The organism is Streptomyces sp. NPDC097640 (genome assembly GCF_040302705.1).
In the GTDB taxonomy this organism is placed as follows: Bacteria; Actinomycetota; Actinomycetes; order Streptomycetales; family Streptomycetaceae; genus Streptomyces.
In genome coordinates this window covers 167,303-224,973 of sequence record NZ_JBEOSB010000010.1, presented here as the reverse complement: position 1 = coordinate 224,973, position 57,671 = coordinate 167,303, and the positions used below count along the sequence as shown (strand labels likewise).

Sequence of the window (57,671 nt, the reverse complement as noted above, 5' to 3'; positions counted from 1 at the left end):
AGGATCGTCGGCAGATAGAAGTACCCGGTCGCGGGGCGGGACTCGGACGGCTCGGGCTGCTCGCCGCCGCAGCGCAGCAGCGCGCCCTCCTCCAGCGCGGCGGCCACATATGCCTCGGCCTTGTCCAACTGCGCGGCCGATACGAGCGGTCCGCACTCGACGCCCGGCTCGGTGCCGCGCCCCAGCCTGATCTTCCGGGCCCGGCGGGCGAGTTCGGCGACGAACCGCTCGCGCACCGGCTCCTCGATGATCAGCCGGGCCCCGGCCGAGCAGACCTGGCCGCTGTGGATGAAGGCGGCGTTGAGGGCCTGGTCGACCGCGGTGTCAAAGCCCTCGGCGGTGTCGCAGGCGTCGGCGAAGACGACATTGGGGTTCTTGCCGCCGAGTTCGAGCACGACCTTCTTCACGCCCGGCGCGGCCGCCCGCATCACCTTCGTACCGCCGGCCAGACTGCCGGTGAAGGACACCAGATCCACATCGGGGTGCTCGGCCAGGCGGGCGCCGACGGGGTCGCCCGCGCCGGTCACCAGATTGCCGACCCCGGCCGACAGCCCGGCCTCGGCCAGGAGCTTCATCAGATGCACCGTCGACAGCGGGGTCAGTTCGCTGGGCTTGACGACGAACGTGTTGCCCGCGACGAGCGCCGGGGCGACCTTCCAGCCGGCCTGGAGCAGCGGATAGTTCCACGGGGCGAGCAGCGCGCAGACGCCCACCGGCTCGTGCACGACCACGCTGTGCACATCGTGCGTGCCCGCGTCAACCACGCGCCCGGCCGGCTCGGAGGCGGCCAACCGGGCGAAGTAGCGAAAGGCGTTGGTGACGTCGTCGACGTCGACCCGCCCCTCCTGGAGCGTCTTGCCGGTGTCGCGGCTCTCGGACAGCGCGATCTTCTCACGGTCGCGCTGGAGCAGATCGGCGGCGCGGAGCAGCAGCGCCGCCCGCTCGGCCACCGGCGTATGCGGCCAGGGGCCCGTGTCGAAGGCGCGGCGGGCGGCGGCGACGGCCGCGTCGGCGTCGTCGGAGCCGCCCTCGGACACGACCGCGAGGGTCTTGGCGTCCGCGGGGTCGAGGACCTCCCGCTGCGCGCCGGATGCGGCGGCGCGCCACACCCCGTCCACAAGAATGGTCTCGGCTGCCGACACGTCCGCTCCGCCTTCCGATGCCGCGGGATTCGCGCCGCCGGCCTCGCCGACGACGCCGAGCCCCTCCCCGAACGGACCGGGCCCATGCCTGATTCTCGTTCAGAAGTGGCCGGACTCACCCGATCACGAGACTCGCGGACGGGCCGGGTCAATTCTGGAAGGAGTCGACGGCGGTCCGCTGGATCTCCTCCTGCCCGGCGCGATCGCCGGCCGGGCCGATGACCAGCACGGCGTACATCGTGCCGTCGGGCGCGGCGAAGCGGTGGTCGAGGATGCGCCGGAGGCCGCCGTACTCCTGGCTGTCGTACGTGTACTCCAGCTCCGCCGCGTCCATCGCGCCCTGGCCCGCGCGCTCCAGGGTGATCCGCTCATAGCCGCGCTGGCGCGAGGCGATTCGCTCCGCTTCCCGCGCGGACTCGTACGGAGTGCTCTCCGGGCCGTGCAACTCGAAGATCTGAAGCCTGGTGGCCTGGTCGGACGAGGTGTAGAAGACGCTGGGGCCCTCGACGGTGCGCCGCCATCCGTCCGGGACGGCGAGGGTGAAGCCCGCCGGGTCGTCCTCCGTACGGAAGCCCTCGGGCGGCTCGCCCGGCGGCGCGGAGGGCGGGTCCGAAGGGGTCTGTGACGGGGACTCGTACGGGCCCGCCGAGGGAGACGCCGTGGGGGAGGTCGATGGGGAGGCCGACGGGGTGCCGGACTCCGGTCCGGGAGCCGGGAAGGTGTCGGAGGGCGGTGTACCGTCCCCGCCCGACGGCCCGGGCGCCGGGCCGTCGCTCACCCCGGGAAAGAGCCCCGCCCGCTGCCCGGCCTTGCCGTCGCTCCCGAACGCCACCCATCCGGCGAACGCGACCGCGCCGCACAACACCACCGCCACGGCGGCCACCCGCAGGCCCCGCCTGGCGTCGCGCTCGTCGTATCCCGTGCCCGTATCGCCGGCCATGCGCTCCCCCGCCCCCGAGGCCGGCGTCAACCCTCACCGGCAACCCCTCCCAAAATAGGGGAATCCCCGCCACAGTCATAGAGAATGGCGAAAGGGCCACCCTCCGGAGTGAATACCGGAAGGTGGCCCTTCGGATACGAACGCGGATACGGCTACGTACCCCGCACGGCCGTACAGCCCTACAGCCGTACAGCCGTCAGATCAGGCCGAGGCCGCGCACGGCGTCGCGCTCCTCCTCCAGCTCCTTCACCGACGCGTCGATGCGGGCGCGCGAGAAGTCGTTGATGTCCAGGCCCTGGACGATCTCGAACTTGCCGTCCTTGGCAGTGACCGGGAAGGACGAGATGAGCCCCTCCGCCACGCCGTACGAGCCGTCGGAGACCACACCGGCGGAGGTCCAGTCCCCGGCCGTGGTGCCGTTGACCCAGGTGTACACGTGGTCGATGGCGGCGTTGGCGGCGGAGGCGGCCGACGAGGCGCCGCGCGCCTCGATGATCGCGGCACCGCGCTTGGCGACGGTCGGGATGAACGTGTCGGCCAGCCACTGCTCGTCGTTCAGGACCTCCGCGGCGTTCTTGCCCGCGACCTCGGCGTGGAAGACGTCCGGGTACTGGGTGGCGGAGTGGTTGCCCCAGATCGTGAGCTTGGAGATCTCCGAGACCGGGACGCCGGTCTTCTTCGAGAGCTGCGACAGGGCGCGGTTGTGGTCCAGGCGGGTCATCGCGGTGAAGCGCTCGGCCGGTACGTCCGGGGCGGCGGCCTGCGCGATGAGCGCGTTGGTGTTCGCCGGGTTGCCCACGACCAGGACCTTGATGTCGTCCGCCGCGTGGTCGTTGATGGCCTTGCCCTGCGGCTTGAAGATGCCGCCGTTGGCCTCCAGCAGGTCGCCGCGCTCCATGCCCTTCGTCCGCGGGCGGGCGCCGACCAGCAGCGCCACGTTCGCGCCGTTGAAGGCCACGTTCGGGTCGTCGGTGATGTCGATGCCCTGAAGCAGCGGGAAGGCGCAGTCGTCGAGCTCCATCGCGGTGCCCTCGGCGGCCTTCAGACCCTGGGGAATCTCCAGGAGGTTCAGCTTGACCGGCACATCCGCGCCGAGGAGCTGGCCGGAGGCGATGCGGAAGAGCAGCGCGTAGCCGATCTGGCCGGCCGCGCCGGTGACGGTGACATTGACGGGAGTGCGGGTCATGGCGGTCTCCTGCGCTGTGTTTTCTGTCGATCTCTTGGTGTCGAGATACCCGCGTCAGGCTATCCGACGGGGGCGCGCGGAACCCCGGGGGCCACTGTGTAACTGCTCACCGCCGACCGGCAAGGCCGGGCCGGGGCCGCGCGGGCCCCGGCCCGGCATTCGGCGGCCGCCTGCCGGCAAGGGGGGAGTGAGCAGACGGCCGCCCCGGCGCCATGCCGCACCCGTGGGGGGTAGGCGTGCGCCTGCCCTGATTCGGCGCGGGCATTCCCACCGATGCCGATATTCCTCGGAGACTCCCTCGAACGAGGGGCGCGCTACGGTGCGCCGGTGCGCCCCGTGGTGGCCGCCGCGGTGCAGCCGCGCTGTCCCGTGGTGAGCGTGGCGCAGCCCTTGGCGCCGGTGGAGGAGCCGACCGAGATCATCGGGGTGTAGGCGTCGCCGTCCGCGTTGACCTTGCCGTTCTCGGCGCTCGCCGGGACGCCGCCCTGGACGGCGGCGGTCACCTGTAAGCGATCGCCGGGACGGCCCTTGGTGATCCGGGCCCATGCCGCGCCGCACACCTTGCTGTAGCGCACCTCGACATACGCGCTGCCCACCGTCACGCTCGCGGTCGTCCTGGCGTACGTGCCGCCGCACCCCATCGCCTCGGGGTCCCGGCCGGTGCACTCCTGGCCCGCGCACTTCACCCCGCTGGGCAGCCCGGGGCCGGTGGTCGTGGTCCGGCCGGGCGCCGGGTCCTTCAGCCGCTCGTCCGCGTGGCCCCCCGGATTGACCAGGAGCACCGCGCCCGCGGTCACCAGCGCCACCCCGACCGCCGCGGCGCCGAACAGCGGGGCGCGGCGGCGCCGCCGGTCCGGCGACGGCGGCCGTGACGACGGCCCGGCGCCGTCGGGGGCGCCCGCACGCGGCGATCCCGGCCGGTCGGGCGGCGCGGGGAGCACGGTCGGCGTGGCGGAGACGAGCGGGGGGTCCGCCACGGCCCGGGCGGCGACGGCCCTGAGCACCGCCTCGGAGCGGGAGGTCTCGGCGCGGGGCGGCTCGGTGCGGGGAGGCTCGGTACGCGGTGGCTCCAGCTCGGTACGGGGCGGCTCGGCGCGGAGTGGGTCTGCGTGGACTAGGTCTGCGCGGAGTGGTTCGGTACGCGGCAACTCGGCGTGGGGTAACTCCGCGCGCGGCGGCTCGACACGGGGCGTCGCGGCCCTCGGCTCTCCCAGCGCGGCCCGCGCCTGCGCGACCCTGATCGACTCCATCGTGACGTCGTGCCGCAGCTCGGAGCGGCTCCACGCGCGCTCCGCCAGCTCCCACAGGGTGCTCAGATGCTCGACGTCCGTGCCGGTCGCCTCGGCCAGCGCCACCACCGCGCCCTGCGGCGGCAGCAGACGGCCGTTCAGATAGCGCTCCCATGACGTCTTGCTGTAACCGGTGCGGTCGGCGACCGCGACCAGGCTCAGCTCGCTCTGCTCGACGAGCCGGCGCAGTTGCCCGGCGAACTCCCGAACCTGCGGATCGAGCTCCTCCGGCAGCTCCCTCCAACGAGGCATTTGCCTCCCCCTGTCCCCCCGCATGTACCCGTGAACTTCCCCTGCCCTGCCCAAGAATGACAGTTCCCCCAGCAGGGGCGCACCGGAGCATTCCGGACTCCGATGCGCTCTCCCATGCGCCCCTACACAGCTGTTGCGCACCCGGGACGTCGTACCGGAATGGTCACTTCCGCGCCACAGGCCCTCGACGTCCATTGATCCAGCAGGGCTTTTAACAGAACCCTTATGCCAGACGGCCCGTCCTTCTTCGGGGGAGAGGACGGGCCGTCGCGGCGAACGTTCGAGAGACGGGGTTTATCGGACGGTGAAATGCACCACGTCCTCCAGGAACGGGATCTCCACCCAGGGGTCGGGCTGGACCATCAGCGACAGCAGCACGATCGCCGAGCCCAGCACCCCGTACGTCAGCATGTCGGTGAACCGGGAGCGCACCGCCAGCATCCCGACCTCCGGCAGCGCCCACCGCAGCAGCGCGCCCGCCAGCAGGGACAGCCCCACCAGGACCGTGCCCGCGCGGAACGCGTCCAGGGACACCAGCAGCAGCCCCACGCCGACGCCGCCCATCACCGCCAGCAGCGGCCACTGACGGGCGGGCGCCGGAGCGCCGCCGGGCGCGGCGCGGCCGCCGCCCTCCGGGCGCGCGGTGTCCCGCGTGATCAGCGGAAAGCGACGCGACCTCATGGCGGTGCGCGGTCCGGCCGACTCGGCCGTCCGCTCGGCCGTCCGCTCGACGGTCGGCTCGGCCGTCGGCTCGGCGGTCGAGTCCGCGGTCGGCTCGTCGGCCTCAGCCGGCATGCCCGGCACCGGTGTCGCCGTCGTTGGCCTTGGCGTCGCGCTCCGCGGCCTCCACCACGTTGACCAGCAGCTGAGCGCGGGTCATCGGACCGACGCCGCCCGGGTTCGGGGAGATCCAGCCCGCGACCTCGCTCACGTCGGGGTGCACATCGCCGGCGATCTTGCCGTGCTCGTCCCGGCTGACGCCGACGTCGAGCACCGCCGCCCCCGGCTTGACGTCCTCCGCCTTGATCAGGTGCCGCACCCCGGCCGCCGCCACGATGATGTCGGCCTGCCGCAGCAGCCCGGACAGGTCGCGGGTGCCGGTGTGGCACAGCGTGACCGTGGCGTTCTCCGAGCGCCGGGTGAGCAGCAGCCCGATCGACCGGCCGACGGTGATGCCGCGGCCGACGACCACCACATGGGCGCCGTTGATCTCCACGCCGTGGTGGCGCAGCAGCTGGATGATGCCGTACGGGGTGCACGGCAGGGGGCCGGTCTCGTTCAGCACCAGCCGGCCGAGGTTCGTCGGGTGCAGCCCGTCCGCGTCCTTGGCCGGGTCGATCAGCTCCAGCACGCGGTTGGCGTCGATGCCCTTGGGGAGCGGCAGCTGGACGATGTAGCCCGTGCACTCCGGGTCCTCGTTCAGCTCCCGTACGGCCGCCTCGATCTCCTCCTGGGTGGCGGTCTCGGGCAGGTCGCGCCGGATGGAGGCGATGCCGACCTCGGCGCAGTCGCGGTGCTTGCCCGCGACGTACCACTTGCTGCCCGGGTCCTCGCCGACCAGCACGGTCCCGAGGCCGGGATGGACGCCCTTGGCCTTGAGCGCCTCCACGCGGCTGACGAGGTCGGACTTGATCGCGGCTGCGGTTGCCTTGCCATCGAGAATCTGCGCGGTCATGGCTTCATCCTCCCGGATGCGGGGACGTCTGTTCCAATCAGGGCCCGCCCCACTCGGGGTCCGGCGGGATCCGGGCCATGTATGTCGTGCGTCGTGTGACGTATGTCGCCCACGGCCCGAGGGCCGCACCCCGCGCGTCGGGGGTGCGGCCCTCGGTCGGTACCACTCAGTGGAAGAAGTGGCGCGTGCCCGTGAAGTACATGGTCACACCCGCCTTCTGGGCCGCCTCGACGGTCAGCTCGTCGCGGACCGAGCCGCCCGGCTGCACCACGGCCTTGACCCCGGCCTCGGCCAGCACCTCGAAGCCGTCCGGGAAGGGGAAGAAGGCGTCGGAGGCGGCGTACGAGCCGCTCGCCCGCTCCTCGCCCGCCCGCTGCACGGCCAGCCGCGCCGAGTCGACGCGGTTGACCTGGCCCATGCCGACGCCGACCGTCGCGCCGTCCTTCGAGAGCAGGATCGCGTTGGACTTCACGGCCCGGCAGGCGCGCCAGGCGAAGGCCAGCTCGGCCAGGCCGTCGGCGTCCAGCGCGTCGCCGGTCGCCAGGGTCCAGTTGGCCGGGTCGTCGCCCTCGGCCTGGAGCCGGTCCTTGGCCTGCACCAGGTCGCCGCCCTCAACCGACCGGTACTCGCCGCCCGCCGCCGGGGCGTCGGGGCAGCGCAGCACGCGGATGTTCTTCTTGCGGGCCAGCACCTCGACGGCGCCGTCCTCGTACTCGGGGGCGACGATGACCTCGGTGAAGATCTCGGCGACCTGCTCGGCCATGGCGACCGTCACCGGACGGTTGACGGCGATCACGCCGCCGAACGCCGAGAGCGGGTCGCAGGCGTGCGCCTTGCGGTGGGCCTCGGCGACGTCCGCGCCGACCGCGATGCCGCAGGGGTTGGCGTGCTTGATGATCGCGACGCAGGGCGCGTCGTGATCGTACGCCGCACGCCGCGCGGCCTCGGTGTCGGTGTAGTTGTTGAAGGACATCTCCTTGCCGTGCAGCTGCTCGGCGTACGCGAGGCCCTTGCCGGAGCCGTTGGTGTAGAGCGCGGCGGGCTGGTGCGGGTTCTCGCCGTAGCGCAGCACCTGCTTGCGCTCGTAGGTGACGCCGATGAAGTCCGGCCAGGGGCCCTCGTCGGCCGCGTAGCCTTCCGCGAACCAGTTGGCGACCGCCACGTCGTACGCGGCGGTGTGCTGGAACGCCTCGCTCGCCAGCCGCTTGCGCTGCTCCAGGTCGAAGCCGCCCTCGGCGGCGGCCTTCAGCACATCCGCGTAGCGCCCGGGGTTCACGACCACGGCCACGGACGGGTGGTTCTTGGCGGCGGCGCGGACCATCGAGGGGCCGCCGATGTCGATCTGCTCCACGCACTCGTCGGGCGAGGCGCCCGAGGCGACGGTCTCCCGGAACGGGTAGAGGTTGACCACGACCAGCTCGAAGGGCTCGACGCCCAGCTCGGCGAGCTGCTCACGGTGCGAGTCGAGCCGCTGGTCGGCGAGGATGCCCGCGTGGACGCGCGGGTGCAGCGTCTTGACGCGGCCGTCGAGACACTCGGGGAAGCCGGTCAGCTCCTCCACCTTGGTGACCGGGACGCCCGCGGCGGCGATCTTCGCCGCCGTCGAGCCGGTCGAGACGAGCTGGACCCCGGCCGCGTGCAGCCCCTGGGCCAGCTCCTCGAGCCCCGTCTTGTCGTAGACGCTGACCAGCGCGCGGCGGATGGGCCGCTTCGTACCTTCGGCGGTCACGGGATCATTACCTTTCGTCCCTCAATGCGGTAGCCGTTGCGGGCCAGACGCCCCACGACCTCGACGAGCAGCGAGCGCTCGACTTCCTTGATCCGCTCATGCAGAGCGGACTCGTCGTCCTCGTCCCGGACCTCGACCACGCCCTGGGCGATGATCGGGCCGGTGTCGACGCCGTCGTCGACGAGATGGACGGTGCAGCCGGTCACCTTCACGCCGTACGCGAGCGCGTCGCGCACGCCGTGGGCACCGGGAAAGCTGGGCAGCAGCGCGGGGTGGGTGTTGACGCACCGGCCGCCGAAGCGGGCGAGGAACTCCCGCCCCAGGATCTTCATGAACCCCGCCGAGACCACGAGGTCCGGCTCGTACGCGGCGGTGGCCTCGGCCAGCGCGCGGTCCCACTCGGCGCGGGTGGCGTGGTCCTTCACCCGGCAGACGAAGGTGGGGATCCCCGCGCGCTCGGCGCGCTCCAGGCCCGCGATGCCGGAGCGGTCGGCGCCGACGGCCACGACCTCGGCGCCGAAGCCGGCGGCTCCCTCGGCGGCGATCACGTCGAGCAGGGCCTGAAGGTTCGTACCGGAACCGGAGACGAGGACGACGAGGCGGGCGGGGCGCTCGGGGCGGGCGGCGAGGGGAGGCGGGGAGGCCACGGCGGGGATCTTTCTCGCGGGCGATGCGGGGGGTGGTGCGAAGGCTGGGCGGGTGCTTCTCTGTGGTGGTGCGACAGCGTTTGTGTGGTCGTACAAGGTCGCGGAGTCCTGAATTCCGGGGAACTCTACGAAGCCGCCGACCGTCAGCAACGATACCGGCACATCAAACGGCCCCCGGGGGACGGGGGCGGGCGCGGGAGGTAGCGTCTGGACTGCGAATCCGACTGACGCCGTGGGAACCACCGTCGCGCCCGCGCAGGGGAGCCGTACGGCGCAGGCCGTACGGAAGCCTTGCGTGCAACACGACGACACAAGGGGAAGACACCTCCACATGCCGGACCGACGCCACCGCGCGGCTCACTGCCTCACGCCGACCCCTGCCCGTACCGGGGGGCCGCGATGAGGCACGCCCGCACGTCGCGCACGACGCCGCTGCTCCGGGAGCAGCAGTCCCCGTCCTCCTCCGCCTCGCCCGAGGGCTCGCCCGCCGGGCGCGAGGAGCACAACCCCTTCGCGCCGCCGCCGGAGGGACGGCCGGACCAGCCCTGGCAGCCCAGGGCCCGGCCCGACGCCGCGACGGGCGGCGGTGAGGGCGGCAGCAACAACGGCAACGACAGCGGTGAGCCCGGCGGGCCTGGCGGGCCTGGCGGGCCTGGCGGGGCCGGTGCCCCTCCGTGGCCCAGCGCCCCCGGCGCACCGGGCGGCCAGGACGGCGCGGCGGGTGGCCAGGACGGCCAGGACGGCTCGCCGCAGCAGCCCCCGGCCTGGGGCAGCCAGTGGAGCAGCCGCCAGCCCGGCCGCCAGAACGGCGGCTTCGGCTCGGGCTCTGGGCGGCCGTCCGGTAACGGCGGCCAGGGCGGCTCGGGCGGCCCGCGCTGGGACCCGACCGACCCCGCCCAGCGGCGCGCCCGCTACGCCCTGCTCGCGGGCATGTGGGGCTTCTTCTTCGCGCTGTTCAGCCTGCCGCAGATCGCGCTGCTGCTCGGCGCGCTGGCCCTCTACTGGGGCATCAGCGCCCTGCGCGCCAAGCCGCGCCGGCCCGCGCCGGCGACGCCCCCCTCGGCCGCCCCGCTGAACGCACCGCCGCCCGCCCCGGGCACCACCCCGGCCCACCTCCCGGCGCCGGGCACCGGCCCCTCGAAGCCGCAGTCCACGGCGGCGATCAGCGGGCTGGTCACGGGCGGTCTGGCGCTGGCCATCGTGGCGGCGACCTTCACCGTCCAGATCGTCTACAGCGACTACTACTCGTGTGTGGACGACTCCCTCACCCAGACCTCCCGTCACGCCTGCGAGGACCTGCTGCCGAAGCAGCTCCGTCCACTGCTCAGCACGGAGGACTGAGCGGGCTCCCGCCCAGCCGCGTCGGCCGCCTGCGGCGGGCTTTGTTCCCCTCCCCGCCCCTTCCCGATTCCTGGGGCAGGCCCCCAGACCCCGGTCCTCAAGCGCCGGACGGGCTGAATTCAGCCCGTCCGGCGCTTGAGGACACGCCCGAAGGGCGTCCGGGGGTCCGGGGGCCTGCCCCCTCACGCGGCGGAGCCGCATATCGATGCTGCGGGAAGGGGCGGGGTGGGGAAGAGCCCGCCGCAAGGCATCGAGACCCGCCGGACGGGCCTAATGGCCCAGGTCAGCCGGTGGCTTGGCCGCCGGGTCAGCCTCAGGCGCGGGGGCCGCGGCACGCGGGAGCAGCTGCCGCCACCACGGCGCCGACGCGTCCCCGGCCTCCGCCGCCAGGCCCTCGCCGCGACCCTCCTGCGCGCGCTTCGCCGACGCGGCCCAGGCCCGGGCCTCCGCCTTGCGGGCGCACCAGGCCAGCAGCGCGGGTACGAACAGCCGCAGCCACCGCAGGAGCACCGCTCCGGGGATCCCCGGCACCGCCGTCCAGACCAGCGCGGCCGCGCCCGTACGCCAGCCGCTCGGCCCCAGCTCGGCGAGCCCGTGGGTGCCCAGGGCCCCGCCGGACGCGGCGGCCAGCACCGCCATCGCGGCCGCGCAGCCGAGCGACGCGCAGGCGGCCATCAGGGCGGTCTGCCCCCAGCCCCACACCGCCACGGCCGGGCGCGGCGCCCGCCGCCCCTCGCCGTCGTCGCCGTCCACCCGCCGTACCGCCGCGACCGCGACGAACCACGCCACCGACGCCCCCGCCACGCACCCCGTCACCCAACCCAGCAGGGTGCCCCCGCCCTCGGCGGGCAGCGCGGCCAGCAGGGGGAAGCGGGGCAGGTCGGGGTAGTCCGGCGTGCCGAGCGGGCCGACGGCGGCGGCGCCGACCATGAACCCCGGGCCGAGTGCGTACGCGGCGCCCCAGACGATCGCGTTCGGCAGCAGCGCCAGGGTGATCAGCAGCACCGCGAAGCGGCCGGACCACTCGTCGCTGAGCTCCAGAAACGCCAACTGCACCTCGCCCGCGTGGCTCATCAGCGACACCGCCGTGAGCAGCGCGCCGGTGCCGAGCAGCACGGCGAGGGCGCTCCCGGCGGCCCGGAGCGTCCCGCCGCGGAACGCGGGGGTGCGGTAGAACGGCGGCCGGAACGCGGCGGACCCGGGGGCGGCGCCCCGCCGCGCGCCGGTCGACCGCAGCCGTACGAAGGGCACCAGGCGCACCAGGCGCACCAGCCGCCTCAGCCGGTGGAAGGCCGCGACGAGCCGTACGGCGCGCGGCAGCCGGGCGAGCAACCGGGCACGCGCCCATCCCCCCAGCCGGCCACGCCACCGACGACACGCCTGGCGCGCACGGACGGGCAGCAGCGGGACGGGGAACCGTCCGTCCGCCGCCCACACCCCCACCGCCACGGCGCTCGCGGCGACCAGCGGCAGATGCAGCAGGGCGCTGAGCGGTTCGACGTGCAGCGGCCCCGTCGCGGCGTACACCACGATCGCCACCCCGACCAGCAGATAGCCGCCCGTCACCCATCCGAAGGCGGTGCGCGGGTGGAGCGGGGCCCCGTCGGGCAGCCACCGCCCCTCGCCGCCGCCCGCCGCCTCGGGCTCCGCCTCCTCGTCCGGCACGCCCGTCTCGATCGCATGCCGCCCGGCCCGGTAGAGCAGCCAGCACGGCAGGGCGCTGAACAGCAGCGGCGTGAGCCCGACGGGCGCGGTGCCCCCGGACGCCGCCCCGGTCCGTACGAGGTCCCCGCCGTGCGCGAGAAGCCACAGGTCGGCGGCGATGTGCAGGGCCCCGTCCGGGCTGCTGTCGGGGTCCGAGGAGGTGATCCACAGCAGGAGTACGACGACGGCGAGCGCGCCAAGACCGAGCCCCGCGGCCACGACGCCGCCGAGGAACGCCTCCCTGACCGCGGAGGACGGGCGCCGGAGCACGGCGCGGCGCCGCGGCCAGCCATGGGGGGACAACGACGGGCTGCGTTCGGTCAATTGGGTCACGCGCCCATGCTGCCAATAACAGCCGTTTCATCCGCACATCAGGCGATTAGTCGCCGTGTCGCAAAGATTGCGCTTATGCCCTTTTCGCGATAGAGGCGGCGGAGACGGAAAAGGGCGCGGGCCCGCATCACCGAGTGGGTGATGCGGGCCCGCGCCCGTGAGCCGTGCGCTCCGGCGGGCGGCGTCAGCCGGCCAGCGCGGCGCGGGCCAGGCGAGCGGTCTCGGACGGGGTCTTGCCGACCTTCACGCCCGCGGCCTCCAGGGCCTCCTTCTTCGCCTGCGCGGTGCCGGAGGAACCGGACACGATCGCACCGGCGTGGCCCATGGTCTTGCCCTCGGGCGCGGTGAAGCCCGCCACATAGCCGACGACCGGCTTGGTGACATTGGCCTTGATGAAGTCCGCGGCCCGCTCCTCCGCGTCGCCGCCGATCTCGCCGATCATCACGATCAGGTCGGTGTCGGGGTCGGCCTCGAAGGCGGCCAGGGCGTCGATGTGGGTGGTGCCGATGATCGGGTCACCGCCGATGCCGACGCAGGACGAGAAGCCGATGTCGCTCAGCTCGTACATCATCTGGTAGGTCAGCGTGCCGGACTTCGACACCAGACCGATCCGGCCCGGCTTGGTGATGTTGGCCGGGATGATGCCCGCGTTCGACTGACCCGGCGTGATCAGACCCGGGCAGTTCGGGCCGATGATGCGGGTCTTGTTGCCCTTCTGGCCGGCATAGGCCCAGAAGTTGGCGGTGTCGTGGACCGCGATGCCCTCGGTGATCACGACGGCGAGCGGAATCTCGGCGTCGATCGCCTCGATGACCGCGTCCTTGGTGAACTTCTCCGGGACGAAGATGACGGTGACGTCCGCGCCGGTGGCCTCGATGGCCTCCTTGACGGTGCCGAAGACCGGTACCTCGGTGCCGTCGAAGTCGACCTTCGTACCGGCCTTGCGCGGGTTCACACCACCGACGATGTTGGTGCCCGAGGCGAGCATCCGACGGGTGTGCTTCTGACCCTCGGACCCGGTCATCCCCTGGACGATGACCTTGCTTTCCTTGGTGAGGAAGATAGCCATGGTGTTGGTGACCTGTTCCCTTACTTCGCAGCCGCGAGCTCGGCGGCGCGCTCGGCCGCTCCGTCCATGGTGTCCACCTGCTGCACGAGCGGGTGGTTCGCGTCGGTCAGGATCTTGCGACCCAGCTCCGCGTTGTTGCCGTCGAGACGCACGACGAGCGGCTTGGTGACCTCTTCGCCCTTGCTCTTCAGCAGCTCCAGGGCCTGGACGATGCCATTGGCCACGGCGTCACAGGCGGTGATCCCGCCGAAGACGTTGACGAACACCGACTTGACGTCCGGGTCGCCGAGGATGATCTCCAGGCCGTTGGCCATCACCTCGGCGGAGGCGCCGCCACCGATGTCGAGGAAGTTGGCGGGCTTGACGCCACCGTGGTTCTCACCGGCGTACGCGACGACGTCGAGGGTCGACATGACCAGACCCGCGCCGTTGCCGATGATCCCCACCTCGCCCTCGAGCTTGACGTAGTTGAGGCCCTTGGCCTTGGCAGCGGCCTCGAGGGGGTTGGCCGCGGCCTTGTCCTCGAGCGCCTCGTGCTCCGGCTGACGGAAGGCGGCGTTCTCGTCCAGGGAGACCTTGCCGTCCAGCGCGATGATCTTGCCCTCGCCGGTCTTGACCAGCGGGTTGACCTCGACGAGGAGGGCGTCCTCCTCGATGAAGACCGTCCACAGGGTCTGGAGGACCTCGGCGACCTGGTCGGCGATGTCGGCCGGGAACTTCGCCGCGGCGACGATCTCGGCGGCCTTCTCCTTGGTCACGCCCTCGATGGCGTCGACCGGGATCTTGGCGAGCGCCTCGGGGTTCTGCTCCGCGACCACCTCGATCTCCACGCCGCCCTCGACGGAGGCCATGGCGAGGAAGGTGCGGTTGGTCCGGTCCAGGAGGAAGGAGACGTAGTACTCCTCCTTGATGTCCGCGGTCTGGGCGAGCATCACCTTGTGGACCGTGTGGCCCTTGATGTCCATGCCCAGGATCTGGGAGGCCTTGGTGACCGCGTCATCCGCGTCCGAGGCCAGCTTGACGCCACCGGCCTTGCCGCGGCCACCGACCTTGACCTGCGCCTTGACGACCGCGCGGCCGCCCAGTCGCTCTGTCACCTCGCGCGCCGCCTCAGGCGTGTCGATGACTTCACCGGCCAGCACCGGTACACCGTGCTTGGCGAAGAGGTCCCTCGCCTGGTATTCGAACAGGTCCACGCGCGTCCGTCCCTTTTCCATGGATATCGCGGTTCGTTGTCTGCGCGGGCGTGCCGCGGTGGCAGCGTGAGGACGCGATCTTTGACGAGGGCGGCACACGTGCGCCGGGTACGCGGCATGTCCGTCTCGCAGGTTATCCCCGCAGGACCTGCGGCCCTAAATCGCAGATCACACTGGCGCGGTGATTACGGTCACAGATCGCGACCATACCCACCTATCTTCGTACAGCGGGGCTGCTCAGAGGGCAAACGAACGGGCGGCCCCCTCCCCAAAGAGGGCCGCCCGATCGGTCAAGCAGATGCCGTACGGCGTACGGCAGGTGGTGTCATCCTCAGACGTTCAGCCCGCCGAGGCCGTCGATCCCACCCAGGCCGTCGATGCCGTCCACGGTGGGCAGCTCGGCCGGGACGGTCGGCAGCTCGGCCGGCACGGAGGGCAGCTCCGCGGCCGGGAGGTCCGCCGGAACCGTCGGCAGCTCGGCCGGCACGGTGGGCAGGTCGGCGGGAACGGTCGGGAGGTCGGCCGGAACCGTCGGCAGGTCGGCCGGAACCGTCGGCAGGTCGGCGGGGACGGTCGGGAGGTCAGCCGGCACGGTGGGCAGGTCGGCCGGAACCGTCGGGAGCTCCGCCGGAATGGTCGGCAGGGTCGCGTCCGGCACGGACGGCAGGTCGGCCGGGGTGGCGGGGACGGCCGGCAGGGCCGGGAGCGCCGGGATGTTGGCGGCGTCCGTCAGGTCACCGGGGAGCACCGGAACCAGGAACTTCGCACCCGAGACCGCGTTGCCGACCAGGATCTGCCCGTCGGTGGTCACCGTCATGGTGAGGCCCTGCACCAGCAGCACGCTGTCGCCGGCCAGGCCCGTCGCGTCGCCCTCGGCGCCGTTGGCCAGGTTCTCGGCGAACGGAGCGACCTGGAGGTACACGTCGTCGCCCAGCACACCGGCGTCACCGGCAGCCTGCTGCACGACGGGGGTCACCTGGCCCACGACGTCGTTGCCGACGGGCGGCAGCTCGCCCGGGGCCACGCCGCCCACGGTCGACTGGGCGTCGCCCAGGGTGCGCTGGGCCTTGCCGGTCAGCTCCTCCGGACGGACGCCCGCGCCGGAGAGTGCGGCGAGCAGGTTGTCGACCGAGCCGGGGGTGGCGGGCAGCTCAGGGGTGGCCGGGACGGTCGGCAGCTCGCCCGGGACCGAGGGGAGGGCGGGCAGCTCGCCCGGGACGGAGGGCAGGACGGGCAAGGACGGCAGCGAGCCGAGGCCGGGGAGCTGCGGCACCACGCCGGGCACCTCGCCGGTGGGCAGGTCCAGGTCAGCGGCCTTCTGCGCCTTCTTGACCGTCTTCTTGGCGTCCTTGACCGTCTTCGCCGGGTCGGCCTTGTCGGTGGCGCCCTTGGTGAGGCCGTCGGTCAGGCCGGTCACGTCGCCGAGGCCCGGCAGCGCGCCCTTCGCGGCGCCGGTGACCTTCGAGGCCGCGCCGTCCACGGTGGCCTTGGCGCCGTCCACGGTCTTGCCGGCGGCGTCGGTGACCTTGGAGGTGTCGGCCACGCCGTTGGTCACGTCCTTCACGCCGTCCGTCGGCAGCGTGTCCCCGGCGGTCTTGGCGGCGCCGCCGACGGTGCTGGTGACGTTGTCGGTGGAGGGGACGTCGGGCAGCTCGGCCGCGTTGGCGGCGGCGGTGCCGAGGGCCCAGATACCCGTGGCGGCAGCGGCGACGAGGATGGAACGGCGGATGTTGTTACGCATGAGGGGGAAGTCCTTCGAATTCAGGGGGGATGTTCGGACGGGCAGACCTGACCCGCCCCCGCGCGGCAGGTCTCAAGCAGACGGGGGTGAAGGTCTGCCCTATCCGGGGAATTCGAGGACTTCGTTGAACCGCTCGCGCGTGGGCGCGGAGCTCTCGGCGCGGATGGCGCCGGGCCGCAGCGAATGGCTCGCCGGGCCGCCGGGCACGAGGGCGGCGTGGAGGTCCCCGTGACGGGGGGCGCCGCTGTCGCCGGTGCACTGGGAGACGGTCCCCACCGGGGAACCGGGAAGGGGGAGGCGAAGCGGCGCCGGAACGCCGCCGCCCTGGGCCGGGCCGTGCGCCGCCCGGACGACCGGGGCCCGGTCGTCGTCGGCGACGGTGCGCGGCGCGGTCACGGCCGCCGCCCGCGGGGCCATGGGCCCGATGCGGGAAGCGGTGTGCTCGGCCGAGCGCACGGGAGCCGTGTCGCCCTTGGCCTTTCGGCCGTCGAACAGGCGATGAGCAGGCACGGAGCCGCTCTTACCGGTGTCGCCGCCGACCCCGCCGAGCGCGTCGGAGGGGAGGTGGACGGGCAGGGAACTGCCCGTCTCGTCCAGCAGGTCGGTGACCGGCTCGGTGAGCTCCCGGGTCTGCCGCTCGACCGGCCGTACGGCATCCCGCACGGCGTCGTCGGTGACCTGGGCGGCGTCGCCCGCGGCCCCGGTGTCACCCGCGGCCCCGGCGACCGCGGCCGCGTCATTGGTGTGCCGCGCCACGGTGTCATCGGCGCCGCCCGGGTCGAGCAGCCCGGAGGCCGCCTGTGTGTCGACCGTCCCGCCCGCGTCCGTACGCTCGGCGGCGTGCGCGCTGCCTCCGAAGAGGAACGCGAGTGCCAGGAAACCCCCGAGGAACAGCGCCGCCAGCAGCGCCCGCCGCGCGGCCGCGGTGCGCGGCAGGCGCACAGCGGCAGGCATGGCGGACACAGCAGACAAGACAGGGGCCTTCCCAGACGTACGGGCATACGGAACAGGGTGAAGCAGGGTTGGAATCACCAATCGGAAGGTCAGATTCACTTCCGGGGCGATGTGTTGATCCTTGCATGACGGACGGGGGGCCGCGCAACCCCCCGGCCACGGTTACAGCTCCTTGTCCGGTATGGGCAGTTGACGCTTTTCGATCGCCGCTGCCATGACATCGGGGAACAGATCCGGACTACAGGCGAATGCGGGCGCGCCGAGTGCGGCGAGCGCCGCGGCATGCTCGCGGTCGTAGGCGGGCGCGCCCTCGTCGGACAGCGCGAGCAGCGCGACGAACTGCACGCCGGACGCCTTCATCGCCGCGACCCGGCCCAGCATCTCGTTGCGTATGCCGCCCTCGTACAGATCGCTGATCAGCACGACGACGGTGTCGGCGGGGCGGGTGATCTGCGACTGGCAGTACGCGAGGGCCCGGTTGATGTCCGTGCCGCCGCCGAGCTGGGTGCCGAAGAGCACGTCCACCGGGTCGTCCAGCTCCTCCGTCAGGTCCACGACGGCGGTGTCGAAGACGACCAGCCGGGTGGCGAGGGAGCGCATCGAGGCCAGCACGGCGCCGAAGACGGAGGCGTAGACCACGGACGCGGCCATCGACCCCGACTGGTCGATGCACAGGATCACGTCCTTCTTGACCCCGCGCGCCGCCCGCCCGTATCCGATGAGCCGCTCGGGGACGACCGTCCGGTGCTCGGGCAGGTAGTTCTTCAGGTTGGCGCGGATGGTGCGGTCCCAGTCGATGTCGCGGTGGCGCGGGCGGCTGGTCCGGGCGGAGCGGTCGAGGGCGCCGGTGAGGGTGGCGCGGGTGCGGGTGGCCAGCCGCTTTTCCAGGTCCTCCACGACCTTGCGGACGACGGCGCGGGCGGTGGTCCTGGTCGTCTCCGGCATGGCCTTGTTGAGCGAGAGCAGGGTTCCGACGAGGTGCACGTCCGCCTCCACGGCCTCCAGCATCTCGGGCTCGAGGAGCAGGGCGGAGAGGCCGAGCCGGTCGATGGCGTCGCGCTGCATGACCTGGACCACGGACGTCGGGAAGTATCTGCGGATGTCGCCGAGCCAGCGGGCTACTTGGGGCGCGGAGCCGCCGAGCCCGGCCGAGCGCGGGCCGCCCCCGGCGGAGCCGCCGCGGGCCGTGGCGGCTCCGCCGCCGGGGCCCGATCCGCCACCCTCGCCATAGAGCGCTTCGAGCGTGCGGTCCATCGCGGCGTCCTGCCCGCTCAGGGAGCATCCGGTGCCGTCGCCGCCCTGCCCGCCGAGCACCAGCCGCCAGCGGCGCAGCCGCTCGTCCGCCGCGGCCCCGGTCGCCTGCCCGGTCATCCGGCCACCTCCGTCCCGTACTGGTTCTCGTGGTTGCCCTTGTTGTCGTGCTGGGCGTCGAGGCCCAGGAGGAGGCGGACCGTCGGCAGGACGGCCGCCGCGCGGTCCTCGTCCAGGCCGGGGCCGAAGCCTGGCGCGGGCGGGCCGCCCACCGGGCGCGGTCCTTGGTCCGCCGCGGGCCCGCGGCGGACCAGCTCGCCCAGAGTGCGGCGCACCCCCGCGTCGTACGCCGCGAACGTGCGCCGCAGCAGCGGCAGTACGTCCGTGAACGCCTCCGCCGGGACGCCCGTGAGCCAGCTGTCGAGCAGGCCGAGCAGCCGCTCGTCGTGGACCAGGAGCATTCCGCCGCCCGCGCCGCCGCCCACGAACCCCTCGATCCAGGAGGCCGCTTCGGCCGGCGCGGTGCCGGGCGACAGCACCAGGGCCATCAGCCGGGCCGCCTCGCCCTCGGCCAGCCTGCCGTCGTCCAGGAGCAGGCGCGCGGCCCGGCCGCGGATCAGCCCTGATATGCCGTCACGCTCGGCGAGCGCGCGCAGCACGGCGAGCCAGCGGCCCCGCAGTCCGCCGTCCTTGCCGCCTCCGCCGCTCTTGCCGCCTTCGCCGTCCGGTCTCTCCGCGCCGCCCGCCCGGATCTCGGACAGCAGGCCGACGGCCCGGTGCACGGCTTCCAGGTGGCCGCGCATCTCGGCGGCCCCGTCCGCGTCGAGGCCGAAGCAGGCGGGCGGCAGCCCGACCAGGACGCGCTCGGCCAGCCCCACGGCGACCTCGGCCAGGGCGGCGGTGTCCGTGCCGCGCACATCCCCGTAGCGCACCGAACGGACGAGCGCGGGCAGGGCCTGGGCGAGCTGCCCGACGTCCGCGTCGAGCGCGGCCCGGTCGGCGAGCGCGCGCATCACGACCGGGAGCGCGTCGGGGAGCGCGGCGAGCAGACAGCGCTCGGCCAGGTCCGTGACCTCGCCGAGGGCATTGGCGTCCACGGCCTTGGCCTCCGCCCGCGTCGTGGCGGCCGACAGCACGGTGGTGCCCCACACCCCGGCCTCGGCGACCCGCACCGACAACTCCGGCTCCCAGCGCAGCCGCCAGGTCTCCCGGAATGTGCCGGTGCTGCCGCGCGAGGCGGCCGGGGTCCCCCAGTCGACGCCGAGCAGCCGCAGCCGGTGCAGCAGACGGCTGCGCGCGGCGTCCGTCTCCTTGCGCAGGTCCAGCTCCAGATCGCGCTCCAGCGCCTCCGGCTTGAGCCGCAGCGAACGCTGGGTGCGCGCCAGGTCCCGCTGGAGCGGAGCGGCGGGCGCCGCCTCGGGCACCTCGCCCAGGACGTCCCCGACGACCAGCCGGTCGTGGACCAGCGCGAGCGGCACATCGGAGCCCTCGCACATCACCGCCCGCACCGCGTCCGTGGTCTCGGCGAGCCCGGCCAGCGGGCGTCCGCGCACGGCGGCGAGGGTCTCGGCGAGCCGCACCGCCTCGATGACATGCGCGGACGAGACGGCGAAGTCCTCGGCGCGCAGCAGCCCGGCGACCCTGGTCAGCCAGCGCTCCAGCGGGCGGTCCGCCGCGTGGAAGAGATGGCTGTACCAGCCAGGGGAGGCGATCCCCGCCCCGTAGCCGCTGTGCCGGGCCAGCCGGCGGTGCGTCCACGGCACCCAGCTGAGCTCTGACTTGACCTTCGGCAGTCCCTTGAGCAGCCCGCGGTCGGCCGTCACGGTCGTCGCCCGCCCGGCCAGCGCCGGGACGTGCCAGGCCCCGCACACGACGGCGACCCGGTCTCCGAACTCCCGCCGCGCCTCGCGCAGCCGCAGCCGCATGTGTGCCTCGCGCACCGCGTCGTGCTCATGTCCGCCGTGGCCGTACTCGGCGCGGAGGACGGCCATCGCCTCGCCGAGCGCGGCGAACGGCCCGACGGCGTCCGCCCAGCCGGCCGCGCCGCCCCCCTCGGCGCCGGTGCCGCGGTGCTCGACGACGTCCTCCCACCAGCGCTCCGGATCGTCGTATCCGGCGGTCTCCGCGAGCACCCCCATCGGGTCCACCCGCACCCGCCCCGCCGGGTCCCCCGCCGGTTCCCCCTCCGTACGGCCCGCCATGGCCAGCGAGTTCGCCGCCGGAAGGTCGATGAACCGCACGGGGACGCCGCGGGAGAGCGCCCACCGGATGGCCACCCACTCCGGCGAGAACCCGGCCAGCGGCCAGAACGCCGCCTGTCCCGGATCGCTCGCCGCGTGGGCGAGCAGGGCCACGGGGGGCCGCATGCCCTCCTGCCCGGCGAACTCGACCAGCGCGTCCGCCTCCGGCGGGCCCTCGATGAGCACGGCGCCCGGCTCGCACGCGTCGAGCGCCGCGCGCACCGCCCGCGCGGAGCCCGGGCCGTGGTGGCGCACCCCCAGGAGCAGCGGCCAGGACGGCCCGGCCCCGTCCGGCCCCCCGCCCGGCCGGGTCCGGGACGGAGCGGGCGCCGCGGGGCCCGGGGCGGCGCCGCTCACGCGCCCACCTCGCGGCACGCGCGGTAGAAGTCCTTCCAGCCGTCGCGCTCGCGGGCCACCGTCTCCAGATACTCCTGCCAGATGACGCGGTCCGCCGCCGGGTCACGGACCACCGCGCCCAGGATCCCCGCGGCCACATCGCCCGCCCTCAGGACGCCGTCCCCGAAGTGGGCGGCCAGGGCGAGCCCGCCGGTGACCACGGAGATCGCCTCGGCCGTCGACAGCGTGCCCGACGGCGACTTGAGCTTGGTGCGCCCGTCCTCCGTGGCCCCTCCCCGCAGCTCGCGGAAGACCGTGACCACCCGGCGGATCTCGGCCACGCCCTCGGGGACCGCGGGCAGATCCAGCGAGCGGCCGATCTGGGCCACGCGGCGGGACACGATGTCGACCTCCTCCTCCGCGGTCGCGGGCAGCGGCAGCACCACCGTGTTGAACCGGCGGCGCAGGGCGCTGGACAGCTCGTTGACCCCACGGTCCCGGTCGTTGGCCGTGGCGATCAGGTTGAAGCCGCGGACCGCCTGGACCTCCTCCCCCAGCTCGGGGATCGGCAGGGTCTTCTCCGACAGGACGGTGATCAGCGTGTCCTGGACGTCGGCCGGGATACGGGTCAGCTCCTCCACGCGCGCGGTCATGCCCTCGGCCATCGCCCGCATCACCGGGCTCGGCACCAGCGCCTCGCGGCTGGGGCCGTGGGCGAGGAGCCGGGCGTAGTTCCAGCCGTAGCGGATGGCTTCCTCGGGCGTGCCCGCGGTGCCCTGGACGAGCAGCGTCGAATCGCCGCTGACCGCCGCCGCCAGATGCTCCGAGACCCACGTCTTGGCCGTGCCCGGCACTCCCAGCAGGAGCAGCGCGCGGTCCGTGGCCAGGGTCGTGACCGCGACCTCGACGATGCGGCGCGGGCCCACGTACTTGGGTGTGATCACGGTGCCGTCCGGCAGGGTGCCGCCGAGCAGGTACGTCGCGACGGCCCACGGCGACAGCCGCCAGCGGGCGGGCCGCGGGCGGTCGTCGGCCGCGGCGAGCGCCTTGAGCTCCTCGGCGAAGGCGTCCTCGGCGTGTGGCCGCAGGGCCTCCGCCCCGGCGGCCCCCGCCGACCCCTCGGCTGCGGGCACGGCGGGCTCGGTGCCGCCGCCGGTCTCGGCGGTCTCGTCTCCGTTGGGCACAGGCACGGTCACAGCTCCCCCACGACTCGTCTCTTTGTCCGTTTCCGGACCCTCGACCACCCTGCACCACCCCACTGACAACCGGCCCGACCGTCAACAAACCCGCAGGCCGGGGCCGTTGTCAGTGGTCGCCCGTACCGTCGAGGACATGAATGCGCAGGGGGAACGCTGGACGGCGGAGCAGGTGCTGGCCCTGGCTCCTGACGCCGCCTCACGCAAGGCGGGCGGCAAGCTCGCCGCGCCCGGCCCGTGGTCCGGAGCGGGGTCCCACGGCCGGGGCGTGTGGGGGCTGTGCGCGGGCAGCGGCGGCAAGCCGTACCAGACGGCCGTCGATCTGGACGGGCCCGGCTACCGCTGTAGCTGCCCCAGCCGGAAGTTCCCCTGCAAGCACGCGCTCGGGCTGCTCCTCCTGTGGGCGGGCGGCGGGGGCGTCCCGGAGGCCGAGGAGCCACCGGAGTGGGCCGGGCAGTGGCTGAGCGGGCGGCGGGAGCGCGCCGAGCGCGAGGCGTCCACCGCCACCGCCGGAGCCGCCGCCGGGGCCGGAAAGGGGCCGGGCGGCGTCGCCGACCCGGAGGCGGCCAGGCGGCGGGCCGAGCGGCGCGCCCAGCGCATCGCCGCGGGCGCCTCCGAACTGGAGCAGCGCCTGGCGGACCTGCTCCGGGACGGCCTGGCCGGAGCCGACCGCGCGGGCTACGCGACGTGGGACGAGACGGCCGCGCGCATGGTCGACGCGCAGGCGCCCGGCCTGGAGGCACGGGTGCGGGAGCTGGGCGCGATTCCGTCCTCCGGCCCGGGCTGGCCCGCGCGGCTGCTGGAGGAGTGCGCCCTGCTGCACCTCCTGAACCAGGGCTTTCTCCACCTCGACCGGCTCCCGGAGGCGCTGGCCACCACGGCCCGCTCGCGCGTCGGCCTCACCACGACCACGGCCGAGCTGCTGGCCTCCGGCACCGCCGTCCCCGACCGCTGGCTCGTCCTCGGCGCGCAGGACAGCGCCGACGGCAGGCTGACCACGCGCCGCATCTGGCTGCGCGGCGAGCACACGGGCCGGATGGCCCTGCTGCTCTCCTTCGGCGCCGCCGGGCACTCCCCCGAACTGGCCCTGCCGGTCGGGATCGTGCTGGACGCCGACCTCACCTACTACCCGGCCGCGCGCCCGCTGCGCGCCGCGCTCGGCGCCCGCCGCCCGGACCCGCCGCCGTCCCCCGCGCCCGCGCCCTCGGCAGCCCCCGTGCCGCCCGGGAGTGACATCGCCACGGCGCTGGCCGCCTATGGTGACGCGCTGCGCGAGGACCCCTGGCTGGACGCCTGGCCGGTCGTCCTCGCGGGGGTGACCCCGGTCCCGGGCGGCGAGGACGGCTGGCAGCTGGCAGACGCCCGCACCGGCTCCGCCCTGCCGATCGACCCGCAGTGCGCGGGGCGTACGGACCTGTGGCAGCTGACCGCGGTCTCGGGCGGCGCCCCCGTCACGGTCTTCGGCGAGTGCGGCCACCGCGGCTTCGCCCCGCTCACCACCTGGGACCCGGCCCCCGTTCCGCTCCAGCACCCGTCCGGCACCGGCTCGACACCGCATCGAGGAATGCCGTGAGCACCACCGCGCCCTGGGACGACCTGGTCGCCGCCGCCCTGCTCGGCACCGAGCGCCGTACCCCGCCCGTCGCACCGCGCCCCGGCCAGGACACGTCCGCCGCCCTGTTGGACGCCGCCGCGCTCAGCACCGTGCGGCGGCGGGCCGGGCTGCGCCCCGCCGCGGCCCGGCCCGCCCCGTCCCCCGCGCCCGAGGACCCCCGCCCACCGCTGCCGCCTGCCGCCCGCAACCGGCTGGCCATGCTGCTCGCGGGCCGCTCGGCCGGAGGGGGCGGCCGGCGCTCCGCGCCCGACCTCGCCGAGCTGCTCCCGCAGTGGCTCACCATGGCCAACCAGCGCGGCTATCGAGCGCCTGACGCCCTCCTCCCGGCCCTGCTGGACGCCGCCCGCGCCCGCACCGATCTGCGCCCCGAGGCGCTCGCGCTCGGCGGGCCCCGGGTCCTGTGGCTGGCCCGGCTGAACCCGGAGTGGAAGTTCGCCCTGCGCGGCGGCGGAGCCGGGCGCGCGGCCACGACGGCGGAGGCGGCCGGGTCCCCGGCCGGAGCGGGCGTCGGAGCAGCCCCGGCCGCGCCCGACGCCCCCGCCGTGCCCGCGGACGTACAGCGCCAGTGGCAGGAGGGCCTGTTCGCCGAGCGGGTCTCGCTGCTGGCGGCGGTGCGCCACCGCGACCCGGAGCTCGGTCTCGCGCTGCTCGGCGGCACATGGTCCATGGAGCGCGCGGAGGACCGGCTGATGTTCCTGGACTCGCTCCGCGACGACCTTTCGCCCTCCGACGAGCCGTTCCTGGAGCAGGCCTTGGCCGACCGCAGCCGGAACGTCCGGGCCACGGCCGCCGAGCTGCTGTCCGCCCTCCCCGGCTCGGCGCTGGCCTCCCGTATGGCCGAGCGGTCCCGGGCCCGCGTCTCGCTCACCGGCGGGGTGATCGCCATCGACGCGCCGGCCGAGTGCGACAGCGGCATGGAGCGCGACGGTGTCGTGGCCAAGCCGCCTTCGGGGCGCGGCGAGCGGGCGTGGTGGTTCGGCCAGTTGGTGGAGGCGACGCCGCTGGAGTGCTGGAGCGCTTGGTTCGGCGGGCGTGGCGCGGCCGAGATCGTGGCACTGCCGGTCGCCGACGGCTGGCAGGCGGACCTTCAGGCGGCCTGGTGCCGGGCGGCCGTCCGGCAGCGGAATGTGGCATGGTCCCGCGCTCTGCTCGGCGCGCCGTCCGAGCCGCCCGCCGCCTCGCCCCTCCCGGGCTCGCCGCCCGCCCCGGCCGGTGGCCAGCCCGCCGCTCCGTCCTGGCGCGATCCGGCGAAGCTGTTGTCCGCCCTGCCCCCGGCCGAACGGGCGGAGTGGGTCGCGGACTTCATCGCGGCCCACGGGCTGTCCGACGCCTTCCGGCTGCTGGGGGTGTGCGCGGTGCCCTGGGCCGAGCCGCTGGGCCGGGCCGTCGTGGACGCGCTCGACATCGCCCGCGACGCGGGCAGCTATCCGTGGAGCTTCAGCGGTGTCATGGGGCTGGCCGAGCGCTGTCTGGACCCGGACCAGGCCGACCGGCTCGAAGTGCTCACCGCGATACCGGACGAGCCGGCGGACGGCTCGCCAGGTGCCGGGAGCTACTGGTCGGAGGCGTTCCAGCGCCTGGTGGGCACGCTCCGGCTGCGCGCGGCGATGCGCCGCGAGCTCGAACCGCCGGACACGGCGGCGGTCAGCCCGGCGCCGTAGCCCGGAAGCGCCGGCCGGGGCCCACGGCCCGTGGCGCGCGGGTCAGGCGGCCACCGGCCGTACGTTCTCCCTGACCCACTCCACGATCGAGGCGGTCGTGGCCCCCGGGGTGAAGATCTCGGCCACCCCCGCCTCCTTGAGCAGCGGGATGTCCGCGTCGGGGATGATGCCGCCGCCGAACACCTTGATGTCCTCCGCGTCCCGCTCCCGCAGCAGCTCGATCACCTTCGAGAAGAGCGTCATATGCGCGCCGGAGAGGATGGACATCCCGATCGCGTCGGCGTCCTCCTGGATCGCGGTGTCGACTACCTGCTCGGGCGTCTGGTGCAGGCCGGTGTAGATGACCTCCATGCCCGCGTCGCGCAGCGCCCGCGCGATGACCTTCGCCCCGCGGTCGTGACCGTCGAGCCCGGGCTTGGCCACCACCACACGGATCGGACCGGTCACACCCATCGCAGCCTCCATGTCGCGAACGTGAACGAACGTTATCTCCAGGATCCCGCACCCAGCCGTTTCACGGCACGCGGCGAAGGGGAAATCACACGTGGGACACATTCACCTCGGCCGCGCCCACCTCCTCCTCGGCCGCCGCAAGGCGGTCACCCACGTCGGGCCGGCCAATCAGGGGAGCCGCAGCGGGGACCGTCGCACCGCGCCGCGCCGTCAGCGAGGGCCGCCTGGCGCCGCGGTGCGACGGAGCGGTCGTACCGCGACGACCACGAACCGTCCGCCGCCGGCTGCCCGCGAGGGCATGCGGGGGACAGCGCCGCCTCCCGCGCGCCGTTCAGGAGGTCGGCCGCCATGGGCCTCACCCGAATCCCCATCCCGATCCGTATCCGCGCCACCGTTCTCGACCTGGCGGTCCTCGCCGGGCACCTCCTCCTCTATCCGACCGGCCTGCTCCAGGAGCGCCCGCCCGCCGCGCCGCCGCCCGGCGCCGCGGCCCGGCTGCCCACGGACGGCCGGGCCCACCGCCCGGTCCTTCTGCTGCACGGCTTCATCGACAACCGCTCGGTGTTCGTTCTGCTGCGCCGCTCCCTGCGCCGGCACGGCCGGCAGCATGTGGAGGCGCTCAACTACTCCCCGCTGACCTGCGATCTCCGCACCGCCGCCGCGCTGCTCGACCGGCATGTGCGGGAGATCTGTGAGCGCACCGGCCACAGCCGGGTGGATGTCGTCGGCCACAGCCTGGGCGGCCTGATCGCCCGTTATTACGTGCAGCGGCTGGGCGGGGACGCCCGGGTGCACACGCTGGTCACCCTGGGCACCCCGCACTCCGGCACCCGCACCGCGCCCCTGCTGTCCGCGCATCCGCTGGTGCGGCAGATGCGCCCGGATTCCGATGTGATCGAGGAATTACGGCGCCCCGCGCCCGGCTGCCGCACCCGGTTCATCGCCTTCTGGAGCGAGGCGGACCAGCTGATGATCCCCGCGGAGACGGCCAGGATCGACCATCCGGATCTCCTGGCGCACAGCGTCCGCGTCAACGGAATCGGACATCTCACCCTTCCGGTGCACCATGTGGTCGCCGCCGACATATGCGAGGCGCTGGACGCCGCCGAGGGGGCACCGACAGACGCTTCAGGCGCCGCCTCGGTTGCGTGACAGGGCCGGAAGTTGCCGAACAGTAATCGAACACCCGGCCAAATTACGGCGTCCAGTCCACCGAAAGACGGCCAAATGCCCGTGCCGGCGTTACTCAAAACCTGATGAAGATTGTCGCCGTCCCAAACTGGCGGGTACAGTCGCCGCTAATTCTCCTGCTGCCGAGGCGAAAGAGAAGTGGTGGTGAACGACCGTCACCCGTCGGGGATCACAACCTCGACCGTCCCCGCTCCCGACGCCTCATATCCGTATTACGAGGCATACGACCAGCAGGGCACAGCGCACGGCTACGCCGGGTACGACGGCTACTCCACCGGCAACTTCGACGGCCTCGCCGCCTCCTACAGCGACGGCGACCCCCTCTTCGGCGCCCTTCCCGGCAGCCATGGCGGCGGCTACGGCACCGGCCACGACGGCTCCGCCAGCGGGCAGTACGACGCCACGCAGTGGGGCGGCACCGGCGGCGCCTATGACTCCGGCACCTATGACACCACCGCGATGTGGGCCAATTCCGGCGTCCCGCTGTCCGGCACCATCCCGGCCCAGCAGGGCTCCGACACTGGCGGCCAGTGGGACGCCACCGCCTGGGACACCTCCGGCCACCACGACCTGACGGCCGCCCAGGTCCCCCAGGCCGCCCAGTCCGCCGAGTGGGACGGCACCGGGCAGTTCGACACCTCCGGCGTCGACACCGGGCAGACCCAGTTCTGGGACATGAGCGCCTACGCGACCGTCGACGAGTCGCAGTACGGCCAAAGCGAGTACACCCAAAACGAGTACGGCCAAAACGATTACGGCCAAAACGATTACGGCCAGGGCGAGTACCAGGAGGACGGGTACGAGCACGGCGGATATCAGCAACAGCCCGCCGAGCACCCGTACGCCGCCCCCGAGGCAGAGCCGGAACCCGGGGCGGCGGCCGTGCACCAGGCCGAGACCCAGACCTCCCTCATGGCCCTGGACCTCGACTCCCCGCAGTCCGGCACGGCCGACTCCGCCGATTCCCCCGAAACCACCGCCCCCTCGGACCTCGCCAACTCCGCCGACGACGCCGACTTCGAGGGCGCCAGGACCACCGAGTCCGAAGCGGTACAGCTGCCCTCCCCCCGCCGGGAGAGCGGCCGCAGCCGTCGCCGCGCCCCCTCGGCCCGCCCCAAACGCTCGGCACTCCTCACCGTCGCCGTCCCCTCCGTCTGCGCGCTGGGCGTCACCGCCGTGGCCGCCGCCTCCGTCAGCAACCTCGGCGACGACAAGAAGGAAGCCAAGACCACGCAGGCCGCCGCGGACACCCCGCCGGTCAAGGCCTCGGTCGCCAACAGCAAGCTGGACACCCAGCTCGCCGCGGGCCTCGAGGACGCCGATGACTTCCGGGCCCGCGCCAGCCGCACCCAGGAGCGGATCGACCTCCGGGAACGCCAGGCGGCGGAGAAGAAGCGCAAGATCGAGGAGGCCGCGCGCAAGGAAGCGCTGCGGCCGAAGTTCGCGCTGCCCGTCGCGCAGCACGGCCTGAGCGCCACCTACGGCCAGGCCGGCATCAACTGGATGTCGGTGCACACCGGCATCGACTTCCCGGTCAGCTACGGCACGCCGGTCATGGCCGCGACCGATGGCACCGTACGCACCCAGTGGAACGACGCCTACGGCAACATGGTCATAGTGACCAGCCCGGACGGCACCGAGACCTGGTACTGCCATCTGAGCAGCGCCAAGATCCGGGCCGGCACGGTGAAGGCCGGGGACGTCATCGCGTACTCCGGGAACTCCGGCAACTCCACCGGCCCGCACCTCCACTTCGAGGTGCACCCCGGCGGCGGTTCGGCCATAGACCCGCTCTCGTGGCTGCGCAGCCACGGCCTCGACCCGACGTAGGCATAGGCATAGGCGTCGCAGGCGTGGGCGCCCCGGTCGGCGGCACCGCGGCCCGCGCGGGCCGCGGTGCACCCCCCTACAACTTCTCCACCGGCGCGTATCGCAGCAGCAGCCGCTTCGGCTTCTCCCCTCCGAAGTCGATCGTCGCCTCCGCGTTGTCCCCGCTTCCCTTCACCGCGACCACGGTGCCGAGCCCGAACGCGTCATGGGTGACCCGGTCGCCGATGGCCAGCGCGACCACCGGCCGCTCCTTGGCCCGCCGCGTGGCGAAGCCGGCGGCCCCGGCGCCCGCCCTCGAACGCGACGAGGACAGCGAGGACGCGACCCCCGCGGCGGCCCCGATGGCCCCCATCGACGCCGACGGGGTGGCGGGCCCGGTGCGCTGCCAGCGCACATACTGGTCCGGGATCTCCTCCAGGAACCGCGACGGCGGGTTGTACGCGGGCTGCCCCCAGGCGCTGCGCATCGTCGACCGCGTCAGATAGAGCCGCTCACGCGCCCGCGTGATGCCGACATACGCCAGCCGCCGCTCCTCCTCCAGCTCCTTGGTCTGGCCGAGCGCACGCATATGCGGGAAGACCCCGTCCTCCATACCGCTGAGGAAGACCACCGGGAACTCCAGGCCCTTGGCGGTGTGCAGCGTCATCAGCGTGATGACCCCGGCGCCCTCGGCGTCGTCGTCCGGGATCTGGTCGGAGTCGGCGACGAGCGCGACCTGCTCCAGGAACTCCGCGAGCGTGCCCGGGGTCTCCTCGCCGCGATCCTGCTCGTACTCCAGGGCGACGGCCGCCAGCTCCTGGAGGTTCTCGATACGGGTCTCGTCCTGCGGGTCCGTGGATGCCTGGAGCTCCGCCAGATAGCTCGTGCGCTCCAGCACCGCCTCCACCACGGTGGCCGGCCCCGCCCCCGACTCGGCGATCGTCCGCAACTCCTCCATCAGGACGTTGAACCGCTTCACCGCGTTGGCCGAGCGGGCCGCCATGCCGTATGCCTCGTCGACGCGGCGCAGCGCCTGCGGGAAGGTGATCTTCTCGCGCTGCGCCAGCGCGTCGATCATCGCCTCGGCGCGCTCACCGATGCCGCGCTTCGGCACGTTCAGAATGCGGCGCAGCGGGACGGAGTCCTCCGGGTTGGCCAGCACCCGCAGATACGCCAGGACGTCGCGGACCTCCTTGCGCTCGTAGAAGCGCACGCCGCCGACGACCTTGTACGGCAGGCCGACCCGGATGAAGACTTCCTCGAAGACACGGGACTGGGCGTTGGTCCGGTAGAAGACGGCGACGTCTCCGGACCTGGCGTCGCCCGCGTCCGTCAGCCGGTCGATCTCGTCGGCGACGAACTGCGCTTCGTCGTGCTCGGTGTCGGCCACATAGCCGGTGATGGTCGCCCCGGCGCCGGCGTCGGTCCACAGGTTCTTCGGGCGCCGGTTCTCATTGCGCTCGATGACGGCGTTGGCCGCGCTGAGGATCGTCTGGGTCGAGCGGTAGTTCTGCTCCAGGAGGATGGTCGTGGCGTCCGGGTAGTCCTCCTCGAACTGGAGGATGTTCCGGATCGTGGCGCCCCGGAAGGCGTAGATCGACTGGTCGGCGTCGCCCACCACGCACAGCTCGGCGGCGTCGAGCACCTCGCCGCCGTCCGCGCCGCCGTCCGCGGCGGCCACCGGGCCCGGCCCGACCAGCTCGCGCACCAGCGTGTACTGCGCGTGGTTGGTGTCCTGGTACTCGTCGACCAGGACGTGCCGGAAGCGGCGGCGGTAGTGCTCGGCGACGTCGGGGAACGCCTGGAGCAGATTGACCGTCGTCATGATGATGTCGTCAAAGTCGAGGGCGTTGGCCTCGCGCAGTCGCGACTGGTACATCACATACGCCTCGGCGAGCGTCTTCTCGAAGCCGTCCGCGGCCTGCCCGGCGAAGCTCTCCTCGTCGATCAGCTCGTTCTTCAGGTTCGAGATCTTGGCGCTGAAGGACTTGGGCGGATACCGCTTCGGGTCCAGGTCGAGATCCCGGCACACCAGCGCCATCAGCCGCTTGGAGTCCGCCGCGTCGTAGATCGAGAAGGAGGAGGTGAAGCCCAGCTTCTTGGACTCCCGGCGCAGGATGCGCACACAGGCGCTGTGGAAGGTCGACACCCACATGGCCTTCGCGCGCGGGCCGACCAGCTCCTCGACCCGCTCCTTCATCTCGCCCGCGGCCTTGTTGGTGAAGGTGATGGCGAGGATCTGGCCGGGGTGGACCCCGCGCGCGCCGAGCAGATACGCGATGCGGTGGGTGAGCACCCTGGTCTTGCCCGACCCGGCGCCCGCGACGATCAGCAGCGGCGAGCCGGTGTGCACCACGGCGGCCCGCTGCTGCTCGTTCATCCCCTCGAGCAGCGCGGATGTGTCCACCGCGGGCCGCGCCGCGCCGTCGCGGTAGTACGCCTCCCTGGGGACGGGCGCGTCGAACTTCCCGTCGAAGAGGTCGTGTGGAACGCCCTCAGCGGCGGGGTGGCCGTCGTCCTCGGGCGGCGGAGGCTCCTCGTCCGAGGGCCCGAGGTCCGCCAGGAAGCTGTCGTCAAAGAGGCTGCTCATCGCTCACCGAGTCTAGGCCGCCGCACTGACAGCGTACGTGCGGATATCACGAAACGGTTTCGGGACAATTCGAACACCAGGCTTCACATGAGCCCCACAAGCCCACTACCGTCCTCGATCAGGCGGTCCGGAACCCGTCGGCGACCGCGTCGACACGGGCTGTCTCCGCCGAGTCCGGTCCCGCCGCGAGGCAGCCGGAGCCGGGGACCCAGAGATACCACTGGGGTGAATCGGACCATGTGGCGACGCCGGCCGTCGCCCACCCGGCCCGTAGGGCAGCCTTCCGACGCCCGAACCCGACAGCTAACCCGGTAGGCGGTCCACGGAAGGAGTCGCCTCCCTTGGCGTCGCACCGCAAGCCGCGGACCCGAATACTGGACTCGGCCACCGGCCGCCGCACCGCCGTCGGTGTCACGACGGCCGCCCTCGCATCTGTCACCCTCCTCTCCCAGACGGCGAGCGCCGAGCCCGGCAAGCCGAAGCCGTCGGTCGAAGAGGTCAAGAAGAAGGTCGACACCCTCTACCACCAGGCGGAGTCCGCCACCCAGAGCTACAACGCGGCCAAGGAGCGCACCGGCCAGCAGCGCGCCAAGGTCGACCAGCTCCTGGACAGCGTCGCCAAGCGCACCGAGAAGCTGAACGAGGCGCGGCGCACCCTGGGCAGCCTCGCGGCCGCGCAGTACCGCAACGGCGGCATGGCCTCCAGCGCCGCGACGCTGCTGTTCGCCTCGGACCCGAAGGGCATCTTCGACCAGTCCCATCTGATGGACCGGCTGTCCAGCGGGCAGAAGAAGGCCGTCGACGACTTTCTGACGCAACAGGCCACGGCCTCCAAGGAGCGCACCAAGGCCAGTGAGAGCCTGGCCACGCTGACCCGCTCGCAACAGGAGCTGAAGACCCAGAAGCAGACCGTCCAGGGCAAGCTCACCCAGGCGCACCAGTTGCTCTCGAAGCTGACCGCGGAGGAGAAGGCGCGGCTGGCGGCGATCGAGAAGAAGAAGGAAGAGGAGGCCCAGCGCAAGGCCGCGGAGCTGGCGCGGCAGCAGCGGGAGGCCGCGGCGAAGCGACAGCAGGAGCAGCAGGCGCAGCAGAAACAGCAGGAACAGGCGAGCGGCTCCAGCTCCTCGGGGTCCACCGACTCGTCCGGGTCTTCGGGTTCGTCGGGTTCCTCGGGCTCTTCGGGTTCCTCCAGTTCGCAGACCACCAAGGCCGACAAGGCCATCGCCTTCGCGCGTGCCCAGGTCGGCAAGCCGTACGTCTGGGGCGCGACCGGCCCCAACTCCTACGACTGCTCGGGGCTCACCCAGGCCGCCTGGAAGGCCGCCGGGGTCTCACTGCCGCGCACCACCTGGGACCAGGTGAAGGTCGGCACGCGGGTGTCGACCGCCGACCTCCAGCCGGGCGATCTCGTCTTCTTCTATGACGACATCAGCCATGTCGGCCTCTATATAGGCGACGGAATGATGATTCATGCCCCGAAGCCTGGTGATGTGGTGAAGAAGGCGCCGATCACCGAGATGCCGATCTACGGCAGCGTCCGGCCGGCGTAGCGGCTTCCCGGGTCCCGGAGGGCGGTCGGCCCACCGGGACCCGGAACCCGTCTCCCGGAACCCGTCTCCCGGGGCCCGGGAGACGGCGGCTCAGGTGCCGGGCTTGCGGCCGTACACGTAGACGTCGTCGCCGTTCCGCAGCAGGCTCCAGTACTTCTTGGCGTCCGCCTTGCGCATGTTCACGCAGCCGTGGGAGCCGGGCGGCGACCACACACTCCCCGAGATGGAGTGGAAGGCCTGGCCGCCGTCGAAGAACTGGCTGTACGGCATCGGGACGTCGTAGATCGTCGACCAGTGGTCGATGTTCCGCCAGTAGATCTTCTTCAGCCCGACCCGGGTCTCATACCGGTCGCGGCCGGTGCGCACCGGCACCGGGCCGTACACCAGCCGCGAGCCGTCCTGGACCCAGCTCAGCTGGCGCGTGAGGTCCACACAGGCGATGCGGCCCTTGTTGGTGGGGCACTTCCTCGCCTTGTTCGGGTTGTGCCCGGCCGCCTTCTGCGTGTTGATCAGGTTCATCACGCCCCAGGTGACCGGTCCCGCATAGCCGATGGTCGGGCTGATGCCGTGGTTGACCTGGAACTTCTGGATCGCGAGGCAGTCCGCCCGCGACTGCCGCCCGTCCACCGGGCGGCCCAGGAACTTCTCCACCTTCTTCTGATACGGCCCCGTGCTCGTCGTGCACGACGAGGCGGCCTGCGCCGGAGTGGCCAGCGCCACCGCCAGCGGCACCACCATCCCCGCTACCCCCAAGGCCACGCCTGTCCGGCGGCCCCACGCCGCAAGTACCCCCACTGCCCGCTCCCTTCGGCTGCCTTGCCCGATGAGACACACAGTGGGGACAAAAGGTTGCGCGGAACCTGACAGGAGCGGTCAGGCCCCAAGGGCGGTGCTCAGGTCCACAGGACGGCGACGAAGATGTTGGCCGTGGTCAGCAGCCCGACCGTGCCGAGGGCCGCGGCCTCCACCTTCTCGTCGTCGCGCTTCACATAGACCAGCCCCAGGATCACGATCAGCAGCGCCAGCTTCACGCCGATCTTGATGTTGTTGACGCTGTTGTCGTCGGCCTGGTTGAGCCCCACCAGCGCGGCGCCGGTCACCAGCATGGTGAGAGCGCCGTGCAGCATCCCCGGGGTCATCCGGCCCTCGCCCGCGCGCATCGGCTTCAGCTGCGCCAGGAAGCCGCCGAGCAGCGCGGCGATACCGACGATGTGCAGGCCGACGAAAACATTGATGAGGACGTCCATGGCCTGGAGCGTAGTTGGGCCCATATCAGCCCCAGGCAACCGGGTGGGCCACTATCGCCGCTTCGATCACGGCCGCCCTCGAGTCATCGGCGGCCCGGGCGCCGGGCGGTCGGTTACGGGCATCGGGGCGCCGAATCCGTCCACTCCCGTTCATCGCACCGCCCGCCCGCGGCCGCCCGCCTAGCTTCCTCCTCCAGGTGGCAGTCCGCCTCCCGTCAACCGAGGGTCCCCGCCTCATCGGCGGGCTGCCGCCTGCCCGACATCAGGCACAAGCACGCAACAGCACGCGAGAACGTGAAGGAAGGTGGCCGCCGCCGTGGCGTCGCACAGGAAGCCCAAGCAGCGCTCGCTCACCGCAGGCACCGCCTGGACAGCCGCCGCCATCGCCCTCGCGGGGGCCGCCACCACCGCCTTGAGCGGCACCGGCCACGCCGAGACCCGCCTCACCCCCGCCCAGGTGAGGGCGAAGGTGGACCAGTACCAGCGGGAGGCCGAGGAGGCCAACGAGAGATACAACGGAGCGAAGGTGAAGGCGGACCGGGCCCGCGAGTCGTTCGACGACCTGCGCGACGAGGCGGCCCGCCGGACGGCGCGGCTGAACGCCTCGCGCAACGCCCTGGGCGCCTACGCCACCGCCCAGTACCGCTCCGGCACCATCTCCCCGACCCTCCAGCTCGCGCTCTCCTCCTCCCCCGGGCAGTATCTGCGGCGCGCCTCGCTCGCCGACCACGCCGGCAGCCGCCAGGCCGCCGCCGTCGCGGGGCTGGCCCGCCAGAGCCGGGAGTTACGCCAGGTGCGCGGCGAGGCGCAGGGCCGGCTCGACCAGTTACGCGGCGCCCAGGCGGCGCTCGCCCACCACCGGGGCGCCGCCCGCAAGAAGCTCGCCGCCGCCGAGGCGCTCCTCGACCAGCTGACCGGCGAACAGCGCCGCCGCTACGAGGCCCAGGGCGCCCACGGCGCGGACACCGGGCTCGGCACCGGCCCGTACGCCCCCGTCTCCGGCCGCGCGGCCCGCGCCGTCTCGTACGCGTACGGGGCGCTCGGCAAGCCGTACGTCTGGGGCGCGACCGGCCCGCGCGGCTACGACTGCTCGGGGCTCACCCAGGCCGCCTGGCGGGCCGCCGGGGTGGCCCTGCCGCGCACCACCTACACCCAGATCAACGCGGGCCGGCGGGTCTCGCGCACCGAGCTCGCCCCCGGTGACCTGGTCTTCTTCTACTCCGGCGTCAGCCATGTCGGCCTCTACATCGGCGGCGGCCGCATGATCCACGCCCCGCGCCCCGGCGCGCCCGTCCGCGTGGCGCCGATCGACCAGATGCCGTTCTCGGGCGCGACCCGCCCCGCGTAGCGTTCTCCTGGATCAGCGTCGAGCCGCGCGCGAAGGAGACCCGCACCCGTGTCGGACGAAACCGTCGCCCAAAAGGCAGCCCAAGCGGCCGTCGTGCTGTCCGGCTACGGCCCGGTCGGCCAGGCGTACGCCGAGCACCTGGCCCAGCACGGCGAAGCCCTGGCGCGCCGGTACGGGGTGCGGCTGCGCCTGGCGGCCGTACGGGCCCGCTCGGCCGAGTATCTGCCGCCCACCGACGGGACGCCCACAGACGGGACGCCCGCCGATGGGACGCCCGCCGACAGCACGGGCACCTGGGCGCCGCTGCCGCCCCGCTCCGCCTGGGGCCCGGCGCTGCCGCTGGCCGGGACGCTGGACCGTACGGGGGCCGGGGTGCTGGTCCAGTGCGTGCCCTCCTCCCCCGAGGTGCGCGACCAGGCGGCCGCCGAGGCGCTGCTCGCCCTGCGCCGCGGCGTGCACGTGGTCACCGCCACCAAGAGCCATCTCCTCAGCCACTGGCGGGAGCTGGGGCTCGCCGCGGCGGCGGGCGGCTCCCTGATCAGGATCTCGGGCGCCACCGGCGCCGCCCTGCCCGCGGCCGACCTGGCCAGGGCGGGCGTACGCGGCCTTGGCTGCCGCTCGATCCGCGCCTGCCCGAACGGCACCGCCACCTTCGTACTCGACCGCCTGGCGGCCGGAGACTCCCTGCCCGACGCGGTCGCCGAGGCGCGGCGGCGCGGCATCGCCGAGGCCGACCCCAGCGCCGATCTGTCCGGCTCCGACGCCGCCACGAAGGCGCGGCTGCTGGCGGCCCTGCTCTGGGGATGGGACGCCTCCGCGGTCCGTACCGAGACCGAAGCGGTGGACGAGGGCGCGGCGCGGGCCGCGCGGGCGGCCGCCGCCTCGGGCCACCGCCTGCGGGCGGTCGCGAGCGCGACCGCCGACGAGCCGCTGCTGGTCCGCGTCCGCCTGGAGCGGACCGCGCCCGGCGACCCGCTGCACGCGCTCACCGGGCCCGAGAAGGCCGTGGTCTACGGCTGCCCGGACGCGGGCGACATCACCGTGAGCGGCGGCCGCTCCAGCCCGCTCGGCGCGGCGCTCGCCATGGTCAAGGACACGCTGGACGTGGCCGCGCCGCGGCGCCTCGGCTTCGGGTGAGACGGGGCCACGGTGGCACGGGGCCCGGGCTCAGGCGACGAGGTCGGGGGTGAGCGCGGCCGGGTCCGCGGCGCCCAGCAGGGTCATGGTGTGGGCGAGTTCGGCGGTGAGCCGCTCCACGGCCTCCTGAACCGCGGCGGCCCCCTCCGTGGCCAGGCCCCACAGCGCCGGGCGGCCGACGAACACCGCGCGGGCGCCCAGCGCGAGGGCCGCGGCGATGTGCTCGCCGCGGCGCACCCCGCTGTCGGCGTACACCTCGACGCCGGTGCCCGCGAGCGCCTCGGCCACGCGCGGCAGCGCGGACGCCGAGGTCACGCTGCGGTCGAGCTGGCGGCCGCCGTGGGTGGAGACCACCACGCCCGCGCCCCCGTGGTCGGCGACGACCCTGGCGTCGTCCGCCCGCAGCACGCCCTTGACCACGACCGGGAGCCCGCTGGTCTCGCGCAGCCAGCCGATCAGGTCCGGCGTCAGGTCCGGCTCCGACTGGACCTCTTCGCGCGGGAGCACCTGGCGGCCCTCCAGGTTGACCAGGTGCACGGTCGGGTCGAGGTCGGCGGCACGCTGCTTCTCGCCGCGGCGGCCGAGCACCGGCAGGTCGACGGTGAACAGCAGGGCGCGGGCGCCGTGGTGGGCGGCGCGCCGGACGAGTTCGGCGGTCAGGCCGCGGTCGCGGGTGACGTACACCTGGTACCACCAGGGCGCGCCCGACGCGGCGATGTCCTCGAAGCGGCTGGCGGTCCAGGTCGTCACGCCCAGCAGGGACCCGGCGCCGGCCGCGCCCTTGGCCATCTCCCGCTCCCCGTCGGGGTGGGCGTACTCCTGGCCCGCCATGGGGGCGACCAGCACGGGGGTGTCGACCTCGGTGCCCAGCACCGTCGTACGGGTGGCGACCCCGGACACCCGGCGCAGCACGTGCGGCAGCAGCCGCAGCGCGTCCCAGTCGCGCAGCCCCTCGTCCCGGGTGACGTCACGTACGGCGCCGGAGGCGTAGTAGGTGTAGGCGTGCGGCGGCAGGCGCCGCTCCGCTTCGGCCTCCCAGGTCTGCCACCACTCCGGTTCCGGTGCCGCCGACTCTCCCGCGGTGCCCATCGCTCGCGCCTCCTCCCGGCCCGCGGCCACAAGTCGCGGGCGGCTCAAGCCCGTTATGCACAGGAGCGCGGGGACCGGAAACGTTTCGCCTCTGAGCGTTCCGGCCGACCGCGCCGCCCTCGGTCGATCGGCTTCCGTTCCGTATATGCTGCGGCGAATTTTCGATTTTTCTGTGCAGAAGGCGGGGAACAGCGCGATGCGTGGGATGCGCAAACCGGGTCGGGCGGCCGTGGGCGCCGCGGTGGCGATCGGTGTGATCGGCGTGTTCGGAGTACTGACGGGCTGTTCCTCGGACTCGAACGACGACGACAAGGGCGGCAAGAGCGGCAAGGGCAGCGCCAGGAGCGGCGGCGGCGTCAAGACGGCGGCCGCGGGCGGCGAACTCGGCGGCCCGGACACGGCCTGCGCGCTGCCGGTGCGGTTCAGCCTCGCCAAGTCGTGGAAGCCGGAGGCGGTGAAGGAGCTGGAGGGGGCGGACCCCGAGCTGGGCTCCACGCTGCTCTCGCAGGGGCCGGTGACCCTGGTCTGCGAGATCGACGCGAAGCCCGCCGGGCACGTCGGCTTTCTGCGCGTCTGGACCGGGGACAAGGGCAAGGCCGCGGCCGGCGCCGAGCCCCGGCAGCTGCTGAAGGCGTTCATCGCCGGGGAGAAGGGCGTACGCGACGCCCGGTACAGCGAGGTGAAGGCCGGCGGCCTGCCCGCCGCGGAGATCAGCTACATCCTCGACGTCCCCGACCTGGACGAGTCCAAGCGGGAGCGGGCGCTCGCGGTGGTGACCCCGAAGGGAGGCGTCGTGCTGCACCTCGGCGGGCTCGACAGCGAGGAGCACGACGCCATGCTGCCCGCGTACGAGCTGGCCAAGCAGACCATGGCACGCGCCGACGGCTGACGGACAACAGACAACGACAGACAGACAACCGGCGGCCCGGGCCCGGGAGACGGGCCCGGGCCGCCGCAGCGAAGCCGCGGCGCCGCTACGCGGGCAGGCCGAGGCCGCGGATCAGCTGGGCGACCTCCGCGCGGTAGATCTTGTCCGGGCGCGGGGTCTGGGCCCGCATATGCCCGTAGATCTCCAGTGAGACCAGGCCGTGCAGATGGCCCCAGAGGCGCAGCGCGATGGCCACGGCGGCGGGCGGCAGGCCGGGGAACTCCTCGCGCACCTCGGCCGCGAGCTCGGGGTCGAAGTCCGACCACGCGAACTCGGCTTCCGGGTAGAGCGCCTTGGCGTGCGGCCAGGCCCCGGCGGCCAGGCCGGTCAGCCCGGCGCAGACGCGGTGTTCGGCCTCGGGCGCGGCGCCGCCCTCGGGCGCCTGGTAGCCGGGTACGGGGTCGCCGTAGATCAGCCGGAAGCCCTCCGGGCTGGTGAGCGCCCAGTCGCGGAAGGCGTTGGCCCAGGCCGCGATGCGGCCGGCCGGGTCGTCGGCGGGGCAGGCGTCCCGGGCGGCCTCCACGGCGTCGGCGAGCGAGGTGTACACGTCGCTGATCAGCGTGGTGACCAGGTCGTCCCGGGTGGCGAAGTAGCCGTAGATGGCATTGGCCGTCATGCCCATCTCGCGGGCGATGGCCCGCAGGGTGATCGCGTCCGGCCCGCCCGAGGACATCAGCCCCAGCGCGACCTTCTTGATCTCGGCCGTCGTCTCGGCGCGCAGCCTCTCCCGCCGTCCAGTCGTACCCACGGGAGCACTCTACAGCGTCACAATCTTTGGTTGCCGTATAAAAACTTCACGCCGTATAGTCACGGCACGCCATATAGGGCACGGCCTGCACAGGGGAGATTTCTGTCATGCGCATTGGAGTCATCGGCGCCACCGGCGGCATCGGACAGCGCGTCGTCACCGAGGCCCTCGGCCGGGGCCACCACATCACCGCGCTCACCCGCGACGCCTCCCGCATCGAGGAGGACCGCGAGAACGTGGTCTGGAAGAGCGTCGACATCTTCGACGCCGACGCCGTGGCGGCGGTCCTGCCCGGGCTGGACGTCCTGATCAGCGGCTTCCAGCCGGGCAACGCCGCCCGGGACCTCGCGGACACCGTGCGGCGCTCGATCGCCGACCCCACCGCGTACGCCACGGCGGCCACGTCGCTGCTGAAGGCCCTGGAGAGCCACCCCAGGACCCGGCTCATCGTGATCGGCGGCGCGGGCAGCCTGGAGATCAGGCCGGGCGTCACCCGCGCCGACTCCGACGAGGACCTGTACGCGACGCTGGACTCGATCGGCCTGCCCAGGGAGTACGCGGCCGCGGTCCGGGGCCACCGGGACGCCCTGAACGTGCTGCGCACCTCGAACCGGCTGTGGACCTACCTCAGCCCGGCCGAGGAGATCGCCCCCGGCGAGCGCACCGGCCGCTTCCGGCTCGGCGGCGACCAGCCGGTCCTGGACGCCGAGGGGCGCAGCCGCATCTCCTTCGAGGACGCCGCCGTCGCACTGATCGACGAGGCCGAGCTGCCCCGGTTCGTCCAGCGGCGCTTCACGATCGGCTACTAACCGCTACTGGCCTCGGGGCGGCGGGTCACACCAGGCGGGTCACACCAGGCGGCGGGCGGTCGCCCAGCGGGTCAGCTCGTGGCGGTTGGAGAGCTGGAGCTTGCGCAGCACCGCCGAGACATGGCTCTCGACCGTCTTCACCGAGATGAACAGCTGCTTGGCGATCTCCTTGTACGCGTAACCGCGGGCGATCAGCCGCAGCACCTCGCGCTCGCGCTGGGTGAGCCGGTCGAGGTCCTCGTCCACCGGCGGGGCGTCCGTGGACGCGAAGGCGTCGAGGACGAAGCCGGCGAGGCGGGGCGAGAAGACGGCGTCGCCCTCGGAGACCCGGAAGATCGCGTCGACCAGGTCGGTGCCGGTGATGGTCTTGGTGACATAGCCGCGGGCACCGCCGCGGATCACCCCGATGACATCCTCGGCGGCGTCCGAGACCGACAGCGCCAGGAACCGCACCGGCCGGTCGGGGTCGCCCATCAGCGCGGCGCTGCGGCGCAGCACCTCGACGCCTCCGCCGCCCGGGAGGTGGACGTCGAGGAGGACCACCTCCGGCCGGGTGGCGCCGATCACCGTGACGGCCTGGTCGACGTCCGCCGCCTCCCCGACCACCTCGACGCCCGTACGGGCCGTCTCCCCGATCTCGGCCTGGACGCCGGTCCGGAACATCCGGTGGTCGTCGACGAGGACGACCCGCACCCGGCGCCCCGCCGTCCCGTCCGCCGCCCCGCTCGGCCCGCCGGCCTCGTTCGCCGCCCCGCTCGCGTCGGTCATGTTGTCGTCGCCGCCCTCTCCATCTCCAGCTCCACTACCGTGCCCCCGTCCGGCGCGGACCTCAGCCGCGCCGTGCCGCCGTTGCGCCGCATCCTGCCGATGATGGACTCGCGCACGCCCATCCGGTCCTCCGGCACCGCGTCCAGGTCGAAGCCCGGGCCCCGGTCCCGTACGGAGATGAACACCGTGGCCCCCTCGACCTCGGCGAAGACCTGGACGGCCCCGCCGTCGCCACCGTACTTGGCGGCGTTGACCATCGCCTCGCGCGCCGCCTGAAGCTGCGCGGCCAGCTTCTCGTCCAGCGGGCAGTCGCCGACGACCACCACCTCGATCGGCACGCCGTGGTGGTCCTCGACCTCGGCCGCGGCCGCCTTGACCGCCTCCGCCAGGGTGTCCGGCTCCTCCGCCTCGTCCTTGCCCCGGCCCTCCGGCCGGTACAGCCAGGCGCGCAGCTCGCGCTCCTGGGCCCGGGCCAGCCGGGCGACCTCGCGGGGCTCCTCCGCGTTCCGCTGGATCAGGGTCAGGGTGTGCAGCACGGAGTCGTGGACGTGGGCGGCGACCTCGGCCCGCTCCTGGGCGCGGATGCGCATCAGGCGCTCTTCGGAGAGGTCCTGGGCCATCCGCACCAGGTACGGGCCCGCGAGCAGCGCGATGCCCACCAGCACCGCGAGCGCGGCCTGGAGCACCGCGCCCAGGTGCTTGGCCGAGCCCTGGAGCACGACGATGCCCGTCACTCCGGCGCCGACCAGCACCACCCCGGCGGCGCCCCGCGCGATCGGCAGCACCTGCTTGCGGCGGCTGAGCTCGACCCACTGGGAGCGCCGCGAGTTGTCCGCCTGGCGCCAGACCAGGGCCACGCCCGCGCTGATCAGCAGCAGCGGCCAGATGTAGATGTTGGCGCGGCCCAGCTGGAAGTTATCGACGAAGACGCCCATGCCGACCAGCAGCGCGAGCAGGGCGAAGACCTGCCCCTTGTCGGGCTTGCGGGCCAGAATGCGGCGGCCGCCCTCGGCGCCCCGGTCGGGGGCGGGGCGGGACGTCTCGACGCCGCCGAAGCCGAGCGGCACCACGAACCAGAACAGCGCGTACACCAGCGCGCCGAAGCCCTCGGCCATCAGCAGCGCGACGAACACGAACCGCACCCAGGACACCGGCAGCCCCAGATGCCCGGCGAGACCGCGCGCGACGCCCCCGAGCATCCGCCCCTCGGCGCTGCGGTACAGCTTGCGCGGGGGCGGTTCGGCGGACGGGGGCGCGGCGGCGGTCATGCCCCCGATCGTCACACGTCCGGCGGCATCCGGGTATCAGGGTCGCCCCTGATGGATCCCCGACGGGGCCGTCGGCAGGGTCAGGAGGAACTGTCCTCGATCTTGAAGCCCTCCTTGACGTTCTGGAAGACCGGCAGGTACGTCTCCCACTCGTCCGCGGGCGCGCTCAGGTAGAGCGCGTACGCCTTGCCGCCCTCCTTGCCGAAGCCGAGGTCGATGGCGCGGTACCAGCGCTCCCGCCCCTGGAACTTGAACTCCCAGATGGCCCCGGGCAGGCCCCGGTACTTCGTCTCCGACAAGCGCATCCGCTGGAAGACCGGGTACTCCTGCTTGAGCTGGGTCTCGAGCCCCTCGAAGTGCTCCACATGGTCGGGTCCCGCCGGGTCGATGACGTTGACCATCAGCCTGGCCTTCTGGGACGAGTCCAGGAATCTGACCTCCTGGGTGCTGTCCACCGTGCTCTGCGAGCTGTTGTCGGGCTGGCGGGTCCAGTCGTTCGGCACGGGGAGCGAGACGCCGAACTCCTTCAGCTCGACCCGGTGATACCCGTCGGGAAGGGGCGGGATCTTGTACGTCGGCGACGCCGACGCGCTGTTCGCACTGTCGGAGGAGCCGGGCCGCCCCCCGTCGTCCTTGCTCCCGCCGAAGTTGACGCCCGACAGATACACCCCGGCCGCCACCCCGACCACGGCCACCGCGGCCACCGACGCGGTCCACACCGCCTTACGGCCACGGCGGCCGCCGCTCGGGGGCGGCGGGGGAGTGGGCACGGAGGGGTACGGGTTCACATGGGTGTGGCCGTACCCGGGCGTGGGCGTGGACGTGTGGCCATACCCGGGCGTCGGCGTGTGGCCATACCCAGTCGGCGTCGGCGTGTGGCCGTACCCGGGCGTGGGAGTCGGCGTATGGCCGTAGCCGGGCGTCGGCGTGGGGGTGTGGGTGGGCGCGGGGTCGACCGTGGGCGTGGGCGTGGGCGTGACCGCGGGAAGCTGGGTGGTGAGGTCCTCCGGGTCCGGCCTGGGCATCGACGTGGTCTCCGGCAGCCCCGCCGGGCCGCGCAGCGCGCGGTCGATCTGCTCCCCCGTCGGCCGGTCGTCGGGCTCCTTGGCCAGCAGCGCCTCGATCAGCCCGGTCAGCGGCCCGGCCCGCAGCGGCGGCTCCAGCGGGTCGACGGCGATCGCGTACCCGGTCTCGATCGGCGTGGCCTTGCGGAACGGCGGCCGCCCCTCGACGGCCTGATACAGCGTCGCGCCCAGCGCCCACAGGTCCGAGGCGGGCCCCGGGGTCCGGCCCCTGATCCGCTCGGGCGCGATGAAGTCGATGGACCCGACGACCTCGCCGGTCTTGGTGAGCGTCGAGGTGCCGGTGGCCATGGCGATGCCGAAGTCGGTGAGCACCACCCGGCCGTCGTCGCCGAGCAGCACGTTGCCGGGCTTGACGTCGCGGTGCAGCACCCCCGCCGCGTGCGCCGCCCGCAGCGCGGCGATCATGCCGCGGCCGATCCGGGCCGTCTCGTCGGGGCTGATGGTCCGGCCGCCCTTGAGCAGATCGCCCAGCGTGGTCGAGGGCACGTACTCCATCACGATGCACGGCAGCCCCGAGTCCTCCACGACGTCATGGACGACCACCACATTGGGATGGGCTATACGGGCGGCGCTGCGCGCCTCGCGGCGGGTGCGCTCGAAGAGGGTGGAGACCTCGTCCTCGGTGAGGTGGGGTGAGATGTGGAGCTGTTTCAGCGCGACCTGACGGTCGAGCAGTTCGTCCTGGGCCCGCCAGACCGTGCCCATGCCGCCGCGGCCGATCTGCACGGCCAGCCGATACCTGCCCGCGATCAGCCGCCCTTCGTCTGACACTGTGTGCCCCTCCCGATCCCCCGACTTGCCATGGCCCCCGCATATGTTCGATGCGCCACGATAGCCGCCGCGGCCTCGGGGAAGATCTCAGGGAAGGCCCAGGGTTGTCACGGATACAGCCGCGCCCGGCGGCTTGTCACCATGGTGGGCATGACCGATGCACCCACCGCCACGGGCCCGGCCCCCGGCCCGGCCTCGGGCTCTGCCCCCGGTCCGGCCGCGTCCGGCGATCCGCGGCCGCCGATGAGGGCGCCGCTCCGGCGCAGCCGCGATCAGAAAATGATCTCGGGCGTGTGCGGGGGGCTCGGCCGGTTCTGCGACGTGGATCCGGTGATCTTCCGGGTGGTGCTCGCCGTGCTCGCCGCCGCGGGCGGCTCCGGCCTGATCCTGTACGGCTTCTGCTGGCTGCTGGTCCCCCTCCAGGGCGAGGAGGAGAACGAGGGCCGCAGGCTGCTCTCGGGCCGCGTGGAGGGCCCGGCGCTCACCGCGGTGCTGTGCGCCCTGGTCGGCTGCGGGCTGTTCCTGTCCATGCTCAACAACGGCAACATGATCTATTTCTCCATCATGCTCGTCATCGCCGCGGCCGGCGCCGGCTACTGGTCCCGCCACCGCCTCCAGGTGGCGAGCGAGGGCTCGGTGGATCCGGCGACGGCCCAGGCGGTGGCCGACGCGCCCCCCGAGACCAAGGCCCCGCCGTCGGCCTGGGACGGCCCCTCCTGGTGGCGCGACCCGATCGTCAAGGACGGCACGACGGGCCCGACCGGCCCGGCCGGCCAGGCCACGGGCTATCTGTGGGGCCCCGACGACGGCTCGGACGGCGCCGCGTACGCGCCCCGGGGCATCGGGCGGTGGGCGCCCCGCCGGCCGCCGCGCAAGGCGCCCGAGGGCACGTCGATCGGCGGCTGGACATTTCTGCTCGCCGTGGCGGCGGGCGTGGCGGGCGCGTCCTCGACGTGGTCCTCCCGGCCGCTGGGCACCAGCCTGGAGATCGGGTTCGCCTGCGCCCTGGGCGTCCTCGGGCTCGGCCTCGTGGTCAGCTCCCGGTACGGCCGCACCGGCTCCGGCACCGTCGTGCTGGCGGTGGTGACCGCCGCGCTGCTGGCGGCCTCGGCCTGGCTCCCCAAGTCCGTCACCACCGACTGGTCGCGCCGCACCTGGGCGCCCGAGTCCGCGGCGGCCGTGCGCGGCTCGTACGAGCTGGGCGGGGGCGTCGGCGAGCTGAAGCTGGACCGCATGTCCCTGGAGAAGGGCCAGATCGTCACCACGCACGCCGAGGTCGGCGCGGGGAAGCTGGCGGTCACCGTGCCCAGGGACGCGCGGCTGGAGCTGTCGATCCATGTGGGCCTGGGCGACATCCGGCTGCCGGGCGAGAGGGGCGACCACATCAACATCGAGCGCGGGAGGGACCAGACCGTGACCGTGCCGCCGGCCGACGGGCGCGCCGCGAAGGGCACGCTGCGGCTGGACCTGGAGATCGGCCTGGGCAACGTGGAGATGAGGTGGTCATGATGCGCCATCGCTTCCAGCCGGGCAGGCTGTTCGCCGGACTCGTCGTCCTCGGGGTGGGCCTCGCGTACGGCCTGGACGCCGCCGGGGAGTGGGACCTGCCGCCCCTCGCGGCCCTGCCCGTGACCGTGGGCGGGCTGTGCCTGGCGGGGCTCGTCTCGGCGCTCGCCTTCGGCGTCCGGCGGCACCGCGCCCGCCTCGCCGAGGACGCGGCCCCACCGCTGCGCGACCTGCCCATGGACGAGCTGCGCCGGCGCTACGCGTCGATGCCCGCCGACCGCCGCGACGCGGCAGGCGAGCCCCACCGGGGCCGGGACTAGGCCCTGTCCGGCGGCCTTGACGCCTGCGGCGCCGCGCGGCGGCGCCGCATATCGGCACAGCTCCCCTACCGGGGAGAGAGACCGGGCCTAGGTGAACAGCTGCGCGCCCTGGCGCCTGCGGCGCTTGGAGAGGGCCATGTCCAGCGACAGATAGGGCGTGCCCGCGAGGACCAGCGGCAGCCAGGCCATCAGATACGCCAGATCGTTTCCGTAGTAGTAGGGATCCGACTGCCAGCTGACCGTCAGCCACAGGCTCAGCGACAGGAGCGCGCCGCCGAACGCCGCCAGCCGCCCCAGCAGCCCCACGAGCGTGCCGAGCCCGGCCGCCAACTCCCCGAAGGCGATGATGTATCCGAAGGTCGACGGGTCCTTCAGCGACTGGTCGATCAGCCACGGCACCGCGGAGCTGTCGCGCACGTTCCGCATCAGCTCGCCGACCGAGCCGGTGCCGCTGTCGGCCAGGAAGGCCGAGTCCGTCAGTTTGTCGATCCCCGCGTAGACGAACGTCACCCCGAGGAAGATCCGCAGCGGCAGCAGGGCGTACCGCGCGGCGGAGTCCCGCCAGCCGCCGCCGTGCCCGCCGCCGCTGCCGCCTATGCCGCCCACGCCGCTCATACTGCCCGAGCCGGCCCCGACCGTTCTGTCAGCATGCCTCATGACGCCCGCCTCTCCCGTTGCCTCGTCAACAAAACCTTACGGAGGAAACGGGGAGGCGACTCAGTCCAGAACGTCAATCGGATAGCGGTTTGTCTCCGCCCCCGCCGCGGTGATCACCTGCACCTCGACCCGCCCCGGCTCCACGTCCACCGGCACCGGCACGGTCAGCACGGAGTCGGTCGGGTTGCTGAAGCCCCCCGCGACCGGCACCAGCGGGACCTGTACATGCACCGCCCCGATGCGTACGACCATCCGGGCGAGCCGGTCCGGCTCCTGCGCGCCCGGGGGCACGAAGCCGCTGCCGCGGATCTCGATGTCGTCGCCGGTGCGGATCGGCGCGTCCCGGTCGAAGCCGCCCTCCTCGGGCCGGACCCGGACCACCGAGAGCACCGTGGGCCGCCCGCCCTCCGCGTACTTCCCGGCCAGATACATCAGCGCCGAGACGGCCGCCAGCAGCACCAGACCCCAGGGCAGTTCGGGCAGGCTCCAGGGCTCGCGTGCCAGCAGCACCGCGGCGAAGACGAGCACCACCGCGTGCACCACCACGTACTGCGCGTCCGCGAGGCTGCCGCGGCCCGCGTCGTCGGTCAGCAGGTCGGCGGCGCGCGGGCGCAGCGCCCGGACCTTCTGGAGCCGCTGCGAGCGCACCCGTGCCGCCACCACCAGCCGGGCCGCCACCGCGGCCACACAGCTCAGGGCGGTGACGGTGAGCAGCCCGGCGGCGCCTTCCAGGGCCAGCCCGTCGGCCGCGCGCTCCGCCTCGCCCGGGGCGAAGGCCAGCTCGACGGAGAGCATCAGCACCGCGTAGACCGCGAACAACACCCACGCGGCGGCCACGGCGCGCGAGGTGGACAGCCGGTTGTCCTCGCCGACCAGCGGGGCCAGCGGGCCGCCGCTGCCGCGGTGCAGCAGGGCGGCGAGGGTCAGCAGCCCGGCGGCGAACACCGCGACGACCAGGGAGGCGGTGCGCGCCTCCGACCAGCCCGCGCCGACCGCCGTGGCCAGCTGCCCGATCAGCAGCGCCCCGACCGCGCCCCACACCACGAACAGGGTGCGCCGCCGCACCGACCCGCCCCACGCGACGCTCTCGGCGCGGCCGGTGTCCCAGGTCGTCCGGGCCGCCTGCGTCAGCTCGTCCGACACCCACTGCCGGGAGGCCTCGGCGGAGTGCGCGAGCGCCGCCGGAAGGCCCTCTCCGGCGGCGAACCGGTCGCGCAGGGCCAGGAACGCGGCCACCGCCTTCCGGTGCCCGTCACGGGCGTGCTCAGGGCACTCGCAACCGCTGTGCGTATGCCGCTCTGCCGTCGTGGCGTCTTCCGCCGTGTTCACCGCCACGAGGCGCTCCCGCTCGTCGTTCTCTCGGGTCAGTCGTGCTTGTCCCAACTGACAAGTGTCAAGAGGGGATTGTGCCGTAAGTCGGAGGGTCTCAGCTCAGCAGGTCCGGTTCACCGCGGGTGATCTGCTGGTACAGAGGTTGATAGTTGATCCAGGCGACCAGGTCGGTGCCCAGTTGCTCACGGGTCTGCGCGGCGTTCCGGTGGTCGATCAGGACCGGCTTGCCCGCGGCCTTCGCGGCCAGCTGCACCTGGCAGGAGCGCTCCATCGCGATGAACCACCAGGCGGCCGCGTCGACCGAGCCACCGACCGTCAGAAGGCCGTGATTGCGCAGGATGAGGGCCTTGTGGGTGCCCAGCGCCTCCGCGATGTCCCGCCCCTCCGCCTCGTCCACGACGACGCCCGTGTAGCGGTCGTAGAGCGCGTGGTCCTCGAAGAAGGCGCAGACGTCCTGGGTGATGGGTTCGAGCAGCTCGCCGAGCGCCGACAGGGCGCGGCCGTACGGCGAGTGGCAGTGCGCGACGGCTGTGACGTCCGGCCGCGCCTGATGCACCTGGGAGTGAACGACGAACGCCGCCTGGTTGACGTGGTGCCGCCCCTGGACGACCCGGCCCGCCTGGTTGACGAGGATCAGATCGCTGACGGTGATGTGGCCGAAGGACATCCCGAAGGGGTTCACCCAGAAGCAGTCGGCGTACTCCGGGTCCCGCACGGTGATGTGGCCCGAGACGCCCTCCTCGAACCCGTACCGTCCGAAGAGGCGCAGGGCCGCGGCGAGGCGCTCCTTGCGGTGGCGCCGCTCGTCCTCGACCGAGGTGTGCTGCGGCGGCAGGATGAAGTGCAACTGGTCGGTGGGGATCGGCTCCGGCGTCGGCGGCATCGGCGGCTCACTCCTTGGCGCACTGCGTGCTCTCAGGGCTCGGAGCGGAAGCTACCTGGGGGTATCACAGGACGCCAGACCGATGACGGAACAGCGACGCCGCCGCCCATGGAACGCGGGCGGCGGCGTCGGTGTCGACAGGGGTTATGGGGTTATGGGGTCACTCCCACTCGATGGTGCCCGGCGGCTTGCTGGTGATGTCCAGGACCACGCGGTTCACCTCGTCGACCTCGTTGGTGATCCGGGTCGAGATCCGCGCCAGCACGTCGTACGGCAGCCGCGACCAGTCCGCGGTCATCGCGTCCTCGGAGGAGACGGGGCGCAGCACGATCGGGTGGCCGTAGGTGCGGCCGTCGCCCTGCACGCCCACCGAGCGCACATCGGCGAGCAGCACCACCGGGCACTGCCAGATGTCCCGGTCCAGGCCCGCGGCGGTCAGCTCCTCGCGCGCGATGGCGTCGGCCTCGCGCAGCAGGTCCAGACGCTCCTTGGTGACCTCGCCGACGATCCGGATGCCCAGGCCGGGGCCCGGGAACGGCTGGCGCTGGACGATCTCGTCCGGCAGGCCGAGCTCCTGGCCGACCATCCGCACCTCGTCCTTGAACAGCCGGCGCAGCGGCTCGATCAGCTCGAACTCGAGGTCGTCCGGGAGCCCGCCCACGTTGTGGTGGGACTTGATGTTGGCGGTGCCGGTGCCGCCGCCGGACTCCACCACATCCGGGTAGAGGGTGCCCTGCACCAGGAACTCCACGGCCGGGCCCTCGTCGGCGATGATCTCGGCCTGAGCCTGCTCGAAGACCCGGATGAACTCCCGGCCGATGATCTTCCGCTTCTCCTCGGGGTCGGACACCCCGGCCAGCGCGGTCAGGAAGCGCTCCTCGGCGTCGACGACCTTCAGCTGGACGCCGGTGACCGCGACGAAGTCCTTCTCGACCTGCTCGGACTCGCCCTTGCGCATCAGGCCGTGGTCCACGTACACGCAGGTCAGCTGGTCGCCGATGGCCCGCTGGACGAGGGCGGCGGCCACCGCGGAGTCCACGCCCCCGGACAGGCCGCAGATCGCGCGCTTGGTGCCGACCTGCTCACGGATGGCCGCGATGGACTCCTCCACCACATTGCTGGTGGTCCAGCTCGGCTCGATCCCGGCGCCCCGGTAGAGGAAGTGCTCCAGCACCTGCTGGCCGTAGGTGGAGTGCATCACCTCGGGGTGGTGCTGCACGCCGTACAGCTTCTTCTCGTCGTTCTCGAAGGCCGCGACCGGCACCACGTCGGTGGAGGCGGTGACGGTGAAGCCCTCGGGGGCGGCCGAGCAGGCGTCGCCGTGCGACATCCACACGGTCTGCTCGGCCGGGGTGCCCTCGAAGAGCGTGGAGCCGGGCTTGGAGACGGTCAGCGGCGTACGGCCGTACTCACGGGCGCCGGTGTTGTCGACGGTGCCGCCGAGTGTGGTGGCCATCAGCTGGAAGCCGTAGCACATACCGAAGACCGGCACCCCGGCCTCGAACAGCGCGCGGTCCACGCGGGGCGCGCCCTCGGCGTAGACCGACGAGGGGCCGCCGGACAGGATGATCGCCCTCGGCTTCTTGGCGAGCATCTCGGCCACCGGCATGGTGGACGGGACGATCTCGCTGTAGACCCGGGCCTCGCGGACACGACGGGCGATGAGCTGGGCGTACTGCGCGCCGAAGTCGACGACCAGGACGGTGTCGGGGGCGGCAGCAGGGGACGCTGATGGCACTTCGGCGGCCTTCCGGCGGTGGTGGCGGTGACTCTGGGGGTTGGACCTTCGATTCTAACGGGCTCACCATCGACACTTTCCGGGCTCGCGCCGTCACGCGTCGTCACCCGTACGCCACGTGACCGGGCCGTGAGCCACTTCGTTGAGCTCGGTGTCCGCGCCAGCCAGGAGCGGCCCGGAAAAATCCACGCGTGGCTCAGATCCGCCGAGGCGATGAGACGTGCCCCCTGCGGTGATTCAGGCGGCGCGCGTCGTGGGACCTCGCTTCGGCGAGGTGACCGGTCAGCAGGGGACAGCAGCCCGGTCACCACCCCTAAAGAACGGTCGGCCCCGGGGACGCCCGGGGCCGACCGTATCCGGTCGAAATGGTTGCGCCGGGAGCGCCGCATCCACCACGATGCACATCAGGGAAGACGCCCCGGACCTCCCTACCGTCATTGGTCCGACCACGCGGGCGTACGCCCCCTCTCCGACTTACCAAGCGCACCACCCCGAAAGCCGACGGCACGCAAAGCCAGCGGCGCTCCCCCCGGCGCCGCCCTTCAGCACCGGCGCTGCCCTGACGCCGGTGCTGACCGCCTAGGGCCCCGGGGGCGCCCGTCCCGCTCGGGCGCCCTCGGGGCCCTTCGCCTTTCACGGTTCCAGAGATCCGTGACCTTGATCGGGTCTTTCTGTGACCATTCTGTGAGCAACCCCGAGGGCAACCTTTCGGCCAGCTGGCCGGTCATGTACGTGCAAACGCACGGCCAGACCGCGCCCCCACCGCGACGGCCTTCCACTGCGTGCCGCTGGCGACCAGCGGCACGATGGACCCAGAAGAGGTCTCATGAAGCTTCGCCGCGCCCTGGCGACCGCCGCAGCGACGGCCGCCATCGTCCCTGCCGCGCTGCTCGCGGCGCCCGCCGCCTTCGCGGACGAGCCGACGAACGAGCCGACCGCGACCGTCGAGCCCACGGCCGACCCCACGCCGACCACCCCGTCCCCGACCGACCCGACGGACACCAAGCCGCCGACCACCGAGCCCACCACGGACCCGACGGACACCAAGCCGCCGACCACCGAGCCCACCACGGACCCGACGGACACCAAGCCGCCGACCACCGAGCCCACCACCGGCACCCCCACGACCGCCCCGCCGACCGGCGAGCCGACCGACGAGCCGACGCCGGGCGACGACTGCACCGACGACGGGTCGTACAACGAGGACCCCGACCTCACCACCACCATCTCCGGTCTGCCGTCCAAGGTCGTGGCCGGCAGCGGCTTCCACAGCTTCAAGTTCCAGGTCGAGAACGACTCGGACAAGGCCTTCAAGCGCGTGGACTTCGGTGTCTTCGCCGGCACCGCGGACTCCAAGCACCCCGACGGCACCGGCAAGTTCCTGACCCTCCAGTTCAAGGACCCGGAGAGCGGGGTCTGGAAGTCGATCTCCACCGACGAGAACGACCCGGCCGCCGGCTACCTCGGCTACACCGATGTGCGCGCCCACGAGACCCTCACCATCGACATGCGGCTGAGCGTCTCCGCCAAGGCCCTCGGTGACGGCTTCGGCTACGCGCTCACCTTCGGCGTGTACGCGGACGACGAGGGCAACTGCGTCTTCTCGACCGGCGACTACTACGAGTTCGACGTGCTGGCGGCCGGCTCCAAGCCCGGCCACGTCCCGCCGGCCGAGCCCAAGCCGGAGCCGCAGGGCGGCAAGAAGCCCCTGCCCAAGCCGCAGGGCGACACGAAGATCGACCCCAAGGGCACCCTCGCCGAGACCGGCTCCTCCTCCGCGCTGCCGACCATCGCCGTGATCGGCGGAGTCGCGATGGCCGCGGGCGCCGGTGCGGTGTTCGTGGTGCGCCGCCGCCGCAGCGGTGGCCTGGCCGCGTAACGCGTTGCCGTTCCAGAAGGGGCCGCCCCCGCCCGGGGCGGCCCCTTCGCGCTCAGGGGGAACTGCTCAGGGGGGAGCCGCTCAGGGGGAGCCGGAGGCCGCGGCGCGGGCGGCTGTCAGGAGGTCCACGGCTTCGGTGTTGCCGAGTTCGCGGGCGATCTCTATCGGCGTCTGGGCGCGGAGTTCCGGCTTGAGCGCCGTGGGATCGGCCAGAACGGCCGAGGTGTCCGCGCCCGCCTCGATGAGCAGGCGCAGCCCCGTCGTGTCGCGGGAGGTCAGGGCCACATGGAGCGGGGTCACCCCCTTGGGGGTCCGGACATCGACGTCCGTGATGCGGGCGAACAGCAAACGGAGGACATCCTCGCGGGCCAAGAAGGCGGCCTTGTGCAAAGGGGTTGCCCCCTCCACATCCCAGAAGCGTTGCCGGGAGGGCCTGAGGGGGTCGGCGCCGGCATCGAGAAGGTCTTTCACGGTCTCCGGTCGTGCGAAGCTGACCGCATCGCTCAAGGGGCCTGATCGCCATTGCCCCTCGGCGTTCGGGTCGGCGCCGGCCTCGAGCAACAGCCGGATGACGTCACTCGCTTCGGGCTCGCTGTTTGTGCGCAGGTAATGGATCGGGGCGTCCCCACTCTCGTCGGTGAGGTTCGGGTCAGCGCCTGCGTCGAGCAGCGCCCCGACGATGTCGCGCACGATGTCGTACGGCCCTGCCCAGCTGTTGAACATCGCGGTGAGGGCCGCGTGCAAGGGTGTACTGCCCGGAGCTATCGCACGTCCGAAGATGCGCTCCCGGGGAACGTAAGTGGTCAGGGACCTGACCTCACCCACAACAGCGTTCGGATCGGCGCCCGCGCTCAGCAGGGCCTGCACCAGTTCGGGGGACCGGGACGAGAACGCGGCGAGGTGGAGCGGCGTCAGCCCCGAGGTGACGAAGCCGCCGAGCTTCCTCCGACGAGTGAGCACTTCACGCACCACGGTCAGATCGCCGGCCGCGCAGGCACGCGGAAAGCGGGACCTCGCCGACGGTGGCCGCGGCACCCTCAGCCCCGACAGCACAGCCGACACGGGTTCCCCGCCGTATGCCTGCTGGTCCCCCTCGTGGTCGACCTCGTACACCAGCGGGTCGCTCACGTCGGCAGCCTCGGCGAGATCGACGAGCAGGTAGTACTGCCCTTCGTGGTGGCCCACGCTGTACCACGGGCGGGGCTCGTCCTCCGCGACCAGGCCGTCCTCGACCTCGCAGGCCGAAGGCAACCGAACGCTCCACTCGTACTCGTTGTTGGTACGCATGACTTGCTCTGCCGGCCAGCGCACCGCCAGTAACGCCTGAATCGACGGCGGCACGGCGTGCTCGCCCGCGGGCGTCACCACGGTCCACTCGCGGGGTGCGAAATCCTCCGGGAGTCGGCCGTTGAGACGCTCGATCTGTTTGAGTACGCGCGGATGCAGTACCTCTGTGCCGCTCATCGTCCCCTGTCCTGGTGATCGGCGAGATCTTCGGCGCAACCCTAGATCCGAGCAGTGACAGCGGAGAGCCCCGTGGCGAGCCGGCCGGAGGCACTGTTCAGCCGTTGACGAAGGTGAGGCTGGTCGCGTCGTAGCGGGTGCCCGCGATCCGCTCGGGCGGGGCGGCGGCCTCGATGGCGGCGAGGTCCTCGGCGGACAGCTCGACGTCCAGGGCCGCGAGGTTCTCCTCCAGGTACCGCTGCCGCCGGGTGCCGGGGATCGGCACCACGTCGTCGCCCTGGTGCTGCACCCAGGCCAGGGCGAGCTGGCCGGCGGTGACCCCCTTCGCCTCGGCCAGCTCGTTCAGCTTCGCAACGATGGCCAGGTTCCGTTCGAGGTTGCCGTCGGCGAAACGCGGCTGGGTCCGCCGCATATCGGTCTCCTCCAGCCCCTCGACCGAGGTGTACCGGCCGGTCAGGAAGCCGCGTCCGAGCGGGGAGAACGGGACGAGACCGATGCCCAGCTCGCGGCAGACCGGGGCGATCTCCGCCTCCAGGTCGCGGGTCCACAGCGACCACTCGCTCTGGAGCGCGGCGATCGGGTGCACCGCGTGCGCCCGCCGGATGGTCTGCGCACCGGCCTCGGACAGCCCGAGGTGGCGGACCTTACCGGCCCGCACCAGCTCGGCCATGGCCCCGACGGTCTCCTCGATCGGCACCTGCGGATCGACCCGGTGCAGGTAGTAGAGGTCGATGTGGTCGACCCCGAGCCGGCGCAGCGACGCCTCGCACGCCTGCCGCACGTAGGCGGCGTCGCCACGTATCTGAGTGGGCTCGCCCAGGCGGTTGGCGAAGCCGAACTTCGTGGCCAGCACCACCTCGTCACGGCGCCCGGCGATGGCCCGTCCGATCAGCTCCTCGTTGTGCCCGACGCCGTAGTAGTCGGAGGTGTCCAGCAGGGTCACCCCGAGGTCGAGGGCGCGGTGCAGGGTCGCGATCGACTGCTCGTCGTCCGCGGCGCCATAGGCGTGGCTCATGCCCATGCATCCCAGGCCCTGCGCGGAGACCGCCAGTTCGCCGAGGCGTCGGGTGGAAACGTTGGTCATGCTGCTGCCTCCTGGGCTCGGAACCGTATGCCCAGGACGCTAGGGGTTGGAGCACCCTCTATGGCAACTGATTTGTGGTGACCGGGCGACCTCAGTGGTCAGCGACCGGGGGCACCTTCGGGACCGGCAGCAGGGGCAGCTTCAGGGCGCCGAAGGCGTCCTCGGGGACGGCGGGGGCCGCTGGCGCGACCGGGGTCAGGCGTTCGTACGGGGCGCCCTGGGGTGGGCGGGGGTCGGGGGCGCCCTTGTTGGGCCAGAGGGACATGGCGCGCTCCGCCTGGGCCGTGATGGTCAGGGACGGGTTGACGCCCAGGTTCGCGGAGACCGCCGCGCCGTCCACGACATGGATGCCCGGGTGCCCGTACAGCCGGTGGTACGGGTCGATGACGCCGTGGTCGGGGTCCGCGCCGATCGGGCAGCCGCCGAGGAAGTGCGCGGTGAGCGGGGTGCCGATCAGCTCGCCGACGTTGCTGCCCGGGAAGCCGTTGATGGACTCGGCGAGGTGGCGGGCGGCCTGCGCGCCCTCGGGGATGTGGTCCGGGTTGGGTGCGCCGTGGCCCTGCCGGGCGGTCAGCAGGCCCTTCCCGAGCCCCTTCGGCTTGCGGTAGGTGGTGAGCGAGTTGTCGTGGGTCTGCATGACCAGGCCGATGATGGTGCGCTCCGACCAGCGCCGGGTGGACAGCGAGCGCACCACGAGCACCGGGTGCCGGAGGTGGCTCCCCAGGAACCGCAGCCAGCGCGGCAGTCGGCCGCCCTCCGGGATCTGGAGGACGGACAGCAGCCCCATCGCGTTGGAGCCCTTGCCGTAGCGGACGGGCTCGATGTGGGTGGTGTCGTCGGGGTGGATGGACGAGGTGATCGCCACGCCACGGGTGAAGTCGGCCCGCCCCTGCCCCGGGCGGACCTTGCGGTAGCGGCGGTCCGTGGTCTGCGCGCCGACCAGGGCCTCGGAGTTGGTGCGGGTGAGCATGCCGAGCCGGTCCGGGATCCGGGGCAGCAGGCCCTTGTCCCGCATGGTGTGCAGCAGCGTCTGGGTGCCGTACGTCCCGGCGGCCAGCACCACCTGGCGGGCGCGCAGCACGCGCGGCGGGCCCTTGCGGCGCCGGTCGGTGGGGACGGTGGTGACCCGGTAGCCGCCCCGCCGGTCCTCGCCGACGGCCACGACGGTCGTCATGGGGTGGACGACGGCGCCGGCCCGCTCGGCGAGGTGGAGGTAGTTCTCGTTGAGGGTGTTCTTCGCGCCGTGGCGGCAGCCGGTCATGCACTCGCCGCACTCGGTGCAGGCCCTGCGCGAGGGCCCCGCGCCGCCGAAGTACGGGTCCGGGACGCGCTCCCCCGGCGCCGCCGTCGCCGTCCCGTCCGCGTCGTCGCCGTCCCCGAAGAACACGCCCACCGGCGCCATATGGAAGGTCTCGCCCGCCCCCATCCGCTCGGCGGCGGCCTTCAGGTGCTCGTCGGAGGGGGTCATGGTCTTGTTCAGGCGCGCGCCGAGCATCCGCCGCGCCTGGTCGTAGTACGGCGCGAGCTCCGCCCGCCAGTCGGTGATGGCGCCCCACTGCGGGTCCCGGAAGAACGGCTCGGGCGGTACGTAGAGGGTGTTGGCGTAGTTGAGCGAGCCGCCCCCGACCCCGGCGCCCGCCAGCACCATCACCTTGCCCAGGACATGGATGCGCTGGATGCCGTAGCAGCCGAGGGCGGGCGCCCACAGGTAGTCGCGGAGGTGCCAGGAGTTCTTGGGCAGGGTCTCGGGGGTGAAGCGGCGCCCGGCCTCCAGGACGCCGACGCGGTATCCCTTCTCGGTCAGGCGCAGGGCCGTGACGGAGCCGCCGAAGCCCGAGCCGACGACAATGACGTCGTAGTCGTAAGCGTCGTCGTTCGCGTCGTCGTATGCGTCGTCGTATGCGTCGTCCACCGCAGTGCCTCCCCTTGCCGCGCGCCCATCAGCGCAGGCGCAGCGCCTTCATCGCGCGCAGGCTACGGGTCATGAACGCCGCGTAGTTCTCGTCCGTCATGCCGAAGGCCGGGCCGAGCGGCAGCAGCCGCTGGTGCGCGACCGTCTGCGCCTCGGTGAACTTGAGGATCCCCTCCGAGCCGTGGCGGCGCCCGAGACCGGAGTCGCCCATCCCGCCCAGGGGCGCGCGGACGCTGCCGTACGCCGCGCCGTAGCCCTCGTTGACGTTGACCGTCCCGGCCCGCAGCCGGGCGGCGACCGCGCGGCCGCGCCGGCCGTCCTTCGTCCAGACGCTGGCGTTGAGGCCGTACGGGGTGGCGTTGGCGCGCTCGACGGCCTCGTCCTCGTCGGCGAAGCGGTAGATGGAGACGACCGGGCCAAACGTTTCCTCAGCACACACGGCCATCGGCGGCTCAACGCCGTCGAGGATGGTCGGCTCGTAGAAGTAGGGGCCTATGTCGGGCCGGGCGCGGCCCCCGGTGAGCACCGTGGCGCCCTTCTCCCGGGCCTCGTCGACATGGCGTACGACGGTCTCCAGCTGGCGCTCGCCCGCGAGCGAGCCCATCTCG

The 57,671-nt window shown here is 73.1% G+C and carries 46 protein-coding genes and 1 riboswitch (2 of these 47 running past the window's edge); of the genes, 13 read left to right on the top strand and 33 right to left on the bottom strand.

The genetic code is table 11. The features are described from left to right. The 8 genes from ABTY62_RS18230 to purN form a co-directional block, all read right to left on the bottom strand. A protein-coding gene (locus ABTY62_RS18230; protein ID WP_352130428.1) for an aldehyde dehydrogenase family protein crosses the window boundary here: on the bottom strand, window positions 1-1,142 show its 5' portion. The gene continues 361 nt to the left of window position 1, outside the view; 1,142 of the gene's 1,503 nt are visible here — the first part of the coding sequence; it begins with the start codon at window positions 1,140-1,142; the stop codon falls past the left edge of the window. A gap of 148 nt (window positions 1,143-1,290) precedes the next feature. After that, the gene (locus tag ABTY62_RS18225) at window positions 1,291-2,082 is read right to left on the bottom strand and encodes a serine/threonine kinase C-terminal domain-containing protein (RefSeq protein WP_352130427.1); all 792 of its coding nucleotides are present in this window, start codon (window positions 2,080-2,082) and stop codon (window positions 1,291-1,293) included. Between the two features lie 196 nt (window positions 2,083-2,278). Next, complete coding sequence (locus ABTY62_RS18220; protein ID WP_352130426.1) at window positions 2,279-3,268, bottom strand: malate dehydrogenase; 990 nt, start codon at window positions 3,266-3,268, stop codon at window positions 2,279-2,281. 314 nt (window positions 3,269-3,582) lie between these two features. Further along, window positions 3,583-4,809 (bottom strand): helix-turn-helix domain-containing protein, encoded by a 1,227-nt coding sequence (locus ABTY62_RS18215; RefSeq protein ID WP_352130425.1) that lies wholly within the window; start codon window positions 4,807-4,809, stop codon window positions 3,583-3,585. A 294-nt stretch (window positions 4,810-5,103) separates the two neighbouring features. Further along, window positions 5,104-5,490 (bottom strand): DUF3017 domain-containing protein, encoded by a 387-nt coding sequence (locus tag ABTY62_RS18210; protein ID WP_311724630.1) that lies wholly within the window; start codon window positions 5,488-5,490, stop codon window positions 5,104-5,106. A gap of 103 nt (window positions 5,491-5,593) precedes the next feature. After that, window positions 5,594-6,484, bottom strand: coding sequence for a bifunctional methylenetetrahydrofolate dehydrogenase/methenyltetrahydrofolate cyclohydrolase (locus ABTY62_RS18205; protein ID WP_352130424.1), 891 nt, complete (start codon window positions 6,482-6,484; stop codon window positions 5,594-5,596). A gap of 166 nt (window positions 6,485-6,650) precedes the next feature. After that, entirely contained in the window at window positions 6,651-8,213 is a 1,563-nt protein-coding gene (gene purH, locus ABTY62_RS18200) for a bifunctional phosphoribosylaminoimidazolecarboxamide formyltransferase/IMP cyclohydrolase (RefSeq protein ID WP_352130423.1), read from the bottom strand. Then, complete coding sequence (purN, locus tag ABTY62_RS18195) at window positions 8,210-8,860, bottom strand: phosphoribosylglycinamide formyltransferase (RefSeq protein WP_352130422.1); 651 nt, start codon at window positions 8,858-8,860, stop codon at window positions 8,210-8,212. Before purN ends, purH begins: the two co-directional genes overlap by 4 nt. 399 nt (window positions 8,861-9,259) lie before the next feature. On the opposite strand from purN, the gene ABTY62_RS18190 reads away from it, so the two are divergent. Further along, window positions 9,260-10,201 carry a hypothetical protein gene (locus tag ABTY62_RS18190; protein ID WP_352130421.1) on the top strand — a complete coding sequence of 314 codons (942 nt, stop codon included), beginning with the start codon at window positions 9,260-9,262 and terminating at the stop codon, window positions 10,199-10,201. Window positions 10,202-10,471: 270 nt separating this feature from the next. Here ABTY62_RS18190 and ABTY62_RS18185 read toward each other — a convergent pair whose 3' ends face one another. The 8 genes from ABTY62_RS18185 to ABTY62_RS18150 all read right to left on the bottom strand — a co-directional run bounded on the left by ABTY62_RS18185 (window position 10,472) and on the right by ABTY62_RS18150 (window position 22,158). Next, window positions 10,472-12,238: a cell division protein PerM gene (locus ABTY62_RS18185; protein ID WP_352130420.1), complete on the bottom strand. Its 1,767-nt coding sequence runs from the start codon at window positions 12,236-12,238 to the stop codon at window positions 10,472-10,474. Between the two features lie 184 nt (window positions 12,239-12,422). Then, window positions 12,423-13,307: a succinate--CoA ligase subunit alpha gene (gene sucD / locus ABTY62_RS18180; RefSeq protein ID WP_014177349.1), complete on the bottom strand. Its 885-nt coding sequence runs from the start codon at window positions 13,305-13,307 to the stop codon at window positions 12,423-12,425. 20 nt (window positions 13,308-13,327) lie between these two features. After that, window positions 13,328-14,503 (bottom strand): ADP-forming succinate--CoA ligase subunit beta, encoded by a 1,176-nt coding sequence (gene sucC, locus ABTY62_RS18175; protein ID WP_352130419.1) that lies wholly within the window; start codon window positions 14,501-14,503, stop codon window positions 13,328-13,330. A 331-nt stretch (window positions 14,504-14,834) separates the two neighbouring features. Further along, window positions 14,835-16,244 carry a hypothetical protein gene (locus ABTY62_RS18170; protein WP_352130418.1) on the bottom strand — a complete coding sequence of 470 codons (1,410 nt, stop codon included), beginning with the start codon at window positions 16,242-16,244 and terminating at the stop codon, window positions 14,835-14,837. 99 nt (window positions 16,245-16,343) lie between these two features. Beyond that, a complete protein-coding gene (locus tag ABTY62_RS18165) occupies window positions 16,344-17,198 on the bottom strand; it encodes a hypothetical protein (protein WP_352130417.1) in 855 nt (284 codons plus the stop codon). 162 nt (window positions 17,199-17,360) lie between these two features. Next, complete coding sequence (locus ABTY62_RS18160) at window positions 17,361-18,569, bottom strand: VWA domain-containing protein (RefSeq protein WP_352130416.1); 1,209 nt, start codon at window positions 18,567-18,569, stop codon at window positions 17,361-17,363. Further along, complete coding sequence (locus ABTY62_RS18155; protein WP_502997473.1) at window positions 18,566-21,046, bottom strand: DUF5682 family protein; 2,481 nt, start codon at window positions 21,044-21,046, stop codon at window positions 18,566-18,568. The genes ABTY62_RS18160 and ABTY62_RS18155 overlap by 4 nt, the downstream gene beginning before the upstream one ends. After that, window positions 21,043-22,158, bottom strand: a complete 1,116-nt coding sequence (locus ABTY62_RS18150; protein WP_352130529.1) for an ATP-binding protein — start codon at window positions 22,156-22,158, stop codon at window positions 21,043-21,045. Before ABTY62_RS18150 ends, ABTY62_RS18155 begins: the two co-directional genes overlap by 4 nt. Window positions 22,159-22,357: 199 nt before the next feature. On the opposite strand from ABTY62_RS18150, the gene ABTY62_RS18145 reads away from it, so the two are divergent. After that, a complete protein-coding gene (locus ABTY62_RS18145) occupies window positions 22,358-23,794 on the top strand; it encodes an SWIM zinc finger family protein (protein ID WP_352130415.1) in 1,437 nt (478 codons plus the stop codon). Next, window positions 23,791-25,497, top strand: coding sequence for a DUF5691 domain-containing protein (locus ABTY62_RS18140; protein ID WP_352130414.1), 1,707 nt, complete (start codon window positions 23,791-23,793; stop codon window positions 25,495-25,497). Before ABTY62_RS18145 ends, ABTY62_RS18140 begins: the two co-directional genes overlap by 4 nt. 42 nt (window positions 25,498-25,539) lie before the next feature. Here the strand turns inward: ABTY62_RS18140 and icmB are convergent, their stop codons facing one another. Next, window positions 25,540-25,950, bottom strand: coding sequence for a coenzyme B12-dependent isobutyryl CoA mutase small subunit (gene icmB, locus ABTY62_RS18135; RefSeq protein WP_352130413.1), 411 nt, complete (start codon window positions 25,948-25,950; stop codon window positions 25,540-25,542). Between the two features lie 348 nt (window positions 25,951-26,298). Between icmB and ABTY62_RS18130 the strand changes: the two genes are divergently transcribed. After that, complete coding sequence (locus tag ABTY62_RS18130; protein WP_352130412.1) at window positions 26,299-27,102, top strand: esterase/lipase family protein; 804 nt, start codon at window positions 26,299-26,301, stop codon at window positions 27,100-27,102. A gap of 183 nt (window positions 27,103-27,285) precedes the next feature. Continuing rightward, entirely contained in the window at window positions 27,286-28,971 is a 1,686-nt protein-coding gene (locus tag ABTY62_RS18125; RefSeq protein WP_352130411.1) for a M23 family metallopeptidase, read from the top strand. 76 nt (window positions 28,972-29,047) lie between these two features. Here ABTY62_RS18125 and pcrA read toward each other — a convergent pair whose 3' ends face one another. Continuing rightward, window positions 29,048-31,540, bottom strand: coding sequence for a DNA helicase PcrA (gene pcrA, locus ABTY62_RS18120; protein ID WP_352130410.1), 2,493 nt, complete (start codon window positions 31,538-31,540; stop codon window positions 29,048-29,050). Window positions 31,541-31,696: 156 nt separating this feature from the next. Continuing rightward, a riboswitch (cyclic di-AMP (ydaO/yuaA leader) is annotated at window positions 31,697-31,873 on the top strand. 8 nt (window positions 31,874-31,881) lie between these two features. On the opposite strand from pcrA, the gene ABTY62_RS18115 reads away from it, so the two are divergent. Continuing rightward, window positions 31,882-33,090, top strand: a complete 1,209-nt coding sequence (locus ABTY62_RS18115; RefSeq protein WP_352130409.1) for a C40 family peptidase — start codon at window positions 31,882-31,884, stop codon at window positions 33,088-33,090. 90 nt (window positions 33,091-33,180) lie between these two features. Here ABTY62_RS18115 and ABTY62_RS18110 read toward each other — a convergent pair whose 3' ends face one another. Both ABTY62_RS18110 and ABTY62_RS18105 read right to left on the bottom strand, forming a co-directional pair. Then, the gene (locus ABTY62_RS18110) at window positions 33,181-33,828 is read right to left on the bottom strand and encodes a L,D-transpeptidase (RefSeq protein WP_352130408.1); all 648 of its coding nucleotides are present in this window, start codon (window positions 33,826-33,828) and stop codon (window positions 33,181-33,183) included. 155 nt (window positions 33,829-33,983) lie between these two features. Further along, window positions 33,984-34,337 carry a hypothetical protein gene (locus ABTY62_RS18105; protein WP_311724323.1) on the bottom strand — a complete coding sequence of 118 codons (354 nt, stop codon included), beginning with the start codon at window positions 34,335-34,337 and terminating at the stop codon, window positions 33,984-33,986. 316 nt (window positions 34,338-34,653) lie between these two features. On the opposite strand from ABTY62_RS18105, the gene ABTY62_RS18100 reads away from it, so the two are divergent. Together ABTY62_RS18100 and ABTY62_RS18095 are read left to right on the top strand one after the other, a co-directional pair. Continuing rightward, window positions 34,654-35,685 (top strand): C40 family peptidase, encoded by a 1,032-nt coding sequence (locus tag ABTY62_RS18100; protein ID WP_352130407.1) that lies wholly within the window; start codon window positions 34,654-34,656, stop codon window positions 35,683-35,685. Between the two features lie 48 nt (window positions 35,686-35,733). Then, complete coding sequence (locus tag ABTY62_RS18095) at window positions 35,734-36,822, top strand: homoserine dehydrogenase (RefSeq protein WP_352130406.1); 1,089 nt, start codon at window positions 35,734-35,736, stop codon at window positions 36,820-36,822. A gap of 30 nt (window positions 36,823-36,852) precedes the next feature. Here the strand turns inward: ABTY62_RS18095 and ABTY62_RS18090 are convergent, their stop codons facing one another. Then, window positions 36,853-37,911, bottom strand: coding sequence for an alpha-hydroxy acid oxidase (locus ABTY62_RS18090; protein ID WP_352130405.1), 1,059 nt, complete (start codon window positions 37,909-37,911; stop codon window positions 36,853-36,855). Between the two features lie 205 nt (window positions 37,912-38,116). Between ABTY62_RS18090 and ABTY62_RS18085 the strand changes: the two genes are divergently transcribed. Continuing rightward, a complete protein-coding gene (locus tag ABTY62_RS18085; protein WP_352130404.1) occupies window positions 38,117-38,800 on the top strand; it encodes a lipoprotein in 684 nt (227 codons plus the stop codon). 85 nt (window positions 38,801-38,885) lie between these two features. Here the strand turns inward: ABTY62_RS18085 and ABTY62_RS18080 are convergent, their stop codons facing one another. After that, a complete protein-coding gene (locus ABTY62_RS18080; RefSeq protein ID WP_352130403.1) occupies window positions 38,886-39,587 on the bottom strand; it encodes a TetR/AcrR family transcriptional regulator in 702 nt (233 codons plus the stop codon). A 107-nt stretch (window positions 39,588-39,694) separates the two neighbouring features. On the opposite strand from ABTY62_RS18080, the gene ABTY62_RS18075 reads away from it, so the two are divergent. Further along, on the top strand, window positions 39,695-40,396 hold the full coding sequence (locus ABTY62_RS18075; RefSeq protein WP_311724329.1) for an NAD(P)-dependent oxidoreductase: 702 nt from the start codon (window positions 39,695-39,697) through the stop codon (window positions 40,394-40,396). A 39-nt stretch (window positions 40,397-40,435) separates the two neighbouring features. Here ABTY62_RS18075 and ABTY62_RS18070 read toward each other — a convergent pair whose 3' ends face one another. The 3 genes from ABTY62_RS18070 to ABTY62_RS18060 form a co-directional block, all read right to left on the bottom strand. Next, window positions 40,436-41,164 (bottom strand): LuxR C-terminal-related transcriptional regulator, encoded by a 729-nt coding sequence (locus ABTY62_RS18070; protein WP_352130402.1) that lies wholly within the window; start codon window positions 41,162-41,164, stop codon window positions 40,436-40,438. After that, window positions 41,161-42,432, bottom strand: coding sequence for a PspC domain-containing protein (locus tag ABTY62_RS18065; protein ID WP_352130401.1), 1,272 nt, complete (start codon window positions 42,430-42,432; stop codon window positions 41,161-41,163). The genes ABTY62_RS18070 and ABTY62_RS18065 overlap by 4 nt, the downstream gene beginning before the upstream one ends. Before the next feature lie 80 nt (window positions 42,433-42,512). Continuing rightward, window positions 42,513-44,288 carry a serine/threonine-protein kinase gene (locus ABTY62_RS18060; protein ID WP_352130400.1) on the bottom strand — a complete coding sequence of 592 codons (1,776 nt, stop codon included), beginning with the start codon at window positions 44,286-44,288 and terminating at the stop codon, window positions 42,513-42,515. Between the two features lie 150 nt (window positions 44,289-44,438). On the opposite strand from ABTY62_RS18060, the gene ABTY62_RS18055 reads away from it, so the two are divergent. Then, window positions 44,439-45,797: a PspC domain-containing protein gene (locus ABTY62_RS18055; RefSeq protein WP_352130399.1), complete on the top strand. Its 1,359-nt coding sequence runs from the start codon at window positions 44,439-44,441 to the stop codon at window positions 45,795-45,797. After that, the gene (locus tag ABTY62_RS18050) at window positions 45,794-46,114 is read left to right on the top strand and encodes a hypothetical protein (RefSeq protein WP_352130398.1); all 321 of its coding nucleotides are present in this window, start codon (window positions 45,794-45,796) and stop codon (window positions 46,112-46,114) included. The genes ABTY62_RS18055 and ABTY62_RS18050 overlap by 4 nt, the downstream gene beginning before the upstream one ends. 87 nt (window positions 46,115-46,201) lie before the next feature. Here the strand turns inward: ABTY62_RS18050 and ABTY62_RS18045 are convergent, their stop codons facing one another. The 4 genes from ABTY62_RS18045 to guaA form a co-directional block, all read right to left on the bottom strand. Further along, window positions 46,202-46,729: a DoxX family membrane protein gene (locus ABTY62_RS18045; RefSeq protein WP_352130528.1), complete on the bottom strand. Its 528-nt coding sequence runs from the start codon at window positions 46,727-46,729 to the stop codon at window positions 46,202-46,204. Window positions 46,730-46,831: 102 nt separating this feature from the next. Further along, window positions 46,832-48,106, bottom strand: a complete 1,275-nt coding sequence (locus ABTY62_RS18040) for a hypothetical protein (protein WP_352130527.1) — start codon at window positions 48,104-48,106, stop codon at window positions 46,832-46,834. Window positions 48,107-48,197: 91 nt separating this feature from the next. Further along, on the bottom strand, window positions 48,198-48,986 hold the full coding sequence (locus ABTY62_RS18035; RefSeq protein WP_352130397.1) for a class II aldolase/adducin family protein: 789 nt from the start codon (window positions 48,984-48,986) through the stop codon (window positions 48,198-48,200). A 160-nt stretch (window positions 48,987-49,146) separates the two neighbouring features. After that, on the bottom strand, window positions 49,147-50,724 hold the full coding sequence (gene guaA / locus ABTY62_RS18030; protein ID WP_352130396.1) for a glutamine-hydrolyzing GMP synthase: 1,578 nt from the start codon (window positions 50,722-50,724) through the stop codon (window positions 49,147-49,149). Window positions 50,725-51,550: 826 nt separating this feature from the next. Between guaA and ABTY62_RS18025 the strand changes: the two genes are divergently transcribed. Continuing rightward, window positions 51,551-52,603, top strand: coding sequence for an LAETG motif-containing sortase-dependent surface protein (locus ABTY62_RS18025; RefSeq protein WP_352130395.1), 1,053 nt, complete (start codon window positions 51,551-51,553; stop codon window positions 52,601-52,603). Between the two features lie 81 nt (window positions 52,604-52,684). Here the strand turns inward: ABTY62_RS18025 and ABTY62_RS18020 are convergent, their stop codons facing one another. From ABTY62_RS18020 to ABTY62_RS18005, 4 genes are all read right to left on the bottom strand, one after another. Next, window positions 52,685-54,067 (bottom strand): ankyrin repeat domain-containing protein, encoded by a 1,383-nt coding sequence (locus ABTY62_RS18020; protein WP_352130394.1) that lies wholly within the window; start codon window positions 54,065-54,067, stop codon window positions 52,685-52,687. A gap of 97 nt (window positions 54,068-54,164) precedes the next feature. After that, entirely contained in the window at window positions 54,165-55,151 is a 987-nt protein-coding gene (locus tag ABTY62_RS18015; protein WP_352130393.1) for an aldo/keto reductase, read from the bottom strand. A gap of 91 nt (window positions 55,152-55,242) precedes the next feature. Then, window positions 55,243-57,063 (bottom strand): FAD-dependent oxidoreductase, encoded by a 1,821-nt coding sequence (locus ABTY62_RS18010; protein ID WP_352130392.1) that lies wholly within the window; start codon window positions 57,061-57,063, stop codon window positions 55,243-55,245. A 28-nt stretch (window positions 57,064-57,091) separates the two neighbouring features. Continuing rightward, window positions 57,092-57,671, bottom strand: partial view of a succinic semialdehyde dehydrogenase gene (locus ABTY62_RS18005; protein WP_352130391.1) — the final stretch only. It continues 1,133 nt past the right edge of the window; only the last 580 of its 1,713 coding nucleotides appear in the window; its start codon lies off the right edge, out of view — the gene reads right to left on this strand; it ends in the stop codon at window positions 57,092-57,094.

Coding starts and splice junctions, on each gene's coding strand:
- ABTY62_RS18225 (WP_352130427.1), bottom strand. CDS start 2,082: ATGGCCGGCGATACGGGCACGGGATACGACGAGCGCGACGCCAGGCGG.
- ABTY62_RS18220 (WP_352130426.1), bottom strand. CDS start 3,268: ATGACCCGCACTCCCGTCAATGTCACCGTCACCGGCGCGGCCGGCCAG.
- ABTY62_RS18215 (WP_352130425.1), bottom strand. CDS start 4,809: ATGCCTCGTTGGAGGGAGCTGCCGGAGGAGCTCGATCCGCAGGTTCGG.
- ABTY62_RS18210 (WP_311724630.1), bottom strand. CDS start 5,490: ATGAGGTCGCGTCGCTTTCCGCTGATCACGCGGGACACCGCGCGCCCG.
- ABTY62_RS18205 (WP_352130424.1), bottom strand. CDS start 6,484: ATGACCGCGCAGATTCTCGATGGCAAGGCAACCGCAGCCGCGATCAAG.
- ABTY62_RS18190 (WP_352130421.1), top strand. CDS start 9,260: ATGAGGCACGCCCGCACGTCGCGCACGACGCCGCTGCTCCGGGAGCAG.
- sucD (WP_014177349.1), bottom strand. CDS start 13,307: ATGGCTATCTTCCTCACCAAGGAAAGCAAGGTCATCGTCCAGGGGATG.
- ABTY62_RS18170 (WP_352130418.1), bottom strand. CDS start 16,244: ATGCGTAACAACATCCGCCGTTCCATCCTCGTCGCCGCTGCCGCCACG.
- ABTY62_RS18165 (WP_352130417.1), bottom strand. CDS start 17,198: ATGCCTGCCGCTGTGCGCCTGCCGCGCACCGCGGCCGCGCGGCGGGCG.
- ABTY62_RS18160 (WP_352130416.1), bottom strand. CDS start 18,569: ATGACCGGGCAGGCGACCGGGGCCGCGGCGGACGAGCGGCTGCGCCGC.
- ABTY62_RS18145 (WP_352130415.1), top strand. CDS start 22,358: ATGAATGCGCAGGGGGAACGCTGGACGGCGGAGCAGGTGCTGGCCCTG.
- icmB (WP_352130413.1), bottom strand. CDS start 25,950: ATGGGTGTGACCGGTCCGATCCGTGTGGTGGTGGCCAAGCCCGGGCTC.
- ABTY62_RS18130 (WP_352130412.1), top strand. CDS start 26,299: ATGGGCCTCACCCGAATCCCCATCCCGATCCGTATCCGCGCCACCGTT.
- pcrA (WP_352130410.1), bottom strand. CDS start 31,540: ATGAGCAGCCTCTTTGACGACAGCTTCCTGGCGGACCTCGGGCCCTCG.
- ABTY62_RS18110 (WP_352130408.1), bottom strand. CDS start 33,828: ATGGTGGTGCCGCTGGCGGTGGCGCTGGCCACTCCGGCGCAGGCCGCC.
- ABTY62_RS18105 (WP_311724323.1), bottom strand. CDS start 34,337: ATGGACGTCCTCATCAATGTTTTCGTCGGCCTGCACATCGTCGGTATC.
- ABTY62_RS18090 (WP_352130405.1), bottom strand. CDS start 37,911: ATGGGCACCGCGGGAGAGTCGGCGGCACCGGAACCGGAGTGGTGGCAG.
- ABTY62_RS18085 (WP_352130404.1), top strand. CDS start 38,117: ATGCGCAAACCGGGTCGGGCGGCCGTGGGCGCCGCGGTGGCGATCGGT.
- ABTY62_RS18075 (WP_311724329.1), top strand. CDS start 39,695: ATGCGCATTGGAGTCATCGGCGCCACCGGCGGCATCGGACAGCGCGTC.
- ABTY62_RS18070 (WP_352130402.1), bottom strand. CDS start 41,164: ATGACCGACGCGAGCGGGGCGGCGAACGAGGCCGGCGGGCCGAGCGGG.
- ABTY62_RS18065 (WP_352130401.1), bottom strand. CDS start 42,432: ATGACCGCCGCCGCGCCCCCGTCCGCCGAACCGCCCCCGCGCAAGCTG.
- ABTY62_RS18055 (WP_352130399.1), top strand. CDS start 44,439: ATGACCGATGCACCCACCGCCACGGGCCCGGCCCCCGGCCCGGCCTCG.
- ABTY62_RS18050 (WP_352130398.1), top strand. CDS start 45,794: ATGATGCGCCATCGCTTCCAGCCGGGCAGGCTGTTCGCCGGACTCGTC.
- ABTY62_RS18045 (WP_352130528.1), bottom strand. CDS start 46,729: ATGAGCGGCGTGGGCGGCATAGGCGGCAGCGGCGGCGGGCACGGCGGC.
- ABTY62_RS18035 (WP_352130397.1), bottom strand. CDS start 48,986: ATGCCGCCGACGCCGGAGCCGATCCCCACCGACCAGTTGCACTTCATC.
- ABTY62_RS18025 (WP_352130395.1), top strand. CDS start 51,551: ATGAAGCTTCGCCGCGCCCTGGCGACCGCCGCAGCGACGGCCGCCATC.
- ABTY62_RS18020 (WP_352130394.1), bottom strand. CDS start 54,067: ATGAGCGGCACAGAGGTACTGCATCCGCGCGTACTCAAACAGATCGAG.
- ABTY62_RS18015 (WP_352130393.1), bottom strand. CDS start 55,151: ATGACCAACGTTTCCACCCGACGCCTCGGCGAACTGGCGGTCTCCGCG.